This window comes from Cytobacillus kochii, from assembly GCF_020171845.1.
GTDB lineage: Bacteria > Bacillota > Bacilli > Bacillales > Cytobacillaceae > Cytobacillus > Cytobacillus kochii.
In genome coordinates this window covers 1-57,671 of sequence record NZ_JAIVAM010000007.1, presented here as the reverse complement: position 1 = coordinate 57,671, position 57,671 = coordinate 1, and the positions used below count along the sequence as shown (strand labels likewise).

Below are 57,671 nucleotides of genomic sequence, written 5' to 3'. Positions count from 1 at the left end.
GGATTACCAGGAGCCATCGCACATGGCATGTTAGTCATGGGATTCTTAGGAGAATATATCCAACAATTAGCGGGTGTGACTGCGAGAGTAGCGAAGTTTAACATGCGTTTTGGAGCGATGACTAAACCGGGGGATGAGATTACTTGCGCAGCTACTGTAAAACGCGTATACGAGGACGAAGGAAAGAAATATGTGGAAATTGAGTTGCAAGCGGCAAAATCAATAAAAGAAATCGTTGGATCAGGTTCTGCATTGTTGGAATTCTTTGAATAAGGGGGAGTTGACGATGGAAAACATTAAAAACAAATATGCAATCGTCGGAGTTGGAGAAAGCGAACGTTCAAAAAAGTCGGGTACAACCCCATTACATTTGGCGTTAGATGCAGCGCGAGCAGCTATTGCTGATGCTGGACTTGAGACAAAAGAGATTGATGGGTTTATGAGTTACAGTGAAAACGATTCATGTCCGGCACATCAATTATCTACCTATTTAGGCGTGAGACCGAAATATGTAAAAGATATTATGGGTGGCGGAAGCAGTACAGAAATGTTAATTGCTGACGCGATTGGTCTGATTGAAACAGGTCAAGTAAATACCGTCCTTATTTATCGATCTATGAATGGCAGATCAGGCGTAAGAATGGGCGGTGGTGGCTGGGATGTGAACATGCTGCAAAATGCGATGGATGGCGGTAGCTTTCTCATCCCATATGGAGCAGGTAGTCCTGGGCAATGGTTTGGCTTATTTGCCACACGTCATATGCATGAAACAGGGTTAACGAAGGAGCATCTAGGTCATGTTTGTGTGAGTTTTTATGAGCATGCACAAAGAAATCCGAAAGCCTTCTTTTATGGAAAGCCATTAACAATGGAAGCTTATCATGATACGCCTGATTTAAGCTTCCCATTTAATAAGCATGATTTCTGCTTAGAGTCAGACGAAGCAAATGCAATCATTGTTACATCCGCCAAACGAGCTGAACAATTACCGAACCAGCCCGCTTATATTATGGGAATCGCCGCTAGACAATGTGTTTCACACGCACATTATTGGACCAATGTAGATGAAGTCGCTTCAGACTATGTTGCTAAGGATGTATACAAGAAGGCAGGGGTTACCGCAAAGGACCTCGATGTCGCTTCTATTTATGACTGCTATAGTTGGGTTGTGTTGCGGCAGTTAGAGGCATATGAGATAGCGAAAAGAGGCGAAGTGGGAGACTTTGTTGCCGATGGACATCTCAAGATGGGTGGGAAGCTGCCGAGTAATACAGCTGGTGGCATGCTTTCAGAAGGATACACACATGGAATGAATAATGTGATTGAAATTGTGCGACAGATTCGTCACGACTATGAGGGATCAGACCGACAAGTGAAGGATTGTGAAGTTGGTTTATGTACGGGATGGGCAGGTCCAGATATTGCTGGTGCGATGATTTTAAGGAATTAGGAGGAATACGAATGAGCTATGAGAAACCGATACCGTTAAAAAATGAAGATAATGCCCCCTTTTGGGATGCGGCTGACCGCCATGAACTTTTTTTGCAAAAATGTCATACATGCCAACAGTTTGCCCATCCACCTGGACCGGCATGTGCAAAGTGTGGCAGCAGTGATCTGACATGGGAGAACTTAGGGACAGATATTAAAGGGCGTGTGTATTCTTACGTCATTTCCCACCGCCCTTTCCTGCCAGGATTTCAAAATGATACGCCACTTGTCATTGCCGTTATTGAATTGGCTACCTATCCAGAAGTGAAAATGATCGGTAACATTTTGAATCATGCGATAGAGGATATCCATATCGGGATGGAAGTTGAAATGACATGGCAGAAGATCAATGATGGGCGTTCCCTACCACAATGGGAATAGGTTGAGAGGAGAGAAGAGATGGACTTTTCATTTTCAAAAAAAGAAGAAAAGTTTAGACAGGAATTACGCACATGGTTAGAGGAAAACCTGCCACAAGGGTGGTTGCATGGAGACAGAGAATTACCAGAAGATATAAATGAGTATTCTCGCTTTTTAAGAGATTGGCAGCGCAAGCTTTATGAAGGTGGCTGGGGAGCGATTGCTTGGCCAAAAGCGTACGGGGGAAGAGAAGCTAGTTTAATTGAAGAAATCATCTATCAACAAGAAATGGTTCGCGTCAGTGCACCGCCTCTAGTAAATTATGTCGGCATCCATATGGTTGCCCCTTTGCTTATGCAAATGGGAAGTGGCGAACAAAAGTCAGCTTATATTACTAAAATCATTTCTGGAGAAGAGATTTGGTGCCAAGGGTATTCTGAACCAAATGCGGGCTCAGACTTAACAGCTATTCAGACAACCGCAGTAAAAAAAGGCGATCGTTGGGTCATTAATGGGCAGAAGGTTTGGACGAGTTTTGGTCATTTAGCAGATCGCTGTTTCCTATTAGCGCGTACTTCAAAAGGGGAGAAAAAACATCATGGTATTACCGTTTTCCTTTTGGATATGCATCAAGAAGGTGTAGAGACTAGGCCCATTATCCAAATGGATGGGGAACATGAATTTAATGAAGTCTATTTAAATGATGCGATTGCTTATGATAGTGATATTGTTGGTGAGATCGATCGTGGATGGCAAGTAATGATTGCATTACTGATGCATGAACGTACGGGTATTGGTGGTCAAGTGTTTACATTAGAGCAGCAATTTCAAGATTTAGTAACGATGGCTAAGGAATGGACGGAGGACGGGCAGTCTGTCATAAAAAAGGAAAGTGTAAGAAATGCATTAATTGATTTATATGCAAAATCTCGGGGATCTTTGTTGAATTATTATCGTAATTTAACGAAAACATTGAAAAAAGGTCAACCGGGCTCTGAGGGCTCTCTAGATAAACTGATTGTAAGTGAGGCGACACAAGAACTCTTTGCCTTATCCTTATCTATTCAAGGTCCACACGGGATTCTTTGGAAGCAGGATGCGGCTATTGGTGATTCGTATTGGCAGAATAAGTATCTTTATTCTTTTGGTATGACCATTGGCGGGGGAACAAGTGAGGTACAAAGAAATACTATTGCAGAAAGAATACTTGGACTGCCTAAGGATCTAGGACGCTAACAATGTTGGAGGTGAAAAAGAATGGATTTCGCATTAAATAAAGAACAGGAATTATTCGGTAGTTATGTAAGGAAGTATTTAACCGAGCAAGGTACAACCAATATTGCCCGTGCTTTTATTAATGGTGATAGACAAAGATTTGATCAAGCATTTCAAGGATTAGTTGAATTAGGCTATCCAAGTATCAATGTCTCAGAAGACTATGCGGGAATGGGCTTAGGATTATTAGACATGGTATTACCACTTGAGGAGATGGGGAGAAGTGTCCTACCGGGTTTGTTTTTGGAAACGAATAGTTTCGCTGTACCACTTATCGAAAAATATGGTACAGAGAAACAAAAGCAAAAGTATCTACCTGCAATTGCCGATGGTTCCCTGCAGATTTCGGTTGCTTGGATAGAGCCAAAAGGAAGTTACAAGGCGTCGTCGATCCAAGTAAGTGGGGTAGAAAAAGGTGATGATTTTGTTCTTAACGGCGTGAAATCGTTAGTAGCAGATGTCGAACTAGCTGATACTTTTCTCGTTCCGATTCGAACCACTTCATCTAGCCATGAAGAGGGAATTTCACTTTTTCTAGTGGATAAGGCAATGATAAAAAACGTGACACAGCAGCAAAGTATTGATGAAACACGGAAGCTATCGCAAATTCACTTTGAAGATGTAATCGTTAATAAAGAGCAATTACTAGGAGAGCTAAACGAAGGTGATAACATTCTCGAAGAAGGACTGCTATCTTTTAATGCATCAATTTGCGCCATTATGGTGGGTTGTATGGCTGCGATTGTGGATATGGCAGCAGAATACGCAAAGATACGGGAACAATTCGGGCAACCGATTGGCCGTTTCCAAGCCATTAAACATGCGATTGCCAATATGAAAGTGGATTTAGAACTGTCAAGGTCACTATCCTATTATGCCAATTGGGCTTACGATACAGCAGCTGAAGATCGTCAGGAATCCATATTTGCGGGGCGTATTTTTATTCATAACGCCCTGCAAAAAGCAGCAGCAGCCAATGTACAAATACATGGCGGGATTGGATTTACTGAAGAATTAGATTGTCATTTATATGTGAAAAGAGCGCGCTATTATGAACACTATCTAGGTAGTAGAGAGAGCTATTATGAAAAGGCAGCAGCAGCTTTAGGATGGTAAAAGAAAAAAGGGGAGTGATTGTAATGCAGACCATAAATGAAATCGAACATTATTTAAATGTAATCAATGGAAAGCAATTGCCAGCTACTCAAGGAAAACAATTAACAAGTATAAACCCTGCAAATGGCAAGGTATGGGCGACAATCCCCTGTAGTACAGAAGAAGATATTGACTTAGCAATCAAGCATGCCAAACAGGCCGTCCCAGCTTGGTCGCAATTATCAGCAATGGAACGTGCAAAATATTTAAGAGAAATTGCGTTACAGGTTGAAAAGTATGGCGAAGAGTTAGCGATGTTAGAAACGAAGGATAATGGGTGGGTTTATCGGGAAACATTGCACGGTCTCATTCCATCATTAGTGAGTATTTGGTTAGACGCAGCAGGAGCGGCGTCACATGCCAATAAAGGTGAAACGGTCCAACTTGATGAGGAAACAATCGGGTACACGCTTAGGGAACCGTTAGGCATTGTTGTTGGTATTCTTCCATGGAATGCCCCATTATTTACCTTTACGATTAAAGCGGCGTATGCCCTTGCAGCAGGCAATGCCCTGATTATCAAACCTTCCGAGCATGCGAGTGTATCGAGCTTAAAATATACAGAGCTGCTTAATCAAATTCTTCCTTCGGGAATATTAAACGTCATCTCAGGAGATGGTTCTACAGGTTCGTACTTGGTCGGTCATAGAGATGTTGATCGGGTGACGTTAACGGGATCAGGTCAAACTGCTCGTGCGATTACAAAGAAGCTGGCACAATCGCCAAAGCCTGTCACTTTTGAACTTGGAGGGAAATCCCCCAATATTGTGTTCGCTGATGCGGATGTAAAGAAAGCGGCAAAAGGCGTCACATTAAATGGTATTTTCACGGGGAATGCTGGACAAATTTGTGTCGGCGGCTCTCGCATTCTTGTACAAAAAGACATCTTACCCGATTTTCTTCCTTTAATGAAAAAGTCCATTGAAGAGTCAATTCATTTTGGTGATCCTATGAATCTAGCGACATCGATGGGACCAATTGCGAACAATGTCCAATATAAAAAGGTTTGCGACTTTATTGAATTAGGAAAGCAGGAGGGGGGAGAAGTCATCTTTGGAGGAAATTACGGTGGGGAGAGCTTCTTTGACGATCAAGCAGATCTTCAAAAAGGATACTGGGTGGAACCCACGCTGCTACTAGTGAGGGATTCTTCTCTACGAATCTGTCAGGAAGAGGTTTTTGGTCCGGTGGCGGTCGTCTTGCCATTCGATAATGAAGAAGATGCCCTGCGTCTTGCCAATGATACAAGCTTTGGCCTCGGAGCGGGCATATGGACAAACAATTTAGGGAGAGCCCATCGTATGATGAAGAAAATTGATAGTGGAAATGTTTGGGTCAACACGTATCGAAGAGTAGGACCAGAATTACCGTTTGGTGGATTTAAGGAGAGTGGATTTGGTAAAGATTCCTTATTAGAGAACACCCGTGAAAAGGCGTGCGTGATCCATATCGGGTAATTAAGGAGGGAATGGAGTGGAGGAAAAGTCTGTTAATCGTTCGTTTCATATTCTTTGCATCGGCATTTTACTTGTCGTGTTTGCAGAGGCAACACACATCCCAGCTTATCCAAAAATGCTCGAACATTTCGATTTAACTGCAGGCTATTCTGTCTATATGCAGCTAGGGTTTGCTTTAGGATTAACAGGCTTTCAACCGATGATGGGCTGGTTGTCTGATTCGTTTGGCCAAAAAATAGTCATATTGATCGGTTCAGGATTACTAACAATCGGTTCGATTATGGTGGCCATTGCTCCATCTTTTTGGTTGTTGGTGTTCGGTTTATTTTTAAAAGGCTTCGCCGGAGCGGCTGTGATTCCTGCCGGCGTGAACTTTGTTGGTACCGTATATACCGATAGTATGCGTGGTAAAATGATGGGTGTGTATGGATTTTATACGGTTGTAGGTGGTCTCATTGGTCCTATATTAAGTGGGGTTCTCGTGGATCGCATCGGTTGGTCGTCTATCTTTTGGCTCTGCTCAGTCTTTGGTATTATTGCTTTCCTGCTGTTTACTTTTGGCGTACCTTCTGTACAAAGAAGCAAGAAGAGCACAATTGATTGGTTAGGCGTAATATTTGTCTTTCTTCTTTTAGCAGGTCTACTTACGATTCCAACATTTATCAATCAGTATGGTGTGACATCATGGATGTGGTCACCAGCATTAGTAGTTGCTGTTGTTTCATTCATCTTTTTAATTATCGTTGAAAAGAGGACTAAGCAACCGTTACTGGATATTGACTATGCAAAGACACGTCATTTTTGGGTTCCATCTATCATTGCTATTATCATGTACATGTCTTTTAGTAGTGTGATGTATTTATTAACGTTCTTCGTGCAAAGTGTTCAAGGCCATTCGTCTACGGTGGTAGGGTTATTGCAATTTCCATTATTCCTAACTATGGCTATATGCAACCTCATTAGTGGGCGTTTAATGAGTAAAACCCAACCAGTGCATTTAATTCTCTGCAGTATTTTCTTGCTGAATGGTGGGGTTAGCATGTTGATTTTTGCTAATGAGGATACCTCTTTTGTCTATTTATTTATCTCTATGAGTCTTATAGGTTCTGCAATTGGGACAGTAGGACCAATCGTAAAAGCACTCGTTGTCTCTCGGGCACCTGTTACAAGGGTTGGTGTGGTCTCCTTTACTTATTTAACGATAGAAAATGTCGCTTCTCGTGTAGGGGCATCGTTTGCTTTAGTTACTTTCGCAATCTTTGCTGCTGGAGGAAATGGCGCGAAAGGATTATCATCAACCGCAGTTTTACTGACAATCTTTACGACTTTGAGTCTTTTGTTCATCTTTCTCATGCCTAAAGGGGAAGAAAAAGAAGCCCCCGCATCTGTTTCTCAAAAACAAACGATAGAAAAATAGATAGATTTAGCATTGTTGCACTTCCTAATGGGAGTGTTTTTTTGTCTAAGATTATGGACGATGTTAAGAAATAGTCATCCTTTAAATAGTAATAAATGAAATTATTAATAAGGTTGGGTTACTACCATGTACAATGCTTAAATTTACTTCTTGTTAATTTTTCTTTTCATGAGGAAAAAAACAACCGGAATACTAAAAGGAATAAGCGAAAGTACCAAAAGTGAGGCAACAAGATGTTGTTCTACAATGGGCATTTGCCCCAATAAAAGTCCTGCTAATAACCAAAAAAACACCCAGAGGAATCCGCCAAGGGCATTATGTCTAAAGAAAGATCGATAGGAATAATTCATTATTGCACTTGCTAGCGGGACAGTTGTACGCATAAGTGGAATAAACCTAGCGATGATAATAGATATTTTACCGTAACGGGCCATAAATTGCTCAGCCCGTTGGAGTTGTGTTTCTTTTAATAAAATTGGCTTTAATCTTTTACTATTCCAGCCTTTGATTAATCTTCCAATAGAGAAGTTTTGGTTATCTCCACAGATGGTAGCAAGAAAGAAGGCAATGGCTAGTGTTTCGATATTCAAGCTACCCACTGCTGCAAGAGCGCCACTAGCAAATACAAGTGAGTCCCCTGGAATAAATGTAAGTACCACGAAGGCAGTTTTTAAATAAACAAGCAAAAATAACAGTACATATATATATAATCCATAAGAAGTAAGGAACTCCCCCAGTTGTTTATCAAACGTGCTCATCGTGTAAAAGAATGTTCCCATTATACCCGCCCCTGATAGTAGACTCATTAGAGGCATCATATTCATCCAAGGTGAAGAAAGAAATAAGGAATTCGCCCTTTTTTGTTATATAGAAAAAGAGTCATATGTGTTCCTTGACGGTGACACATAATGACTCTTTCAATTATTCTGCCGTGCTTTCAACAAACTCCTTCTCACGCCATATATATGTTATCCCTAAGCCCAGAAGCATGACTACACCTGCAAATAGGTAAGGATAATGGATATTTACATCGAATAGAATGCCTGCAACTGCTGGTCCGGCAATGTTACCGAGACTTGTGTAAGTTGAGTTCATTCCAGCGACAAAGCCTTGTTCTTTCCCCGCTGATCGGGAAAGGAAAGTGGTAAGTGCCGGACGTAGTAAATCAAATGCTAAGAAGATGAAGGCCGTCACTAATAGTACCATCCAAAATCCCGATATGACTGTTGAGGCAAATGCTAAGACAACACCCATGATTAAACAGGCCTGGATCACTTTTTTCTCTCCGAGTTTCTCGACCATTTTTCCGAATAAGAAAATTTGGACGATGACGCCGAATATCGAGCTGATAGTTATAATGATCGCAATATCTTGCGGTGTAAAGCCAAATTTATGGTCTGAGAATAAGCTAAATACTGTCTCATAGGCAGATAGACCGAACGCTAGGATAAAGACGATGATAAACGCAATAAAGTATAACGGATTGAACGAGCGTTTAAAATCTGCGATAAAACTGCTTTTCGTTGCATTTTCAGAAAGCTCTTTCATCTGCTCTTTTGTTAGTGGTTCTTTTAATATAAAGATAGATAAAATACAGGCAAAGAAGGCAATACCGGCTGCAAAGAAGAAAGGCAGGCGAATACCATACTCGGCGATAAAGCCACCGATTCCTGGCCCAATGATGAATCCAGTGCTAATAGCTGCTGACACGTAACCCATTGCCTTTGGTCGTTCTTTTAATGTAGTGATGTCGGCTACATAGGCTGTTACCCCAGGCATAATAAAAGCTGCACTGATTCCACCCAAAATTCTTGATAGATATAAAGCAGAAATATGAGTACCTAATCCAAAAACCAATTCACTGATAGCGAATAGAAATAACCCGATGGTAATGATTTTTTTTCGGCCAAATCGGTCAACGAATCTACCTGCAAATGGGGAAGTAATCAATTGAGCGAAAGCAAAGACAGCGACTAAATAGCCCATTGTACTTCCAGATAAATGCATAATATTCATAAATGAAGGCATGACTGGAATAATAAGTCCGATGCCTAAAAAGGCAATGAAAATATTACTTAATAAAATAAGTAAGACAGCTTTTTGTTCTTTTAACGGTTTTTGTTCCATTTGAAACACCTCTTTTTTTCTCAACGTATCGAGATGCCTCTCCAGAATACTTTCCATGAGGCTTCTAGTTTTTCTTGTAATCGTTTTGTATCACTCATATAGACAAGCTCAAGCATGATGCTATCGACAACACCAAAGAATGCGAGTGTAGGTATGCGTGGGTGTTCTGCATGCAATAGCCCTTCATTTATCCATTTCCGAAATTTCTCCTGTAATAAGGCTTGTGTTTTTTCTTCTATATCAATGACTTCAAGGTCAACCTCTTTTTGTAGATGAGCTGGTGGGAAGAATGACATTCTTAGCCAGAACTTCAGTTGCTCATTTTGTTGAAAGAGATCTACAATTAGTTGTAAAAATCCATATAAATCTTCTTCTGGTTGCGAGCTTCGTAGGTTACTAAAATATTGTAATTTGCTTAGTAGTTCAGTTTCTTTGGCATCATGTAACACTTGAAGAAATAAATCATCTTTACCGCGAAAATGCGCATATAATGACTGTTTCTTCATGCCGACTTCTTCTGCTATTTGGGAAAGGGAAGCACCTTCATATCCATGAATCGTAAAATATTTCAAAGCTGCTTCCTTTATATCATCACTTTTCATTTCACTCACCTCTGATTAACGAACGTTCGTAAGTTATCTTATCAGAGGGGTTAAGTAAAAGCAATAAAAATTAGTTGGCAAATTTCAGCAATATGAGTAGCTTTAATAAGTGAAAAAAATTATTTGGAATCTGTGGATGATGTGATAGAAATACCATTAGATATACACGGGGGTTGATATGTTAAAATAAACTCTTAAAGGATGGATAGTTGCGAGAGAGGTGGATATTCATGTGTGAGTCTCTTCGGGAAGATATAAAAGACAAGCTAGAAAGTGGTTATTACCACTGTGCGAAGGAGTTCACTTTATCAGTGATAAGTGGCAAGTACAAAGTTGTGATCCTTTGGCATTTAGGTATAGAAGGTCCTTACCGTTTTAATGGTCTACAAAAGCTTTTTGATGGTGTATCACATAAAACACTATCTAATCAATTAAAAGAGTTAGTAGAAGATGGGATGATCAGTAGAAAAGTGTATCCAGAGATGCCGCCGAAAGTGGAGTATTCTATGACGGAATTAGGTTATTCACTATTACCTATTATTGAAATGATGTATGAATGGGGTACGAACCGCATCCAACAGCTACAAGAAGAAGGCATATTAAAAACCAGCTTTGAGGAGAAGTAATCCTAAGCTGGTTTTTAATGTTTGTTAAGCTTTAACCTTATTAGTTATTTAATAATTTTAATGCTTCACGATTAAAAGCAGGTAAGTCATCTGGTGTACGACTTGTTACAAGTTGCTGATCAACAACTACTTCTTCATTGACAAATTGAGCCCCAGCATTGATTAAGTCTTTACGTACAGAAATGAAGCTCGTCACCCTTTTTCCTTCTAATAAATCTGTATCAATTAAAAATTGAGGTCCATGACAAATAGCGAATACCGGTTTGCCTTCTGCGATAAAATGTTTCGCAAATCTGGCGTGGTCAGGATTAATTCTTAATAAATCCGGAGAAAACCCTCCAGGAATAAGCAAAGCGTCAAAGTCTTCTGGACTAACTTCATCAAGCCCTTTATCTACAGTGAAATTTTGGCCATTTTTTCCTCTGATTTCTTTTCCTGCTTCAGCATTTACAATGGACACCGTGTGGCCAGCTTTTCTCATTTTCTCAGCCGGATCAGTGAATTCAATTTCTTCCACCATATCTGTTACAAGTGCGGCAATTTTTTTACCCATTCAGTATCACTCCTTCTTTGTCATCTATTCTTATCGTAAATGGTTAAACAACAAATGTGAAGAACGCACTTTCGTTACACATAGTTACATTAAAGTAACTATGAAAAATCAGAATATACATTCGATTTGCATATATTAAAATAATGATTGACATAGATTTGACTCATATGGTAGATTTATTTTATCACTCTAATATATTAGTATACTAAAGTATTTTATATATTATAAATGGGGGCTTAATCATGGGGAAAAAATTAACGCTTTTTGTTTTATCACTTTTAGTAGTCGGGTTTTTAGCTGCTTGCGGCTCAACAACATCTAGTGAGGAAAAAGGTTCAGAAGAAGGAAAGGAAATCGTTATCGGAATAGATGATAAGTTTGCACCAATGGGGTTCAGAGATGAAAATAATGAGATTGTCGGTTTTGACATTGATTTAGCAAAAGCGGCAGTAGAAAAAATGGGTGCAACACCTGTCTTTCAACCGATTGATTGGAAAACAAAGGAGTCTGAATTAAGTAGTGGTCGTATCGATCTCATATGGAATGGTTATACGATTACAGATGAAAGAAAAGAGAAGGTCTTATTTACTAAGCCATATTTAAGTAATGCACAAGTGGTTGTGACACAGGCAGATTCTAATATTCAAACGATTAATGATTTAGAAGGAAAAGTAGTAGGCTTACAATCATTATCATCGGCTGCTGATGCCTTAAGTGGAAATGAAATTAGTGAAAAAGTAAAAGAGGTTACAGAGTTCTCTGATAATGTACTAGCATTAGCGGATTTGAGAAATGGCCGAGTTGATGCAGTAGTCATTGATGAAATTGTCATTGATTATTATATGACAAAAGAAAATGAAAACTTTAAAGTTCTTGAGGAATCACTGGCACCAGAAGAGTATGGTATTGGTGTGAAAAAAGGAAACGATGAATTGTTAGCAGATTTACAAACAGGATTAGATGAATTGATTGCTGATGGTACGGCGGCAGATATTTCCGAGAAATGGTTTGGTGAAGATTTATTATTGAAGTAAATGAATAACAGCAGGTTTTCCTAATTGGAGGAAACCCTGTTTTGTTTTTGGAGGATGAACGATGTCACTTGATTATATTATGACGTTACTTAAACCTATGCTAGAAGGCGCGCAAATTACAGTGTTACTCTTTATCATTGCCATTATTGCCTCAATTCCACTTGGATTTTTATTAACACTAGCAGCTCGTAGTAAGATAAAGCCTTTAACTTGGTTTGCCCATACGTATATTTATGTGATGCGGGGAACACCATTACTACTACAATTATTATTTATTTGTTTCGGGTTACCAATGCTTCCAGTCGTAGGTGAATATTTAGTCCTTGATCGGTTTGTTGCCGCATCTTTAGGGTTCATCTTGAATTATGCCGCTTATTTTGCTGAGATATTTCGCGGGGGCCTAATTTCAGTAGATAAGGGTCAATATGAAGCTGCGCATGTACTAGGGTTAAATCGTTGGCAAACAATGACACGTATCATCATTCCTCAAATGATCCGAGTAGCATTACCAGCGATTGCGAATGAATCAATTACGTTAGTAAAGGATACAGCGTTATTATATGCAGTCGCTGTTCCGGAACTTTTACACTTTGCTCAAACGGCAGTCAATCGTGATTTTACTATCATGCCATTCTTCTTAGCGGGCATCATTTATCTATTGATGACACTTGTACTCTCGTTTATTTTTAAATGGATTGAAAGAAGATTTAGATACGCATAGGAAGGAGCGCTTAGTATGACAGTTATTTCTGTGGTTGATTTAAAAAAGTCATTCGGTAAAACAGAAGTATTAAAAGGAATCAACCTTAATATTAAGAAAAATGAAGTTGTGTCAATTATCGGTCCTTCAGGTTCAGGAAAAAGTACGCTACTTCGCAGTATGATTAAATTAGAAGAAATCAACAGCGGTTCTATCATGATTGATGGGGAGGCATTAGTCGAAGATGGAAAGTATGCTAAACCTCAAAATGTGAAAAATATGATCGCAAAAATGGGTATGGTGTTTCAACATTTTAATTTATTCCCACATTTATCCGTCCGAGAGAACTTAGAAATCGCACCGAAAATGGCCAAAATGGGGACAAAAGCGGAAATCAGACAACGAAGCGAGACTTTATTAGCTAAGGTAGGATTAAGCGAATGGATGGATGCCTTTCCTGGTAATTTATCCGGTGGGCAAAAGCAACGGGTGGCCATTGCAAGAGCTTTAATGATGGAACCAGAAATTCTATTGTTCGATGAACCAACCTCGGCATTGGACCCTGAGCTAACCGTTGAAGTATTGCAAGTAATGAAGGATTTAGCGAAAGAAAAAATGACGATGATCGTCGTTACCCATGAAATGGGCTTCGCCAAAGAAGTCTCAACAAAAAGCATATTTATGGATCAAGGTGAAGTCGTTGAAGAAGGTAAGCCAGATCAATTATTCATTTCACCTCAACATGAGAGAACAAAAGCGTTTCTAAAGAGAAATCTAAAATAAAGTCTTACACCCTCTATCTAATTGGTAGAGGGTGTTACTGTGCTGACTTAAACGATTCAGAAGAGGAACAAGAATAAAAGAAGTTTCCTTCGAAGCAATGTTAAACGAGACAGAATAAGTAAAGAGTTAGCAGTCTGCCCCGAATTGAAACTAATTAGATCAGGTCTACTAAGGAACAAAGAAACTCGCCACTTTTAGGAAAAGAATAAAAAGGAGTCAAGTGCTTCGCAAAAAAAGAAACCTGTTCTACCAAAGCAACGGCTTACCACCAGCTATAGTTTAAATACAAAAATGTGAACGGAGTGCCATTGTTTGTACACTCCGTTCACATTTTCATTAGGCATCAAAATAGGCTTTGGCCTTCGCAATAAAAGACTCTTCCTCATCAGGTACATCTTCTTCATAGAAGATAGCATCTACTGGACAAACAGCTTCACATGCTCCGCAATCAATACAAATTGAAGGATCAATCAAATATTGATCTTCCCCTTTTTCAATGCAATCGACTGGGCATGAGTCAAGGCAATCAGCAGCTTGTTCATCAATACAAGGAGATGTAATTACATACGCCATTTTTCTCTTCCCTCCCAACGTTTAGATCTGAAGTGTTTTCTTCACAAATGTGTGTCTATTGTATAATTAAATATTTTTATCTGTATTCCTCTTTTCTCCAGCGTTTAAACCTATTTTTGGTAATTAGTATGGAGTATTAAGGAAGTGCTATTATTTTTTCAAATATTCTTCATTTTCCTTTGACAATAACCACTTCCATTACATAGACTGAAGTTATAATCAAATATTCGTTTGAATGAGGTGCTTTTATTTTGGTTGCCAAGGTGAAGCTAGATGCTGAAGTTTGTGAAGTTATTTGTAATGATGAAGAGAAGGTTAGTCGAGTCAAACAAGAAATGAGCGATATAACAGGCCTTGAGCTAATCTTTAAAGCTTTATCGGATGCTACACGTATAAAAATTGCTTATGCTCTTACAATAGAAGAAGAACTTTGTGTATGTGATGTTGCAACAATCATTGATTGTTCAATGGCAACAGCCTCCCATCATTTAAGATTATTAAAAAATATTGGGTTAGCGAAATTTCGAAAAGAAGGAAAGCTTGTTTATTATTCTTTAGATGATCTCCATGTGAAACAATTAATTCAGATTGCCTATATCCATCATCAAGAAGGGCGGCCAAATCAATGAGTGAAGGTGAAGCTAAACAGAACTATCGGATTGAAGGATTTTCATGCGCTCATTGTGCGGGGAAATTTGAGAAAAACGTACAAAACATACCTGGAGTGAAAGAAGCGCATGTGAATTTTGGTGCTTCTAAACTTTCAATTGTAGGAGATGCCTCTCTTAGCGACATTGAAAAAGCGGGTGCGTTTGAAAAACTTAAAGTCATTCCTGAACAAAAAATAAATGAAAAGACTTATCGTGTACAAGGATTTTCCTGTGCAAATTGTGCTGCTAAGTTTGAAAGAAATGTAAAGAATTTGTCTGGTGTACAAGATGCCCATGTGAATTTTGGTGCAAGTAAACTCTCTGTACAGGGGGAGGTATCGATTGCAGAGTTAGAACAAGCAGGCGCTTTTGAAAATCTAAAGGTGGCCGAAGAGAATGCCTATGTCGGATTAAATGAAAAGGAGCCAACCTCTTTTATAAAAAAATACAGTCGTGTGCTTATTGCTAGTTTGTTTGTTCTGTTTGGCTATCTATCTTGGATTGGGTTTGGAGAGAGCCATTATCTTACGGTTTCAATGTTTCTTTTCTCAATAATTATTGGTGGCTTAGATTTATTAAAAATAGGGGTAAAGAATCTAATAAAGCTAGACTTTGATATGAAAACATTAATGACTGTAGCCGTCATTGGCGGGGCAATCATTGGCGAGTGGGGAGAAGTAGCTGTTGTTGTCATTTTGTTTGCTATAAGTGAAGAACTTGAGCGTTATTCGATGGAAAAAGCCAGACAGTCTATTCGCTCGCTCATGAGAATTGCTCCGAAGAAGGCAATAATTAGAAGGAGCGGTATAGAGCAGGTTGTGTCTGTTGAAGAAATTCTAGTTGGCGATATTATGTTAGTAAAACCAGGACAAAAAATTGCCATGGATGGCCTGATTGTTAAAGGTATATCATCCATCAATCAGGCATCGATTACTGGTGAGTCCATTCCAGTTGAAAAAGGTATAGATGATGAGGTATTTGCAGGTACATTGAATCAAGACGGTTATTTAGAAGTGAAGATTACGAAATTGGTCGGTGATACGACTATTGCCAAAATCATTCATTTAGTAGAGGAAGCACAGGGTGAAAAAGCACCTGCACAAGCTTTCATCGATCGTTTTGCGAGATACTACACACCAGTTATTATGTTAATAGCTGTCCTCATTGCCATCATCCCGCCATTATTTTTAGATGGGAGCTGGGAATCTTGGGTTTACCAAGCATTAGCTGTTTTGGTTGTAGGTTGTCCTTGTGCTCTTGTCATTTCGACACCAATTGCACTCGTTTCAGCAATCGGTAATGCAGCTAGACACGGCGTTCTCATTAAAGGTGGTATCTATTTAGAAGAGTTGTCGCATATACAAACAGTAGCTTTTGATAAAACAGGGACGTTAACAAAAGGAGAACCGGTTGTTACTGATTTTAATGTGCATGATGATGAGAAAGAAAGTGATGAATGGCTACGAATGATTGCTAGTATTGAAAAACTTTCCCAACATCCATTAGCTTCTGCTGTTATTCATTTAGCAGATGAAAAAGGGTTAAAAGGTAAAGACTTTGAAGTAACAGACTTTGCTTCACTAACAGGTAAAGGGGTCCAGGCAAAGATAAATGGAGAAAAATATTATATTGGAAACCCACAACTTTTTACACAATTACAAGTAATGCCTGAGACTATAGGTGAAATGATTGGAAGACAACAAAGCGAAGGAAAAACAGTCATTGTTTTCGGAACGGAAAAAAAGATACTCGTGACAATGGCCATTGCTGATGAAATCCGTCAAATAAGCAAAGCAGTAGTAGAAAAGCTACACCAATTAGGGATGAAACAAACGGTGATGTTAACAGGAGACCATCATAAGGCAGCCAGTAGAATCGGGGAATTAGCTGGGGTATCGAAAGTGTATGCAGAATTATTACCGGAAGAAAAATTGGCACTGGTAAAAAGACTACAAAAAGAGTCAGGACATGTGGCAATGGTCGGTGATGGCGTAAATGATGCCCCTGCTCTTGCTTCTGCACAAGTGGGAATTGCGATGGGAGGAGCAGGTACAGATGCTGCCTTAGAAACGGCGGATATTGCTCTCATGGGTGACGATTTATCAAAGCTCCCATTTGCGATTAAGTTAAGTAGAAAAACCATGAGAATTATAAAAGGAAACATTACCTTCTCACTTACGATTAAACTCATTGCTCTACTACTTGTTGTCCCAAGTTGGTTAACTTTATGGATTGCAATTGTAGCAGATATTGGTGCTACTTTAATTGTAGCCTTAAATAGTATGCGCTTAATGAAAGTGAAAGAGTAGTGGGAGGCGTAAAGCCTCCTTTTTGCTTGAATAGGAGTATATTATTTCAGTTGCTCTATTGTTTTTCCGAAAAATTCTGCAAACTTCATTAAAGTTTTTTCCTTTGGATTTGCTTGATTCAATTCATACCGTGAAATCGTACGGGCACTAATGCCGATGTGCTCACTTAATTCCTTTTGCGTCATATGCTTCTTTAATCTTTCTACTTTTAAGTTGAATCCTAATTGTTTAGACATAGAGGCTCCTTGTATTTTATGGGTATAATTAACTGGTTATATAGTACCATAAAAAATGAGTTTTTTCAGTATTATTGTGCATTTACACTGTGCTAATAGGAGAAAAGGTGGGTAAGATGGAAATAAGAAATGCGAGTAGAGCGATCATGATAGAAGATGAGCGCTTGTTATTAGTTAAATGTATGGATGAATTGGGTATTTTTTATGTTTTTCCTGGAGGAGGACAAAATCACGGGGAAACCCTTGAAGAAACAGTGAAAAGAGAGTGTTTAGAAGAAACTGGAGCTATTATAAAAGTAGGAAACCTTCGTTATATTCGCGAATATATAGGGGGAAATCATGAATTTACATCGCAACATAAGAATGTACATCAAGTTGAATTCTTCTTCACCTGTCATCTGGTAGACCAGAATGATGCCATACTGGCAGATGATCACCAAGTGGGGATAGAATGGATACCAATAAAAAGCCTTGAGGCACTTCGGATCTATCCACTAGAGCTAACAAAATACCTACTCGATGATCACTCTCCCGTATATCTTGGGGATGTGAACTGAGATTAAAGAATGTAGTTTATAAATCAATTTGTCTAATTGCCATGCCTATTTAGAAAATGGTCAAAAGTATCGATACTTTTGACCATTAATGAAAGCGAATATTTTACACTTTCTCCATATAGGATCTATTTATAACGTGAAATTATTTATAGATTTTCTTCTTCAATTCTTTATTCCGCTCACTAAACAATTCGTTATGTGAAGAAACCATTCCGAATCCATTGGCTTCTGGATCGATGTATGTCTTCGCATGGTTAACAGCATTGGCAGCGTCTTGGAAGGCGCCGGCAATGAGGTGAACTTTACCATCATGCTTCAGAATATCTCCTGCAGCATATAACCCAGGGATAGATGATTCACTTCTGCTACTACCTGCAATATAAAAATCATCAATCATGTCAATTTGCATATCACAATTATTGAGGAGTGCTGAGTCTCTTTCGTATCCATGGTTGATAATTACATCATCTATCGCAAGGGTTGATACCTCACCCGACTCATGATTAGTTAACTCCACATACTCAATACGGTCCTGTCCATCACCAGCAACAAGCTTAGTAATAGAAGAGTGGAAAATGACCTCAGCTGAGCTATTCTTAAGTTGTTCTACTTGTGCCTCATGTCCGCTGAGTTCACCTTTACGGTAAGTCAAATAAACTTTTTTTGCATAAGGAACAAGTTCATTTGCCCAATCGACAGCTGAGTTTCCTCCACCTGATATCACAACCGTTTTATCACGGAAGCTTTGAATGGATTTAACTGTATAGTGAAGATTTGATACTTCATATTTTTCTGCACCTTCGATTTGAAGCTTCTGTGGTTTTAAAATACCCCCACCTACAGCGACAATGACCGTTTTGGAATAATGTATTTGTCCTGATGCGGTATGTAGATGAAAGATACGGTTGTCATCTTGGTCGATTTTTACAATTTTTTCATTTAATACAACAGTGGGATCAAATGTTAAGCCTTGAGTAACGAGTTGTTCGATTAGTTTCTCACCAGGTACAGGAGCTAGGCCACCTACGTCCCAAATCATCTTCTCTGGGTACACATGGATTTTCCCGCCAAGCTGTGGTTGAAATTCAATAATCTTGGTCTTCATGGAACGTAACCCACTATAAAAAGTAGAATACAAGCCTGCTGGACCTCCACCAATAACCGTCACATCAAATAACTCATGCTGTTCCATCTTGATCCCTCCTAAATTCCGCAATTGATTATCATTCTCATTAAAGGATAACGCTTTTTTCCCTTTTCTGCAAGAGAAACTTCCTACTTTTTCATTATAAGATAAATAGGCCAATGGATTTAACAAAAAATCGCAGAGTGTGTGGATATCTCTACGATTTTTTTATTCCTTTACTCTAATCGTTAAAAGGATGATAAATGAAATAATAATCATAGCCCCTACCCATAGCCAAGCCATGGTCATTTGTCCGGAATCGATGGCTAGATAGATAGCAATAGGGATCGTTTGTGTTTCACCAGGAATATTACCTGCAAACATCAATGTTGCGCCAAATTCGCCTAGTGCTCTGGCAAAGCTTAAAATAGCGCCAGAAATGAGCGCCTTAGAAGCTAATGGAACAGATATTAGCCAAAATACTTTCCAATCATTTGCACCATCCACACGTGCTGCATCCTCGATATCACGATCAATACTGAGAAAGCCAGATTTAGCTGATTGATACATTAAAGGGAAAGAGACAACGATGGCGGCAAGGACTGCAGCCCACCAAGTGAAAATAATAGGTCTGTCGAATAGCCAAGTTATGGCTTGACCAGCCCAACTATTTTTACCAAAGATGACAATTAATAAGAAGCCAACGACAGTCGGTGGCAGTACCATTGGCAACATTAAAATCGTTTCGACGACTGCTTTACCTTTAAAAGACCTCCTTGCTAGAAAATAGCCAGCAATTGTTCCAATTATAACGACGATTATTCCAGCGAGAATGGCAATTTTTAATGAAATCCATATGGGACTTAGAAAGGTTGAACTGGTTATATTATTGAGCAGTGAATCCATATTCCTCAAAGACCTTTAATGCTTCATCAGATTGTAAGAAGGTATAGAATTCTTTCGCTGCATCGTAATTTTTCGTGTCTTTTACGATACCAACAGGGTAAATAATTGGTGTATGTGTATCAGCACCTGCTGTATCAATAATTTCAACCTTATCAGAAGCGAGTGCATCTGTTTTATAAACAATACCTGCATTTACGTTACCGGTTTCCACATAAGAAAGAACTTGTCTTACATCTTTTGCGTAAACCGTTTTAGCTTCTAGTTCGTTCCATAAGCCCATATTTTCAAGTGATTCGACACCGTAAGCACCAGCAGGAACAGATTCAGGTGTGCCAAGTGAAATTTGTTCAACTTCCTTTTTTGTTAAATCTGTAAAACCTGTTAGATTTTCTTCATCGGCTGGAGTGATTAACACTAAGCTATTCCCTAATAAATCAACACCATCTTCTTTTGCAATATTTCCTTCTTCTACTAAAATATCGAATTTATCTTCTGCAGCTGAGAAGAAGAGGTCAACGGGTGCCCCCTGGGATATTTGCTGTTGGAGAGAACCTGATCCACCGAAATTGAATGTGAGTTTTGTCTCAGGGTGTTGTTCTGCGTACATTTCATCTATTTCTGACATGGCATCTTGCAAACTAGCAGCAGCAGAAATGGTTAATTCTACCGGTTCTTTTTCTTTATTATTCGTTTCTTTTAGGGCAGTTTCTCCTTCATTTGAAGAACACGCTACGGTAAATAAAGTAACTAAGAGCAATAAACAAATCAGCTTTAAATGTTTTAACAAGTTGAATCATCTCCATCTTTCTTCTAATTAATTATATCTTTTTATATCTTATTATAACTAGTTATGAAATAAAATACTTTTTATACTAAAGGATCACTTTTTTTGACTCTTTATCAAATAGGAGGAGATGTTCACCAGTGAGTGATAAAGGTAATGGGTCACCTTTACTGAAGGATAATAACCCAGGTGCTTTTATCGTTAAATGAATGCGGTTGTGTTTTGCATAAATTATAGTATCTGCACCAAGAGTTTCTAAGTCTTCAACGGTGGCGGTCAAGAGTGGATTATATTCATCTATGATTAAATGCTCTGGACGAATGCCGACTAGTGCCTCCCTAGTTGTTCTTAAGTTTTCACGTGAGAAAATAGTCGGAATTCCATCAATTGTAATGCCATTGGATTCGACCTTTCCTTCTAAAACATTGATACCTGGTGATCCAATAAAGCTGGCGACAAAGAGATTAGCAGGCGTTTCATAAATTTCATGTGGTGTACCCACTTGTTGAATACTTCCATCTTTTAGTACGATAATACGATCAGCCATTGTCATTGCTTCTGTTTGATCATGTGTGACGTAAATGGTCGTAGTTGCTAGCCTTTTATGCAAAAGTGTAATTTCTCTGCGCATTTGTGTACGCAGCTTGGCATCCAGGTTAGAAAGTGGTTCATCCATTAGAAAAACGGGATTATCGCAAACGATTGCCCTAGCAAGGGCTACCCGCTGCCTTTGTCCGCCCGATAGATCTGTCGGTTTTCTTGTTAATAAACCTGTTAAGCCAGTAATCTCTGCAGCTTTCAACACTTTTTTCTTAATATCAGTTTTCTTTTCTTTCCTCATCTTTAAACCGAAAGCGATATTTTGATATACTGTCATATGAGGATATAATGCATAATTTTGAAAGACCATTGATAGATTACGTTCTCTAGTAGGGACGTTATTCATTTCTTTCCCATCAATTATTAATCTTCCAGAAGTGATGTTTTCTAAGCCGGCTATCATTTTTAGGATCGTTGATTTTCCACAACCAGATGGACCAACAAAGACAATAAACTCTTGTTCTTTTGTTTCAAAGTGGAAATCTTTTATGACCGGTTCACCTGAATGATAAGATTTAGAAATATGTTCAAAGATTAATTGTGTCATTTTGCTCACCTTTTAATTAGTTATAATTAGTTATTGTTAATTATAATAAAAACATAAACAAAAAACGAATCCTTTTTGAAATATCCTGGAGGTGATACTTTTGACGAACGATGCATCTTATACAATAGAAGAAGTTTCACAATTATTAAAGGTTTCAAAGTTAACAGTATATGATCTTATTAAAAAGGATCAACTTCCTGCTTATCGTGTAGGGAGGCAAATGAGAATTGATGCCGTCGACTTGGAGCGTTACAAATCCAAGAGCAAAACGGGTATCACCAAGAATAAAGCTGTGAAAGAAGTAAAAGAGAAAGTTCATTCAATTGATGATGGTCATGTGATTATAAGTGGACAAGATATTGTTTTAGATATACTAGCTAAGCATATAGAAAATGAAAAAGGACAACCGCCATTAAGGCTATATAGTGGTAGCTTGAATAGTTTATTTTCGATGTATCGTGGAGAATGTAATGTCGTTAGTTGTCATTTGTTTGATGGTGATACAGGAGAATATAATACATCTTATGTGAAGAAAATTCTTGTCAGTCAACCGTTTATTCAGCTGAATCTTGTTTACCGTACGGCGGGTATTTACGTACAAAAAGGAAACCCTCTGCATATTCAAGGATGGGCAGATCTTGGACGTGCGGATGTTACCATCATGAATAGGGAAGTTGGCTCTGGCGCAAGAGTGTTATTGGATGAACAACTTAGAGTTCATGGATTCAATGCGAGCAAGCTTAATGGGTATGATCATGTGTTAACAAGCCATTACTCAGTGGCTTCAGCTGTCGCGAGTGGTCAGGCGGATATTGGTATAGGTATTGAAAATGTAACAAAAATGGTCAATGTTGACTTTATTCCATTAATATCTGAGCAGTATGACCTTATCATTCTTAAAGAAAATCAAGAACTTGTACAATTGTTGAAAGAAACGGTTAATTCCCCAAGTTATAAAAAGGAAATCGAACAGCTATACGGCTATGATTTAAGCAAATGTGGAGAAGTTATTTATGAATCATAAGTGAAGAAGAACCTATTGTCAGAAAATTAGACAATAGGTTTTTTTGTAGATCATAAAAAGCTTTTACCTACAGTCCCTTATTTCTATGGTAAAATATTTATTGAAAATTATGATTCTTTTGAGTGGGGATAGGTATACATATTTGTGGATAATCATTCAAGCTAATCCAACCCATGTTAATGGGATGATTAAGGTGTGTTCGGATGGATACCGGGTGACCTATAAGGAATGATACACGAAGGAATATATTGAGAAAGTAATCAGTGATTTTTATCATGATGCTAAAGTTTCAGCAGAAGTTGAAACAAGGAATCGACAATGGGGACGTTCCGTTGTAGCGGTAACAATGAGCATGAAAACTCTGAGATATGCGCGGTATATAAGAAGAAAAAAGAGTTGGTGAAATTTAGCTCGAGGTAATCAACTAAACAAAGTAACTAAGCTACAGGGCATAATTAAAAATCGGTGGTGAGAAACGGATGAAACTAGTTTTTTTGCATGGATTAGGCCAGACCAATGATAGCTGGATAAAGGTTAAGAAGTTTATGGGGGACGGATACGATGCTAGGCTCATCTCTATAGATGAATTAGTGAAAACATCTGAAACTATTACTTTCAATCAGTTATCTAAATCTTTAACTAATGTGCTTCATACAATAGATGGCCCGTTTATCATCATTGGACTATCATTAGGAGGATGTTTTGCATTACAACAATCCCTTATCACAAACCCTCATTTAAAAGGTATGGTATTATCGGGAACGCCATACTCCTTAGTAAATGGATGGAAGATTAAAAGCATATTTCAGTTGCAAAAATATATATTTAAGCTCATACCAGCAAAAGTATGGAGGAAGCAAGGGATAGAAAAATCAACCATCATTCCCCTTTACCAATCAATGGAAAGTTATGATTTATCTCATTCATTACATCAAATCAATATTCCTACCTTAGTATTGGCTGGTTCTAAAGACCGTATAAATATGCCTACTGCAAAAGAATTGGCAGAATTGATTCCTCATGCGCAATTACAAATCATAAATAATGGTAGCCATGAACTGAATACACAAATGCCGCAACAGTTTGCAGAGGAAGTGGATACTTTCTTAGCGAATGCGGATTTAAAATAAGCGATTTGACTAAGGAGGATAAATGGTGATTCTTTCAATTTTGATGATTGTTTTTATTGCCATTGCCAATATAGCAGGGGCATTTGTAGTTTTTAAAAAAAGAAGTGTATACAAGGGAGCACTCATTATTCTAGCATTTGCCCCTGTATTTGGTGGTATGGGGAGTTTAATAGCTATCTCTATAATCCGCGATCCGTTTACCGTTTTTTATGGTCTGCAAATAGGCTATATGTTGCTTGTTAATAGTGGGATAGTATTATTTATCGCCGTGATAGTAAGTTGCTTACAAAAAGTACTCAAAATGATGTAAATATAATCAAAAGAAGTACTGTTAAGGAACAGCACTTCTTTTAGTTTGATGCTAGTTTTCTCTTTTTGTCACTTATTGCGCCGTATACCCACCATCCATCACAATCGCCTGGCCAGTTACGCCTCCAGCTAAATCACTGGCTAGGAACATGGCATAGTCAGCAATTTCTTTTACTTGTAGTAAGCGCTTTTGTGGAACGAGTGGATAGATGACTTCTTCAAGGACATTTTCTAATGGCACATTTCTTGTTGATGCTAGGTCTTGTAATTGGTTTTGCACAAGTGGTGTGTCAACATAACCAGGGCAAAGGGCATTGACTGTAATGCCATCTGCTGCGGACTCTAGTGCGGCCACTTTTGTTAAGCCGATTACACCATGTTTCGCACTATTGTAGGCTGCTTTGTTGGCAAATCCAATTAATCCGTTAATGGATGCAATATTTAAGATACGACCAAATTGTTGTTCTTTCATAATTGGTAATACGTGTTTGAGTGAAATAAATGGTGCTGTAAGCATGATTTTAATCATCAGCTCAAATTTCTCAGTAGGGAAATCTTCAATGGGTGCCACATGTTGCAAACCGGCATTATTAATAAAGATATCGATTCTTCCATGTGTTTTCTGTGTTTCTTCAATCAAGCTGATAATGTCTTCCTCTTTTGTTACATCAGCTTTCAGGCCAAACACTTCTAGCCCTTTTTCTTGAAGGGATTGCGCAGATTTTTTGACTTCCTCTTCATTAATATCGGAAAGAACGACCTTGGCTCCGTTTTCGGCAAAAATTTTGCCAATCTCATAACCAATGCCTCGTGCTGAACCTGTTATAATTGCCACTTTATTAGATACCATTTTGACATTCCTCCATATCAATCTAGTGGCTTATTTCAGTATGAAGATGTGTAAAGTCAGTAATAGGGAGTTGGGGAGTTAAAACTGGAAAAATCGTAACATAGATTCACGGTTTTCGCAATTATTTTATTTTTGGCACAGTAATTGCATTTTTAATTTTTGAAAAGTTAAAGGAGGTTACAACGATGATAAGAAATATTACTGTGATTGGTTCAGGTGTAATGGGGACAGGTATTGCGATATCGTTTGCAACTAAAGGTTACGACGTAATACTGAATGATTTAAACGATGAATTATTACATAAAGCAGAAAAAAGAGTAGCTGCAGATGTAGCATTACTTGTTGAAGAGAAAGTGTTATCAGAAAAGGAAGCGGATACAAGCTTGAATGCCATTGGATATGTCACTGAATTATCTCAAGCAGTTCAGGAAGCAGATTTAATTATTGAAGCAATACCAGAAGTGATTGAATGGAAGTGGGATTTATATAAACAGTTGGAAGAATTGAAGCAACCAACAGCGATCGTTGCCTCAAATACATCGACTTTTCCAATTACGAGATTAATGGAGAAGTGCACGTTTGCTAATCAAATGGTGATCACGCATTTCTTTAACCCAGCACATTTAGTTCCGTTAGTAGAAATTATTAAACATGAACAGACTTCTGATTCAATTGTTGAAGAAGTGAGAAACATCATGAAAGAAATCGGCAAAGCACCTGTTATTTTACAAAAAGAAAAGTCTGGCTTTATTGCTAATCGATTACAAACAGCCTTAATGAGAGAAGCTTTTTCATTATTGGCTGAAGGTGTGGCAACAGCTGAAGATATAGATACGGCTATTACCGCAGGGCCAGGGTTCCGCTGGGCATTTACAGGGCCGATTGAAATTGCTGACTTCGGGGGATTGGATACTTGGGAAAGAGTATTTAATAACGTTGCTCCAGAATTAAATGACACAAAGGAAGCGCCAGCAATCATCTCTGACTTAGTATCCGAGAAGAAGCTTGGTGTAAAGACAGGTGAAGGGATTTTCCAATATGAAGGAGAGATGGTCTCTAATAAACTATTAGAAAGAGACCGTTCCTTTATTCGCTTAGCAAAAATGAAAAAATAATGCGTAGGTGTAGAACGATAAAAAGTTCTACACCTTTTATGTGATTAAAAATATTCATTTGCCTGGCTATGATATAATAATGAAAATTATCAGATTGTAAAAAGTCGAGTGTAAGGAGAGATCTAAGATGCAAAACAGTCATGCCATCAGGAATGAACAGTTATTTAACAAAATCATAGATGAGCTGCCGTTAGGGGTGATGATACTTAATCATCAAAAGGAGATACTGTTTTGTAATCAAAGATTGTTGTGGATGATGGATGGCGATGAAAACGAAATGACTCATCTTCTCCAACAAGATTTCCTTCTCAGTACAATCGTGAAGATGAAAATAAATAAAAAAGAGCTATTAATTAAGGGTGAACGGTTAGAAGGTATAAATGGTGCTGCTTATATGTATCTTTGTGCACTGTCAAATGAAGCGACTGCAGATTTGCTACCTACCGGCCAAGGACAGCAAGAGAATGAGATGTTAATAGAAGACATTCTCGAATATGCTTATGACGGCTTAGTGCTTGTCGATGCAAAAGGCTATGTCGTTCTGTTGACACAAGCATATGCGGAGTTTTTGAAGGTCGATCAGAAAAGCTCAATAGGTAAGCATGTTACAGAAGTGATCGAAAATACGAGAATGCATATCGTTGTAAAAACTGGTAAGCAAGAAGCAGCTTCCTTACAGAAAGTAAATGGCGGCTATATGATTGCTACTCGTTCGCCTATTTTTAAAAATGGAAAAGTAGTAGGTGCGGTTGGAAAGCTCCTATTTAAAAATGTTGGTCAGTTTTCCGCCTTATTTAAACGATTACACTCATTGGAAAAAGAGTTGAAGAAATATAAAGGTGATTTTAGAGAAAGTAATAAAGCATCATACTCTTTTCATCATTTAATTGGTGAATCGCCTGCTTTTAAACAAGTAAAAGCCCAAGCAGTCAAAGTGGCCGAAAATGACTCTAATGTGTTGCTCTTAGGTGAGAGCGGGACAGGCAAGGAGTTATTTGCACATGCGATTCATCAGGCAAGCAGTAGGGGAATGGGGCTGTTTGTGAAAGTAAATTGTGCTGCTATCCCAGCTGAATTAATTGAATCCGAACTATTTGGCTATGAAGAAGGAGCGTTTACAGGTGCAAGAAAAGGCGGCAAAGCAGGAAAGTTTGAAACAGCAGATGGAGGCACGATTTTTTTAGATGAAATAGGTGAACTGCCCATTCATATGCAAGTGAAGTTATTGCGCGTGTTACAAGAAAAAGAAGTGGAACGAGTCGGTTCAACTAATAGTAAAGCCATTGATGTTCGTATTATTGCAGCAACTAACCGTAATCTAGAGGATATGGTTGATAAAGGAGAATTCCGATTGGATCTTTACTATCGCCTAAAGGTGATGGAAATAACCATCCCTTCTTTGAAAGATAGAAAAGAAGATGTTTCACGACTGTCTCATTATTTTACAGAAAAATACGCAACAATGATGGCAAAACCAGTCAAGGGGATTGACGAAAAGGCGCTCCATATCTTGAAAAACTACCATTGGCCAGGCAATATTCGAGAACTTGAAAATGTAATCGAGCGCGCGATGAATATGGTTGATCTTAATTGTTTTATTGAACCGAAGCACTTGTCAGCAAATATTAAATTACAAGAAACAGTAGTACCTACACGTACCTTAGCAGAAGTCATGGAAGAAACAGAAAAACAGACCATTTTTCAATGTCTAACAGCAGTTGGTGGAAAGAAAACAGAAGCAGCCAAACGTCTCGGCATTAGCCGTACGACATTGTATGAAAAAATGAACAAATATCATTTGCTAGAAGAGTAAGTAAGGTTTAGAACGGGATCCTACCAAATACTTGTATCGTGTTTGGTAGGATTTTTTTTGTGTATGATACCCCAAACGGTCAAACACAAGATGATGATTGTTAATTATCCACACAAAAAGATTGGAAAAACCCGAAGGAATGTGGCAATTAGAGTTTCCCCACACAAAAGAGTGGAAAATCCAGAAGAAATGCGGGGAATAAATGACGATTTGTCCACAAAAAAGAGTAGAAATCCCAAGAGAAGTGTGGATATCAACGTTTATCCACATTATCTGTACCCCCCCTATCTCACAAAAACGAAAAAGATAAATGAATCGATATTACGTAAATGTGTTAAGTAATCCGTACAATAACTGAGTGGATATTCTTAAAGTGTGCGTAAATCCATACAGAAAAACCGCAGTGTCTTAAAAGTGACAGTTTTTCTGAACGGTTTTTGCGAAAAAATGAGAATGAATATAAAAAAGAATAAGAATAGAGGGAATTTTTAAGTTGGCACATTCATTGCATAGTTTTGACAGACGGTTTATTGTCAGTATGACTCCAAGAGAAATTTTGGGGGAGATGTATATGGAAATGAAAACGTTTTCTACAGGTGAAAGTAAGAGGGAGTTACAAAGGGGGAGAAAAGCAACAATCGGACGACTCTGGGGAGAAGTCAGTTTGATTTGTTAGCGAAAATAAAGGGGGATTTCATTGTTTATTGAGATTTTTGCTATTATACTAGCATTAGGACTTTTAATTTTCTTAGCTTATCGTGGTTATCCAGTTATTATTATTGCCCCAATTGTTACGTTATTAGCTGTTGTCATATCTGGCGGGTTATTATTACCAAGCTATACAGAGACGTATATGTCGAATGCAGCTAATTATATCAAATCATTTTTCCCAATCTTCTTACTAGGTGCGATTTTCGGAAAAGTGATGGAAATGACAGGAGCAGCAGCAGCCATTGCAAGGACAATTGTATCCTCACTAGGGTCAAAACATGCTATTTTAGCTGTTGTACTTGCATGTTCTGCGTTAACATATGGAGGCGTTTCCCTATTTGTCGTCGCATTTGCTGTTTATCCGTTTGCTGCAGCTATCTTCAAAGAAGCTGATATTCCTAAACGGTTAATTCCAGGCGCTATTGCATTAGGAGCATTCACGTATACAATGGACGCACTACCTGGTACGCCACAAATTCAAAATATTATACCAACGAATTATTTTGGAACAGATGCTTATGCCGCACCTCTTGTAGGTATCATAGGAGCAATTATTATCTTCACTGGCGGGATGATTTGGTTAGAACGTCGTAGAAGGAAAGCGCTTGCGAATGGCGAAGGTTATGGTACAGGGCATAAAAACGAGCCTGAAAAAGTCGACCCGAATACGTTACCAAGTTTTTGGTTAGCAATCTTACCACTTGTTGTCGTGATTGCATTAAACTTTATTTTTAGTCGCACAAGTTGGTCTGCGAAATTCTGGTATGATGCATCGCAGCTTTCTGAACAATACAATATTGCTGATCCAAGTACAGTCACTTCAACATGGGCACTCGTTGCAGCATTAACGATCGGAATAATTGTCGCAATGCTCACGAATGTGAGAAAAATTAAAACAGGTTTGGCAGCAGGGTTAACGACAGCCGCTATGGGTTCATTGCTAGCAATTTTTAATACTGCTTCTGAAGTTGGCTTCGGTAATGTTGTGAAAACGCTACCGGGTTTTACAGCGATTCAAGACTGGGTGTTTAATGCAAGCAATAATCCGTTAGTCTCTGAAGCAATTGCTGTGAACGTACTCTCAGGGGTAACTGGGTCTGCCTCAGGTGGGTTATCAATCGCATTAGAGGTAATGGGTGCACAATATTTACAGATGGCACAAACATTAGGTATCTCGCCAGAATTACTTCATCGAATTGCTTCTATGGCTTCTGGTGGAATGGATACCCTTCCTCATAACGGTGCTGTTATTACATTATTAGCGATTACAGGTTTAACACATAGACAATCATATGGAGATATCTTTGTGTTGACAATATTAAAAACGATTACTGTATTTGCATTAGCTTTTGCTATTTCACTATTTATTTAAACTAATAGTTTATAAGGAAGATGGAAGGAGAGTCATACCATGAGTAAAATAATTACATCTTTAGATGAAGTGTTAGAACAAGTTCAGGACGGTGCTTCTATAGCAGTAGGTGGTTTTGGTTTATGTGGAATTCCAGAGAAACTAATTATAGCCCTGCAAGAAAAAGGAACGAAGGAACTAACGGTATACAGTAATAACTGTGGTGTGGATGACTGGGGATTAGGCTTACTTCTACAAAATAAACAAATCAAAAAAATGGTCGCCTCTTATGTAGGAGAAAATAAAACATTTGAAAAACAATTTTTAAGCGGTGAGCTTGAAGTTGAACTCGTTCCTCAAGGTACATTAGCTGAAAGGTTAAGAGCTGGTGGCGCTGGAATTCCAGGATTTTACACAGCAACTGGTGTAGGCACAGAGGTTGCTAAAGGGAAAGAACATAAAGAATTTGATGGGAAAACATATATTTTAGAAAGAGGCATTGTAGCGGATTTCGCTTTTGTAAAAGCATGGAAAGCAGATCCATTTGGCAACTTAGTCTTTAGAAAAACAGCTCGTAACTTTAATCCAACTGTGGCGACAGCAGGAAAAATAACGATTGTTGAAGTAGAAGAGTTAGTTGGTGCGGGGGAATTAGATGCAGATGAGATTCATACACCGGGCGTATATGTTCAACATGTATATGAAGGAAAAGCTTATGAGAAAAGAATAGAGAGACTAACAACGAGAAAAGAAGCTTAAAAGGAGGACATAATCATGAGTGGAAGAGAAAAAATACTCAATAGAGCAGTAAAAGAAATTAAAGATGGTATGTGTGTAAACCTTGGTATTGGCATGCCTACTTTAATTGCAGATCGCATCCCTGAAGAATTTGATGTGATGCTTCAATCCGAAAATGGTTTATTGGGCATTGGTAGCTACCCGAAAGAGTCTGAAGTAGACGCTGATCTTATCAATGCTGGAAAAGAAACAGTGACAGCTAAACGCAATGCTTCGTATTTTGATAGCGCAGAATCCTTCTCTATGATTCGTGGCGGTCATATCGATCTTGCTATCCTTGGTGGTATGGAAGTATCTGAAACAGGTGATTTAGCCAATTGGATGATACCAGGAAAAATGGTTAAAGGTATGGGTGGCGCCATGGACCTTGTTCAAGGAGCAAAACGCATCGTTGTCATCATGGACCATCGTAATAAATATGGTGAGTCTAAAGTGAAAAAGAGTTGTGAATTGCCACTAACTGGTGAAGGAGTTGTGCATGTACTTATTACGGACATGGCAGTCTTCGAATTCACTGAAAAAGGAATGGAACTGGTAGAACTACAAGAAGGTGTAACATTAGAAGAATTGAAAGAGGCAACTACCGCTTCTTTTATTGTACGTGAATCGGTGAAGTAAATTTGTAGCAAAAAGACTGACTCTATTCTTGAGTCAGTCTTTTTGCTATATGAAGGAGGGGTTAGGAAGCCGTTAATTGCTTATTGGTGAAAGTCCAATCTGAGTAAGCACCAAGGCGCTCAATAGCTGACAGGCAACTGGTGGAGAAACCCTAAGGTTGAAGCCCTGTGACAATGTAACTCTTAAAGAGAGTGCTAGCGAACTAACAGGTTGTAACATAAAGTGAATCTTGCCGCCTCGTGAATTACACCCCTCAATAGAGGATAAAAGGGAAGTTGAGCTCGGCGAATATGAGCGAAAACCATGGAAGATGTGAAGAACTTGGAAGAACAGCATCGAAGAATCCCTCGGGGTATGGAGATCGACATGTTAGTACAGTAATTAACGGAACTGGGGATCCCCTCCTCGTCACTAAAAAGTAAAGCAGAAACCTATAAGTGGAAACGAAATGGTGGATGGACGAGAGGGAGTCGGAGGGGGTCATAGTACCGATGATGGTAACGACAACACAACGTTATCTAGGGAAGGACGGCAAGAGCCAGTACCCTACTTCGTTCATATGTTTAAAGGAGGTAAGAGTCAGTGAATGCCAAGAAAATGGCTAACTACACCAATAATGCCAAAGCTCAAGAACTCTGGAAAACATTTTATCTTTGTGCCAAGGAAAGTAAAACAAGAAGATTTCACGCGCTATATGATAAGATTTATCGACCTGATATCTTATGGGAAGCATGGTAAAGAGTGAAACGCAATAAGGGAAGTGCGGGAGTAGATAAACAATCGTTAGAAGATATCCAAGCGTATGGCGAGGGGAAATTTCTAAATGAACTGTACGTGGAATTGAGGAGAAATCAATATCACCCACAACCAGTTCTGCGAACTTTTATTCCAAAAGATGATGGTAAGAAACGACCATTAGGTATTCCGACCATTAAAGACCGAGTGGCTCAAATGGCAACCAAATTAGTGATTGAACCTATTTTTGAAGCAGACTTTAAAGACGGTTTGTATGGGGTTTTCGTCCCAAAAGAAATGCCCAAAGATACGTAAAGAGAGTAAACATAACTATTGGGTATTAGACGTCGATATCCAAGGTTACTTTGATCACATCAACCCTCATAAGCTAATGAAGTTAGTAGAACAGCGAATAAGTGACCGTAAGGTACTAAAGTTGATTCGAAAATGGCTTCAAGCAGGAATTATGGAAGAAGGAAAACAAAGAAACTCCATTTTAGGCGCTCCTCAAGGAGGAGGCATCTCTCCTTTATTGTCAAACATCTATTTAAACGTGATGGATACATTATGGGAAAAGAAATTTAGTCATATAGGTACACTTATCCGCTATGCCGATGATTTTGTCGTTTTATGTAAGACGAAACAACAGGCATTAGAAGGTGGGCAAGTGATACAAGCCATTATGAAAAAACTGGATCTCTCTATACATCAAGAGAAATCAAGACTAGTTAATATTTGGGATGGCTCTGATGGTTTTGATTTTCTAGGATTCCATTATCGTAAATTCCCCGTTCGTAAGAAAGGGGGACGTACTTTCTTTATCATGAATCATATCCCTAGTAGGAAGGCCATGAAGAAAATGCGAAAGAAAATTAAAGACTATACACAACCACGAAGTAAATTATTAATGGATATAAAGGATATGGTAAAGGGTTTAAATCGGAAACTTCAGGGATTTAAGAACTACTATCAACTTTCTCCATTATCTAAGAGGTGGTTGAATCGCATAGATTGGTATGTGTTACAACGACTGAATCTCTTCAATAATAAGAAGAGAAATAGGCGGCATAAACACGCATATATTCAAGATACAGTAAGAGAAACACAATTCATATTAGTGAAATTGGCAAGTTGAGTGAGTACGTAAAGCCAAAGAAAGAAGAACGTCGGAAAGCCGTATGAGGGAAAACCTCACGTACGGTTTGATGAGGGGGAGCTGAAAGTAAAGAAGGTAACCGAAAGGTCACCTTCTTGAAATCAGTTCTCTACTCTACAAGGAGGGGTTAGGAAGATAAGTGAAGTAGAAGTTTGTGAACAAGTCAGGCATCGTTAGGTGAGTTGTTCTTTAAGTAATGAATACACACAAAAGTGGGAAGGAAAAGGTAGGGAACTGCGTGCAAATCAAGAATACGCGCAAAAGTGAGCAGGAGCAAAGAAAGAATTGCGCGCAAACCAAGAATACGCGCAAAAGTGAGCAGGAGCAAAGAAAGAATTGCGCGCAAACCAAGAATACGCGCAAAAGTGAGCAGGAGCAAAGAAAGAATTGCGTGCAAACCATGAATCCGCGCAAAAGCGAGGAGTAGCAAACAAAGAACTGCGCGCAAATGATGAATATGCGCAAAAGCGAGGAGTAGTAAACAAAGAATTGCGCGCAAATGACGAATCCGCGCAAAAGCGAGGAGTGGTAAACAAATAGCTGCGCGCAAACCATATATAACCCCAAACTCACAAAAACGCAGATGGTGTGTTAAAAAGTTGTTTGTGTACATCTTCCTATAATCATGGCAAGTCTGCCATTTTTGATCAAAGTCCAAATACCTCTCTCTTTTCTCTTGTAAAATAAAAAAAATATATTATTCTATTCCCAAAAGGAATGATTCCTTTGAATCAAAACAATGAATCAATCGCATAGAAGAGCATTATCCTTCGGGTTTCTCAGCACCGGCAACGTTAGTGTTGAAAAGTGATCAATCTCTTAATCAACAAGAATCATTGCAAGCGATTGATGAATTGACAGAGAAAATTTTAGCAGTTAATGGAGTATCCAAGGTACAATCTGTGACAAGACCAGCTAGAGAGAAAATACTAGAATTATATTTAGATATCAAACCGATCAATTAAATGAAGGAATTGGCGATGCAGACAAAGGGATAGGAACAATCCATGATGGTTATCCTCTGCCGAAGGGGAATTATCAAGCAACCAAAATAGTAATCAATAGATGATGTCCAAACATTAATCGATGGCACAGCCAACGCTAAAAATGGGGCTGCCACATTAGAAGAGGCATTGAATGAATTAACAGTAGGAATTCAATCTGGGAGTAGTGGGGCCAGCGAGTTAAACCTGGGAATTGCAGATGTGAAGTCGAGTGTAGAACAACTTTCAGGAGCAACTGGCACATTATTGAATGGTTATACCGAACTGCAATCAGGTCTTGCGAATACAGGAAATGTCTTTACACAGATGAATACTGCTGCAACAAGTATGTCTTTAGCTTTCACGCAAATCGAACAATCATTAACAAAATATATTGGGGAAAATCCAGAAGCTGCATCTGATGAACAAATACAAATAGCATTAGGGACAGCAGGGGAAGCGAAGCAACAAGTACAAGGGCTAATCGCACAATTGGAGAGTGCTTATCCGCAATATGAAATGGCGATGTCTCAGTTTGCTGCAGCAAACTGAGGGGCTTAAGCAAGTAGATAATGGATTATCAGAACTTCAGAACGGCTTAGAGGCATTGGAATCAGGTGCAAATGAGCTACAATCAGGACTAGAAAATGGTGCAACTGCATCAAATGAAATGGTAACAAGAACAGGCGAATTAGCATCAGGATTGGGACAAATCAATGATGTGCAAATCACGCTCCAAACAGGTTTAAACGGTTTAAGTGAAAAAATGGTGGAATTACACAAGGGCTTAGCAGATAGCACAGACGGATTAAATCAAGTAGGAGAAGGTTTACAGGATGCCCAGAAGTATCTTGGTGGTTTAAGTGCATCGAAAGCTTCTGAAAAATTCTTTATTCCAGAAGAAGTGCTTAATGGCGAAGAATTTCAGCAGGCGTTCAATATGTATTTGTCTGATGATAAAAAAATGACCACATTAACAATTGTACTGGAATACAAATGAAGCGATGAAGGTGATGGAGGAAGTTAATCGTCAAGTACCGGCAAGTATGAATGCAACAGTTTTACAAGATGCTGAATATGCAATCGGGGGCCAAACTCAGCAAAATCTCGATCTGCAAAATATGCGACAGAAGATTTTGCGCGTACGGCAACCATTATGCTAATTGGTATTGGCATTGTGCTTATGATTATCACACGATCTGTTATGCAGCCAATGTATAACTTCTATTAGCCTACTATACATCATTAGGGATTAGTGAATGGATAAGTCAATCCATTTTTGGCGTAAGTGAGCTCGCATGGAATGTACCATTCTTTGGCTTTATTATGATTATCGCCCTCGGGATTGACTATAGTATCTTCCTTATGATGCGATTTAATGAAGTCGATGGAAACCCAGTAGCAGCTATTTTAACTGCTGCAAAAAATATAGGAGGCGTAGTTATATCCGCTGCCATTATTTTAGGGGGAACTTTCGCAGCCCTCATTCCTTCAGGTGTGATCACACTAATCGAAGTAGCACTAGTTGTCATAATCGGCCTTATCATGCTAAGCCTGATCATGCTACCAGTCTTAGTTCCATCATTTTTAGCGATTGGAGAAAAGTTGAAAAGGAGGAGAGAGGGAGAATAAGCCAAAGAATGAAAGTGAAAGAAGAGATAGACGTTTGGGTACATCTATCTTTTTTTTATTTATATAATTTTAATTATCCTTTTTAACTACAAATAACTTTCTAACATAGTGGTCAAAGTAATTCTTGTTTTAAATAACAAGCCAATTGAATCTTTAGAGAATTTTCATGATTATCTAACTCCAATTCGGTTAATTCCTCTATTTTCTTTAACCTTTGATAAAGGGTATTAATATGAATATGCAGTTTTTCGGACGTTTTATTTGCAGAACGATTCTGTGCAAAATAGATAATTAATGTGTTTTCTAGATATGTATAATTCTCTAGTGGTTGAAAAACTTCTTTTATAAAATCTTTTAGTTCTTCGTTAGGACTTTGAAGGAATAAGCGATTAATTCCTATATCAGAGTAATGGAGTAAGCCTGGTTTTTGTTTAGATTGAAGAAAAGTAATTGCTTTTTCTGCCTCTTGATGAGTTATTTGTATACCCTCTATACCAGTTTTAATCCGTCCGATACCTATAAAAAATTTCATATGCTCAGTATATATCCAGAAGTTTGAAAGTTCATTAAGTTTGTATTTAATATCAGTTAGTGTGTCCAATTCATGAAACGTAAATAGAATTGTTACTCTATTATTAATGCCGAACACTAGTTTATTTACAGTAGAGAATCTTTGTTTTATTGACCAAACGAAGTGGTGAACTTTGGTTTCTAGGAATTGTAGATCATTGTAGTGTGAAAATTCGACAATTACCGTTAATAGATAATTTTTTATTTGAAAATTATATTCTAGTCCGGTTTTTTCTAATAAAAAAGAGTTTTTATTGGCTAATAAAAGCTGATAATAATCATGCATTTTTTTGTAATAAACTTCAGTAATAGTATGCCTTTTAGCTAGTTCTAGTGATAAAAAGACACTACCTCTTTCAATTATCATATTTTCTAATTGTGTAAGGTGTTTCTTTCCTTCTATGATGAGGCAACCGGTACATACCTCACCCACAAAAATTGGTTGTATTCGATATTGAGAATGTCCGTGTTTTATATCATAAATCGATATAAATAACGGGTTGGTTCTCTTATTTATAATTTTATTCGTTTCTTCAATAGTAAGGGGTATAGGCTTAGTTGAATAATATTCTTCCTCTATCAAATCAATAAAACTGACAGAGGGCTCTATCATTCTGTTTAATTCACTAGCAATCGCTTTTACCCCTTTGTTTTGAGCAGATAGTTGAGTTAAAGTTGTGTGGACTTCGTTTCTTTTACTTAGAACAGTATTTTTTCGTTTGATCTCCGTAAAAAGCCTTGCATTTTCAATTGCAATAGCTATTTGGGATGCGAGAGCATTAATAAGTTGGATATCCCAAGAGGTTAGCTTTCTAGAGCTGCTCTCTTGGTGAATACCTAGCACTCCTTTAATTTCATCGCCAAATTTGACTGGCACCGTAATTGAAGCTTTAACTCTTGAACCATGAAATGAATCTTGTAATAACTTTAAGTTTGATTTTGAAGTTCCCTTCATTGCTTCGTTTGCTTTGCGAAAGGAGTAGTAAATTCTTTGTTTTCCATCAAGATATGTTTTCCCAGTCACACTTTCTCCAACCTTGTAAAATACGTTTTGAATTTCAGGCTTCCAGTTACGAAATGCTTTACACTCTATACGATCTATGACGGGGTTATATTGCCAAAAAGCTGATGTTTGTGCACCTGGTATAACAGATGCTACATTATCTAAAATATTTGAAAGTAAGTTTTGTAGATCAAGTGAAGCAGCGATATTATTCATTCCTTCTATGAATTTTTCTAATTCAATATCTTTATTTTTTACTATGTGAAAGGTATATAGTGGGTAGAGTGAGTGGTATATCTTGAGAATGTCTTGTTTATCATACAGTACTTCACCTTCAAGAGATTGAATAGATATTTTAAATTCATTCGGATAATCTAATGTTAAAAACTCTTTCTTATATATTGGTAAGCCGTCTCCATTAATTATTTCTGTATTAATCATTTCATTGATATTAATAAGAAACCACTTTTGTTTCTTGGGAGAGAAAAGCCATATATGAAAATTTGTTATGTATTTATTTATGTAATGTAGAAAAAGGGAAGTATCCATTTGATTCTCCTCTCATATGTGATTTCCCACATAATATTTTTTGTTTTTATAAAAATATATACATTGTATTAAGGATAACAAATGAATACAATTTTGTTAAGAATATTCTAATTATTAAGAATGTAAACGCATTCATTGAGGGGTGATAATAGTGAGGATCATTTCTAGTGTTTCAGGTACTGTTAACAGATTGTACGTTAAAGAAGGACAAAACGTTGCGTTGAACTCAATTGTAGCCATAATAGAATCAATGAAGATGGAAATACCTATCGAATCAAATTCAGTTGGAAAGGTTATACAATTGAAAGTCAAAATTGGTGAATTTGTGAATGAAGGAGATGAGATTATTGAGTTGGAGAAATAGGATGATTCCTATTCATGAATTAGTACGAGAACATGTAGACAGCATGCCTAATAAAGTAGCAATTATATACAACGATCAAAAAATCACCTATAAGGAATTAAATTGTTGGTCAGATCGAGTTGCTGGTTACCTTTCAAATTGCGGGCTTAAGAAAGGAGATTCTGTAGCCATTTATATGCAAAATTGTCCTCAATTTATTATTAGTTATCTTGCTATACAGAAGATAGGTGGAATTGTAGGACCATGTAGCCCAATGTTTAAAGAGTGGGAATTAGAATATGAACTTAATGATTTACAAGCCAAAGTAATACTTACTACTGATGATTTACTACCTATAGTAAGAAAAGTAGTAGCCAAATTAGAGCTGCAAATAATTCTAACTACAAATGTAGATAATCTCTATACAGGAAATGAATTAGAGGAAAATGAAGTTAATTTAACCAATATTATTCATGGTGAAGAGATTAGTTATACAAGTGTACCTATTGATATGGAAAACGATATAGGGCTCATTGTATATACATCAGGTTCTACGGGTTTACCAAAAGGTGCTATGTTAACATTTCAGAATGCATACTATAAATCTTATATGATGGCAAAAGTTAGAAAATATAAAAAAGAAGATGTCACTTTAGCTGTTATGCCTTTATGTCATATTGCAGGTATGTTAGGGATGAACACAGCGTTATTAAGCGGTAGTACGATTGTCCTTTTTAATCGTTTTTCACCGCAACTTATATTAGAGGCAATTGAAAAATACAAGATAACGGTCATGCAAACTGTAGTTCCTATGAATGTTCAAATGATGAATCATCCCTTATTTACTGAAGTTGACTTCAGTTCTCTAAGAATGAATGGGTGCACAAGTTTTGGCATTCCCTTATCTGAAGAGATTATCAACAAATGGGAAAACATAACAAAATCTCCACTCTTTGAATCAGCTTACGGATTAAGCGAAACTCATACAGCGGATGCTGTAATGGGGCCAGATGAGATTAAGTTTGGTACAACTGGAAAGCCGATTCCCGATACTAAGATTAAAATTATTTCAACTGATACACGGGAAGAAGTAGCAAATAATGAGGAAGGAGAGATAGTGATCAAAAGCCCAGGTGTTTTTAAGGGATATAAAAATAAACTCAAGGAAACGGATGAAGCCTTTTGGGATGGGTGGCTATTAACTGGAGATATTGGAAAATTAGATGAGGAGGGATATTTATATTTTTTAGGTAGAAAAAAAGAATTGATTAAGTGCTCAGGATATAGCGTATTTCCTGAAGAAGTCGAATCAATGCTAAATAAACATCCGGAAGTCTTTGAATCTGCAGTCATTGGTGTAGATGATAGAACTAGAGGACAAGCGGTTAAAGCATTTATTGTTCTAAAAGATGCAACTAAAATGATTGATAAAGATGAAATGATTAGTTGGTGCAAGGAGAAAATGGCAGCTTATAAATATCCTCGGCATATTGAATTTTTAAAGGAACTACCTAAGTCAGGGACAGGGAAAATTATAAGAAGGAGATTAATAAAGGAAGAAAATCTAAGTTAGGTGGAATGAGGATGGGAAAATTTCTGAAAATCTATCTTTTTATTATTTGTTTACTTCTGCTCGTGTCCAGTTGTTCTAGTAATGAAAAATCAGATTCATTAATTAATCAAGATGCAGATATTTCTAGTGAGCCGAAATCTGGGGGAACATTAAACATAGCTTATGATTCAGATGTAAGTAATTATGATCCTATTTTAGGTAATTCAGGTAATGACCATGCTTTGTTGTATCCAGTTTACGATACATTAGTAGGATATAATGCTAATTTAGAAGCAGTTCCAAGTTTGGCTAAAAAATGGGAAATGCCAGATGACCATACCATTATTCTTTATTTGGAGGAAAATGTTACATTTCATGATGGGTCTGAGTTTAATGCAGAAGCCGTAAAATATAATTTAGAGCGTGTATTATCTGATGAATCTAATATATCTGATTTATCAAATGTTAAAGCGGTTGAAGTGATAGATAATTTTACTGTGAAACTAATTTTAAGTCGACCGGATTCCTCGATTATATTAGCCTTATCTGATCGTTCTGGGATGATGGTATCACCAAAAGCTTTAGAGAAATATGGGGAAGATTTTTCTCAGAATCCTGTTGGAACAGGTCCGTACAAAATGAAAAAGTGGGTAAGAAATGGCGAGATTATTTTTGTGAAAAATCAAGATTACTGGCAGGATAGCCTGCCATATTTAGACGAGATTAATATCAAGATTATGCCTGATGAAAATACAAGGTTAAATGCATTAAAGTCTAATCAAGTACAATTTTATTGGAATGTATCTTCAGTTAACGCACAGGCCTTAAAACATGATGCAAATCTTCTATTGAATTCAAAAATGAAAATAGCATTCTATAATATCTATTTAAATACAAAAATGGCGCCTTTTAATAAAAAGGAAGTAAGGCAGGCACTACAAGTGGCAATAAATCGAGAATCTTTAGTGGAAGCGCTTACTTTTTCGGAGGGTGAACCAGCTTATCAAGCTTTTCCAAGTGAATATTGGGCATCGAGCGAGGAACTTAAGATTCCTTATGATATAGAACAATCAAAGGAGTTGCTCAGAAAAGTAGGTCTCAATGAAGTAAGTTTTAATATGTTTGTACCATCAACTCCTGTATATCAAAGAATCGCAGAAGCCATTAAAGGGCAAGTAAAACAAGCGGGGTTTAATATAAATATTGAACCAATGGAGTTAACGAAAGGTGTTTCTCTTTATTTCAGTGAAAAGCAAATTGAATCTAACTTAACATCATGGACAGGAAGACCGGATCCTTTACAAACAGTAGACTTATTATTGAGTGGAGATGGTTATTATAATGCAGGAGGAGAAACAACCGAAATTCGTGAAGAATTAATTACTAAGGCAGCATCAGCATATAACCAAGAAGATCGAGCAGCATTATATAAAGAGATAAATGAGGTAGCAATTCATGATGACGCAATGACAATACCAATAATGTTTGTTCCTTCTATTGGAGTGATGTCACCTCAAGTAAAAGGCTTCGAAGGTACATTATTAGGAAAGCCTAAATTTTCATTTTTATGGCTAGAAAATGGCGGTGAATAAATTGTTTGTTCAATTTTTTTTAAGAAGGCTCATGTATGTAATACCGATGTTGATAATTACCACTCTAATAGTGTTTTCCCTGATTCTATTAATACCGGGAGACCCTGCTGTTGCATTACTAGGTGAAAATGCAACAGAGGAAAAAATAGCAGCACTACGTTCACAATTAGGTCTAGATCAATCTATATTAGCACAATATTGGAATTGGCTTGGAAATGCAGTTCAAGGGGATTTAGGTAGATCATTATTTACTGGGGAGAATGTAAGTCAGACTGTTATTTCAAGATTAGGCGTAACCTTCCAAGTCGTTCTGTTAGCTATGTTTTTTTCTTTCATATTTGGCTCGGTTTTTGCACTGACTTCAGTATTGAAACCAAATAGTTTCTTAGATTATATTGCTAGATTTTTTGGAGTATTGGGGACAGCAATCCCTAATTTCTGGTTAGCCATGATTCTTGTTGTCATATTTAGTGTACAGTTAGGCTGGTTACCAGCAACTGGGTTTATTAGCGTAACTCAAAGCCCTGTGGACTTCTTTAAGAGCTCCTTGTTACCTTCCTTTTGTTTAGGGGCGTTTGGAGCAGCGCAAATAACAAGACAATTACGTTCGTCTTTAATAGAAGTGATGGAATCAGAGTATATTCGTACTGCATTTTCAAAAGGTTTACTTAAGTGGTCTGTTATGTGGAAGCATGGAATTAGGAATGCGCTATTACCTGTAATAACTACAATTGGTTTGTTATTTGGAAATATGCTTGGAGCAACTGTAGTAATGGAAACGGTTTTTGCTTTACCTGGTATGGGTCAATTAGCAGTTCATTCAATCTTACAAAGAGATTTCCCCATGCTTCAAGGTGTAGTGTTAATTATGGTGTTAATGATTATAGTGATCAATTTTATTACCGACATAATCTATGGTCTACTTGATCCTAGAATCGAGTTTAAATAGGGGGATAAATTGATGATCAGACTGTTCCTTACTAAGTTATATAATGAGAAACTTGCATTTTACAGTTTCGTATATTTAATATTTTTAATTCTTTTATCTATAATCGCTTATTTTTTTGCTCCCTATGATCCGGATGTACAGGATCTATCAAATATAATGGCTCCACCCAATAGTGAACATTGGTTTGGAACAGATGAATTAGGGAGGGATATTTTTACACGTACTTTAATAGGAGGGCAAGCTGCAATTCAAGCTGGTATAGTCGGGATATTAATTCCTCTTTTTATAGGTGTCCCACTTGGGGTCATATCAGGATATGTTGGGGGAATCATTGACGATATTTTTATGAGAATTGTTGATGCTGTTCTTTCTTTTCCTGCTATTTTATTAGCCCTTGCAATCACCGGTGCTTTAGGTGTGAATCTTTGGAATGCTATGATCGCTATTGGTGTCATCTTTACACCGCAATTTGCTCGCCTATCTAGAGGTCAAACCTTACAAATCAGAAGAGAGCCTTATGTAGAGGCGGCGAAAATATCTGGATCGGGTCCAATATGGATTATGATGAACCATATAATTCCTAATATAAGTTCTCCTATAATTGTTCAAGCATCATTTAGTTTTAGCCTAGCTATTTTAATAGAAGCATCTTTGAGCTTTTTAGGAATGGGGGCACAATCACCTCAAATAAGCTGGGGGGGGATGCTTCATCAAGCGTATAGTATGATATTTGTCAATCCATTGATGATGGTTTTTCCTGGATTAGCTATATTGTTATCAGTCTTAGCAGGAAATTTTTTAGGAGATGGTCTACGCATCATGTTTGATCCACGTACCAGTAGATTGTAGAAAGGAGAAAGGGGTGATTTTATGAAGCAAGAATTAATTAAAGTTGAAAATTTGCAAGCTAGTTTTTCTAGTCAACAAGGAACTATTCACGCCATTAATAATGTTAATTTCTCTATTAATGAGGGAGAGATTGTTGCACTGGTTGGAGAATCAGGTAGTGGTAAAAGTGTAACTGCTCTTTCAATCATGGGATTAAATGCTGGAAATATAAAATATTCTCAAAATAGTACTATATATTATCGAGGAGAAAATTTGTTAGCTAGTAAACCAAAAACGATGAAAAAAATCAGAGGAAATGAGCTCTCAATGATTTTTCAGGATCCTTTATCTTCATTAAACCCGCTACAGAAAATTGGAAGACAAATAGCAGAGCCTCTAATGTTACATCTAGGTTACTCTTATCAAAAATGTATCGAGCGAATAATCGAGCTATTAACTATGGTAGGCATTCCATCTCCTGAACAAAGAATCAATCACTACCCCCATCAGTTATCAGGGGGAATGAGACAAAGGGTGATGATAGCGATGGCACTTGCTTGTGACCCCAAATTGTTAATTGCAGATGAACCTACTACGGCCTTAGACGTAACCATTCAGGCGCAAATATTGTCTGTTTTAAAGAAGTTGCAAAAAGAGATGAATATTTCAATTATATTGATTACACATGATTTAGGAGTGGTTGCTGAATTAGCAGATAGAGTGTTAGTGATGTACAGTGGGAAAATTGTAGAAGAAGCAGATGTATATTCTCTATTCGAAAGTCCTAAACACCCATATACAAAAGGATTATTACAAAGTGTTCCTAATTTAAGAGGGGATAAGGAGAATCATCTTTATACAATCCCTGGTACAGTTCCAAACCCATTAAATCTCCCAAAAGGTTGTTCATTTTATAATCGTTGTATGCATGCTAGCCCTAAATGTCATGATAAATCACCAACATGGAAATATGATAACAAATCCTTAACTCGTGGTTATTCATGCTGGCATCCATTAACTGATAGGGAAGAGGTGAAACATTATGTCTAATAACTTATTAGAATTGAAGGGAATTAAGAAGTATTTTCCTATAGATAATGGGATGTTCGCAAAAAATAAGAAATGGTTAAAAGCGGTAGACGGTATCAGTTTAAAGGTTGAAAAAGGCGAGACAGTCGGTTTAGTGGGAGAGTCAGGGTGTGGTAAGTCAACTTTAGGTAGATTAATAGCTGGATTATCGAAACCAACAAATGGTAACGTTTATTATCAAGGTCAAGAGCTGCTTAATATAAATAAAAAACAACTAGGTAAAGAAATTCAAATGGTCTTCCAAGATCCCTATTCTTCTTTAAATCCGAGAATGCGTGTTGATCGAATCATAGGAGAGCCACTACACATTCATAAAATTGGTACTAATGAGTATAAGAAGAAAAGAATTGCTGAGTTACTAGAAAAAGTGGGGTTATCTAATGAACATAGTAAACGATACCCTGCTGAATTTTCTGGTGGTCAACGTCAGAGAATTGGTATTGCAAGAGCCTTAGCGTTGAATCCAAAACTAATCATATGTGACGAACCGGTCTCGGCATTGGATGTATCTATTCAAGCACAAATATTAAATCTATTAAAGGAAATACAAAATGATACAGGTATATCCTATATATTTATCGCACATGGTTTACAAGCCGTGAAATATATTAGTGATCGGGTTGTTGTTATGTATTTAGGTAAGGTAATGGAAATCTCTAAAACTCAAGACTTATTTGATCATCCATTTCATCCTTACACAAAAGCCTTAATTTCTGCTGTACCTGAACCAAATCCAAAAGTAAGAGATAGAGAGAGAATTATTTTAAATGGGGATTTACCTAGACCTGAAAATCCTCCTATAGGCTGTCGGTTTTGTACTAGATGCCCCAATGTAGAAGATAAATGTAGAGAATTAAATCCACCTTTACATGAAATTGAACCAGATAGATGGGTAGCATGTTTCTATCCAGTCTAAAGAACAGGAGGAAGGAAAATGAGCTGGGAAAAGGAAGTTGAAGAAATTAATTATAGAAGAGAGCTTGCATGTCGAATGGGTGGAGAAGATAATGTTGCAAGGCATAAATCTGCAGGAAAACTAACTGTAAGGGAAAGAATTGATTCATTATTAGACAATGGAAGTTTTCATGAATCAGGAGCAATAGCTGGTAAAGCAAAATATGATGGTGATGGGAATTTGATAGAATTTACGCCAGCTAATTGTGTTTTTGGTACAGGAAAATTAAAAGATAAAAAGGTAGTTATTTGTGGAGATGATTTTACCGTAAGAGGTGGAGCGGCGGATGGTGCGATTCACGGCAAACAAGTGTATGCTGAAAAAATTGCACATGACTTGCAGATCCCAATTATTAGATTAGTTGATGGCACTGGAGGAGGAGGAAGTGTTAAAACCTTAGATGCTAGTGGGCATACGTATATTCCGGTTAATCCAGCTTGGGATTTAGTTGTAGCAAATATGGAGAGGGTTCCTGTAGTTTCTGCTTGTTTAGGGTCAGTTGCGGGTTTGGGAGCAGCCAGGGTAGCAGCCTCTCATTTTTCAGTTATGGTAGAGAAAACCTCACAATTATTTGTAGCCGGTCCTCCAGTTGTGAAATTTGGTATGGGTCAAGATTTAACTAAAGAAGAATTAGGTGGTAGTCAAATTCATAGAGGAAGTGGGGCTGTAGATAATATTGTTGAGACAGAAGAAGAAGCCTTTACTCAAATTAAACAGTTTTTATCTTATTTACCTCAAAATGTTTGGGAGATACCTAAGGTGCTTCTATCAGATGATACTCCTTCACGTAGAGAAGAAGAATTAATTAGTTTTATTCCAAGAAATCGAAGAGCTCCTTATAAAATAAGAAATCTATTACCATTATTATTTGATAAAAATTCTATCTTTGAAATGGGGAGGTATTTTGGAGGTGGTACGGTTACATGCTTTGCAAGATTAGATGGTCACTCAGTAGGGATAATTGCCTCTGATACCTTTGTTAATGGAGGAGGATTAACTGCTGAAAGTTCAGAAAAATTAGAAAGATTTGTAGATCTTTGCCAAACCTTTCATTTACCAATTGTAAATCTTGTTGACCAGCCTGGGATGGTTATTGGAGTTCCATCTGAAAGAAAAGGAACGATACGTAAAGGTGTTCGTGCTATTTCTGCAGTTTACCAAGCGCAAGTACCTATGATAGAAATTATTCTAAGAAGAGTATTCGGAGTAGGTGGAGCAGGTATGTCAAATGGGCATGGGTTAAACCTTCGATATGCTTGGCCATCCGGAGATTGGGGGTCTCTCCCTGTTGAAGGTGGTGTTCATGTTGCATATCGTAGAGAACTAGCAGCTAGTAAAGATCCGGAAGGTTATCTGAAGGAGCTATTGGAACAAATGGAATCTATACGTTCACCAATAAGAACAGCGGAAGCTTTTGGGGTAGAAGAGATTATTGACCCTAGAGATACAAGGCCCATTCTATGTGATTGGGTGAAAGATGCATATAATTTATTACCTCAACAAGTAGGGATATCAAAACACGGGATGAGACCTTGACGATAATAGAGAGGTGAAAGTGGTGGAAAGTGAAAAATTATTTACTGAGATGTTTTTGAAAGAAGAGGTAGTAACTAAGTGTGTCGATCACTGGGCAAAAATAAGTCCTAATCAAATATTTATATATTATGGTGAAAGTGACAAAAGTTTAACGTATAGACAGTTTAATCAACTAACAAATAGTCTGGCACGTTCTTTGCTTCAAGAAGGAATCAAAAAGGGAGACAGGATTTCTGTATTTTTACGTAATCCATTTATAACAACTATTATTATGTTTAGTATATGGAAGTGTGGTGCGGTATTTAGCCCTATTAACTTTAATTATAGAGGGAAATTATTAAGTTATCAGATTAATGATACGGAATCAAATATAATATTTACTGAACGATCATTAGTACCCCTCATAAATGAAATCTCTTGTGATATCAAAGAAAAGAGTGTAATTATTCATGATCCTTTAGAGGGGGATCATGATTATTTACAGGAAGTCGAAAGTGTCCCTCTAAATGTTAAGTTTAATAGTTTATCTTTAGATAAATTATTTTTAGCAGAAACAAGTAAGATTACTATTGATTTAGACTATGATGATGTAGCAAATATCATCTATACCTCTGGAACAACCGGTCCACCAAAGGGGGTTGTACAAACTCATAGGTGGATTAATGGATATACGTTAAGAATGAGAATGTTTATGACAGCAGAAGATGTAGTGTATAATGATTTGCCACTTTATCATGTTGGTGGTGCTTTTGCGAACATTGCTAAAGCTGCTTATGTTGGATGTACGGTGGCTTTATGGGATAAGTTTAGTCCAACCAAATTTTGGGACCGTATTGGGAAATGTAAAGCTAGTATGGCTATTTTATTAGATGTAATGATTCCATGGTTAATGAAGGCCGAAGAAACACAGTATGATCATATGAATACATTAACTAAAGTCCATATGCAACCGCTTCCGCAATATCATCATGAGGTAGCCAAACGGTTTGGGATTAATTTTGTTTCAGCAGGGTTTGGTCAAACGGAAGTTGGCAATCCATTGGCTGGCATGATTTCTGAGTTAGGAGAGGATGAGGGTACGCCTAAAGAGATGTATAAAGGAATGAAGAGAGATGAAATCATAGCAAAGTGTGAACAATTCTCAATACCATTAATAGATGGCAAAGAACCCTTGAATAAAGGTTTTATGGGAAAACCCACTTTCTATTTTGATGTAGCAGTATTTGATGAAAAGGACCGAATGTTACCAGTGGGGAAGGTTGGGCAGATAGCCTTTCGCCCAAAACTGTCATATCTCATCCTACAAGAATACTTTAAAAAACCTGAGTCTACGCTTAAATCTTTTATGAACCTGTGGTTTCACTCTGGGGATGCTGGTTATTTAGGAACAGACGGTTATTATTATTTCGTTGATCGTCTAGGGGGCGTAATTCGGAATAAAGGGGAGAAAATATCCTCATTTCAATTAGAAGATATTATCACTTCGCATCCTGAAGTAGATTTATGTGCAGCTTTTCCTGTTCCCGCAGAAGTAGGTGATGAAGATGACGTTGCTGTTTATGTCGTTAAGAAAGCATTATCTTCAATAACAGAGAAGGAAATATTTACATGGACGAAAGAGAATATGCCTAAATTTATGAGGCCAAAACATATCAAATTTGTATTAGACCTCCCACGTACCCCAACCAATAAGGTTGAAAAATATAAATTAAGAGAAGAGTTAATAAGTGAACTGTTGCATAAAAAGGAAAAGATATAATTATATTCAATAGAAGGAAAACTAATGGGAATGAAAATAGAGAAGGCAGAATTATAGATTAGCCTTCTCTTGATTTTTTAATCCTTCTTCAACTTAGCAGCCCAAAAATTCCCCAACGACTGCAAGCCTTGTACTAAAATAATCAGTAAAATGACTGTGACATACATCACATCAACTTCATATCTTAAATGTCCATATCGGTAGGCTAAGTCACCAAGTCCTCCGCCGCCAACGAGTCCCGCCATTGCTGTAGCACCAATTAATCCAATTGTTGCAATCGTGAGTCCAAGAACGATTGAAGAGCGAGATTCTCTAACCAGTACATTCCATATAATATGTCTTGTTTTAATTCCCATTGCTTCATAGGCTTCGACAACCCCACGGTCAACCTCAAGTAATGCTGATTCCATTAAGCGTGCAATATATGGAGCAGTATAAATAACAAGTGGGACAATTACGCCTTTTACACCAATCGATGTACCGACAATAAACTTGGTAAACGGTAGAATGAAAAATAATAAGATAATAAAAGGTACGGAACGAATGACGTTAATTACTATGTTGAGCACATTATATACAAATTTATTATCTAGGGCTTTACCTGGTCTAGTCAAAACAAGAAGAATCCCTAATGGTAGCCCGATCAGAATGGAAATAGCGAGAGAGATACCAACCATTTGGAAAGTTTGTATCGTTGATTCCCATAAATCAGCACCCCATGCATCAAGAAATTCGTTGATGGCGTTCATTGAGTGTCACTCCTTCCACATGGACTTGTTTCTCTTGTAAAAATTGTATGGCTTTGTTAATTTCTGCTGTATCGCCTTTAAAATGGACAAGCAACTGTCCGAATGCTTCATCTTTTAATCTTGTAATATTACCAGATAAGATATTAGGGAAAATATCATATTTTTTCGTTACTAATGCAAGTGCAGGATCACCTGATGATTCACCAAAGAAAGATAATGTTGCCACTTGGCCACTTTCACTTAATTCCTCTAATAGATCATCAGGGATATCATGTGAAAATAAGCTATTAACGAATCTTTTTGTTGTACTGTGTTGAGGAGAGGTAAAGATATCCTTCGTTCGCCCCTCTTCAATAATTTCCCCATTTTCCATAACGGCCACACAATCGCAAATCCTTTGGATAACATTCATCTCATGTGTAATAAGGAGAATCGTAATTCCTAATTCTTTATTGATTTTTAAGAGCAAATCAAGAATTGCCTCTGTTGTATCTGGATCTAAGGCGCTTGTTGCTTCATCGCTGAGTAATACTTCTGGTTCATGCGATAATGCACGTGCAATAGCAACCCTTTGCTTTTGGCCACCAGATAACTCAGCTGGATAAGCATTTTGTTTTTCACTTAAACCGACAATCTCTAAATATTTATTAACGCGGCTCTTTACTTCTTTCTTATCTAATCCTGTTAGTTTAAGAGGGATAGCAATATTATCATAAACTGTTGCTGTTTTTAATAAGTTAAACCCTTGAAAAATCATGCCGATATGACTTCTTGCTTCACGGAGTTTTCCTGGTGTCAGCGTGGTTAAATCCACCCCATTAACTTTTACAGAACCACTATCAGGTTTTTCAAGTAAGTTCACACAGCGAATTAATGTACTTTTACCAGCGCCGCTGTATCCGATAACCCCGTAGATTTCGCCTTGATTCACTGATAGTGAGACATCCTTTAATGCATGGATGCTTCCTTGTTTTCCTGTAAAGGTTTTGGTTATATTCTTAAGCTCTAACATGATTTGATGCTCCCTCCGTAACGCTCATTTTTAATCATTTTACCAAGAGACGATAACTGATCCGTCAAATTCCTCTTCAACAAACTTTTCAATTTCTTCACTGCGGTAGATATCAGCTAATTTTTCAAGAATTTCATCATCTTTATTCTCCGTACGGACAGCAGCGTGGTTTACGTAAGGTGAATCTTTAGGCTCGATAAAGATAGCGTCTTTAGAAGGGACAAAACCAGCTTCAATCGCAAAGTTCGTGTTAATAGCTGCAGCGTCAAGCTCTTCTAGCTGACGAGCGATTTGAGCAGAGTCAAGTTCAATAAATTCATAGTTACCATTGTTTTTTTCAATATCACGAACTGTTGAATTAATACCTGTTTCAGGATCTAATTCGATTAATCCAGCTTTTTCAAATAGTAATAGAGCTCGGCCACTATTTGTTGGGTCACTCGGAAGACCGATTTTTGCGCCGTCTTTTAATTCAGCTACATCTTTTACATTGAGTGCATAGATGCCCATCGGGAATGACACGGTATCAAAAGATTTAACTAAATCTAAATTTCTATCTTCTTTAAATGCATTAAAATAAGGCTCTGTTTGAAAAATGTTTAAGTCAATCTCTTTTTCAGCTAATGCAACATTTGGCATCACATAATCAGTAAATACTTGTGGTTTAATATTGATATCTTCTTCTTTAGCTAATTCAATTACTTTTTCTAAGATTTGCTCATGTGGACCTGCAGTGACACCAATGACTAATTCTTCATCGTCATATAACCCTTCTGTAGAGTTGCTGGCTTCATCACTACCACATGCAGCTAAGCCTGTTAAAGATAATAAGAATGTTCCAGTTAATAACCATTTTTTCATGATGTTTGAACTCCTTTTTGTTCATTTTGTTTTTCTAATAATCGAAGTGCTTGTAAAACAGATTGTTCACATATCTCGTTTTTCATAAAGTGAATCGATTCAGTTGGAAGTATCGCCTTTTTCACAATTGTTTTCATTAATTGCTCGTCATTCACATCTATATTTAGAGTAGAGAGACTACTTGGCAATTGCCAGCTCTCATAAAACGGGAGAAGGTAATCAACTTCCGTCCATTTTTCTTCAATGGCCAATTGACCAAGAATCCCGTAAGCGACTAATTCCCCATGAAGGAAATCTTTGGCTGCATTCGCTACGGTTAGTCCATTGTGAAGCGAATGGGCACCAGCGATTCGTCCTGCCTTTTCGCCGAATCCACCGACCATACCCCCAGTCATGATAATCGTTTCAATCACTCGAATAAGTGCTGGTGAGGTTTCGTTTTTGGCTACTGATTGTAGCGCGGCTTCACCATCATTAAGCAATGTATCTCGGCAAATTTTAGCTGAAAATTGCGAAACTTGTTTAGGTACAGGTAGTGTTTCTTCATGGTAAAGACTTTCAATTAGAGCTTCAGCTTCATAAAATTTGGCTAATGTATCCCCAATTCCTGCTTTTAAATAAGTAATAGGCGCATTAGCAATAATTTCAGGTTCAATCAATACGAGGGTTGTCGCAATAGGAAACTCGGTATAATGAGTAAAGCTGCCTTCTTCTTTATAAAAAACACTTAATGGTGTCCATGCGGCACAGGTAGCTGCGATTGTCGGTATAAGAATGGAATGAACAGATGCTTCAATCGCAACTGCTTTTGTTATATCTAATGCTGTCCCACCACCAATACCAATTACGCCATTAGCACCATCATTTGTTAATATTTCTTGGATGTCATGGACCTTTTTTAAGGTAGTGTGACCATCTATGTAATGAAGGTGAATGTTGTTATCTATTACTTCCTTCGGCAAGTAGGGCTGCACGGCTTGCCAAGCTTTTTTACCGGTTATTATATGGTATTTGGAAACAGAAATATCTTTAAGTAGGTCGGGGAGTTCTGTTAGAATGCCTGAACCTAATAAATAATATCCTGGAGCCCCTTTTACGATTGTTGCAGTCATTTCCTCTCCTCGTTTCTCTTTTGATGTGATTATAAAAACAAAAATGCCTCTCATCATGAGAGGCATAAATATACTAGAATAGTAGTAACCTCTCTCATATATCAAAATACCAAATAGTATTTTGCAGGATTTAGCACCTGTTCATATGGGTATATGAATGGTTGCCGGGCGTCGCAGGGCCAGTCCCTCAGCCGCTCTTTATAAGAGAAAATGCTTTATTAAATTATATTCATAATATTATCTATTACATGAAAAGTCAATAACATAATTGAAATTAATCTTTAAACTAGTGATGGTGTTCTACTTGTGGGGTGTTTTCTTCAATCGGATGAATTGAGTTCTTCGCTTCTTGATGAATTCCCGATGCGCAGATAATGGCGATGCTTAATAAGAATGTTAGATAGAAGGGCACAGGTCGATTTTTCAATGCTTCCTTTAATGAATGTTTTTTGTGCATGAGAAGCATCATGGCAAAAATACTAATTAAATAAATCAGATCCATGCTAATGATCATAAATGTAACTTCGCTTGGTACTAACATAATGCCTAGCATTGCCCCCATCATACTTCCCATGAGACTTGACGCTTGAGCTTCAACGAGTCCGTTTGTTTTAAACGGTAGTCCTATTAAAATGGCAATGACAGCGCTAATGAGAATAGATAATACAGTTGCTTTAGCCATTTCTGGTAACCACACAGATATAATCAAACCGATTGTTAAGCTACTCGTCATACCAACCACCATGGGAATACATTTAGAGTATTGGGTAGCTATTTCTTTGTTTTTTCTAACGGCACTAATAAAGAAAAAGAAACTGTAGCCGACAACTAAAAAAAGACTGAACAAAGCAAGCATATTCAAATTACCCTCCTTTGGATGCTCATAAAATATCTCGATGCCTCCTTTCATATATATTTTGTATCGTAGTGATTATGTCAGTGCAATGGTAAGAAACTTTTTATACTGTTCATTCGTAAATAGGTAAAGCAATATTTTTCAAACTAAAAAAAGTGGTAGTCTTAGTTTATAAGTTTTCATTCAGAACAGTTTGACAAAAAAAAGGAGTTTTTATATGGGGGAAGAAATAAAGATTAGACCGATACATATAAATGATGCAAGAGATATTCATGAAATGCAAAGGCAAGATTCTATTATTCAACAGACAATGGCCTTATCATCGGGGAGATTAAAAGATATTGAAGATTATATTGAAGGACTTACAAAAGAAGACCATGTATTTGTTGCAGAATGTAACGGTCATGTTCGAGGGGTAGCTTCCTTAGAAGAGAGAAGTGGAAAGTTGAGATATAGCGGTAATGTGTCCATCTCTATTAATGAAGAAGTACAAGGAAGAGGGATTGGCAAGACGCTTCTTGAGCGTATAGTAAAGCTTGCCGATGAAGAGTTAGGGCTCATCAGATTAGAGTTAGATGTATGTGCAGATAATATAAGGGCGTTGGCGTTATATGAAATGTTTAACGAGGCTTTGTCTAGCTCCGGACGCCATCGGCTCGAGGTCATAAGCCAATCCGTCAAAAAGGTTAAAAAAACAACCTTTCTGCCGGCTCGTCTTATGCTTGTCACCGATAAGCGGGCGCCCTGCGCTTTTCTAATTTTATAGATGTCATTATTATGGGAAGAATTAAAGAGAACCTTTAAATAGAAACGATCTAATGTTAAAATTTCACTTCCTGCACGTTAATTAAATCATAACTAAAGGAGAACAGCTGCTTTGAATCACTTAATAATGGAACAACTAAAAACCTATTTTAAAGGAATCAACCCAGATGATTTAGTTATGGAGCAGATGGAATTTGAAGAAAATGTGTATGATATCCTGTTGGAAGATTGGGGAGAGTCAATTGGCTCGGTTCGTATGGATGAATTAGGTGTGGCAGAGTTTTTCATTTATACGGATGAACTAGATGAAATTCCAGGGGAAATGAGTAAGTTTGATATGATCATGCAAGCAGAGCAGTTTATAGAAAGGTTCTATGATTCGACTTTCAGACATGGGTTATATTTGTCAGCATATATTGACTTAGGTGAATATCATATGATTTTATATAATCGCAAAGATGAGCGATTGAATAAGGAACTCCCTCATTCTGGAATTAGTTTTACAATGCTTAGTAATGGGGTTTTAAGTGCAGTCGAAAGAGAAAGCATGGATTTTGAACTTGTCTATCCAAAAACACTGATTACGAATGAAGAAGCAAAGCGGATTTATTTAAATCATTTAAGGATTCTACCTGTTATTGCAAAGTATGATAAAGACATATTTGTTAATGGTGATGATGAGTATCACTATGTTTATCAGTTGGAGGATTTTATTCTTGGTGTTCACACAAATGGGGGGGTGCTTACCTCGGATTCGTTTGGTGTAGGCAAAACGCTGGTGACATCCTTACCCCATTTAGCCGAATTTATAGATATTTATACTTTGGCGGGAATGACGGAAGACCATATGCTTGTAGCTGAAGCAAAAAAGAAAAGTGGTAGACTAGAGGTGTGGAGTAAGTTACCTAAAGAATCCTTACGGGTGAGTGAGGAAGATTTATTAGATGATGAATTAGACATCCCTGGTGCGATAAAATTTGTATTCAATGCGGATGGAAGACTGCTTAAATTAATGGGCTTAGATGATTCTGAAACGTTTGCTTCTAGACCTGTTAATTCGAAAGTGGCGCTTTTAACTGCTACATCAGTGTTACAAGCAGTTTGTGATAACCCTCATGATTATTTTAAACTGCAACAATTAGACGATCATGTTATAAGTCAAAAACCCGCAAACGGCATATACGATTTTACGTTTATTCGACAAGAAAGAGGCGTTCAAGTAGCTGATGCTTTTGTTCATATTCAAATAGACGATACAGGTTTGGTGAAGTATGTAGATGTAGATAGTGATGTCCTCCAAGATTTCTCACATGTATCATTTGTCGCAAGCCTTCCATTTAAAGTTGCAACAGAAATGATTAAGGAAAAGCTTTTTATGGAATTAAGCTGGGGAAAGAATATAGAGAAGCATCAATACACATTAACTTATTTACCGACCTATCCACTTACTACAGGTCATATTAAGATGATTGATATGACTACAGGGGAACCATGGGTTATTGACACAAGTTGTATGGATCAATATTGAGAAAATTCAGCACTTTTTTTGCTTTCAGAGAATGGCTTAAAAAGTGTTTTTTATGTTCTATCAATGTTAAGCTTGTATATAGGGCAGATTATACCTACCTGAAAAGGATATAAGTATTTCTAGTTAAAAAGATGTTTAAATCTGTTTTAGTTGGGTAAATATTTGTAAGAAATTTGTCGAACGGTGCGTATTCTTTTAAACAAAGAATAAATAAAAAAATTTGTCTCAAACTAAGAAAGAATAAGGTGCAAATCTTTATTGTTTAGAATTACGTGGACAAGAATTTATTTGAAAGGACTATTCTATGAAGCGAGTATCAAATGTGTTTTGGATTACCGTATTTATTGTTTTTATTTTTGTTATTTTAGGTGTAGCAGTTCCAGATTTGTTTGAAAGTGTAACTGCAAATTTACAAGCTTTTTTAACAAATAGTTTTGGCTTTTATTACCTTATATTAGTAACTATTATAGTTGCTTTTTGTTTATTCCTCATTTTTAGCCCCATTGGTTCTATTAAGTTAGGAAAACAAGATTCTAAACCAGAATTTTCTACCCTATCATGGTTCGCGATGTTGTTTAGTGCGGGTATGGGAATAGGGTTAGTCTTTTGGGGTGCTGCTGAACCGCTCTCACATTATGTAAGACCTCCACTAGCTGATGGTCAAACCGATGAAGCTTTTAGGGAATCACTTCGTTATACATTTTTTCACTGGGGTATACATGCTTGGGCGATATACGGATTAGTTGCATTAGTACTGGCTTATTTTCAATTTAGAAAAGAAGAGCCAGGTTTAATTTCAGCAACATTGAAACCTCTTTTTGGAAAAGCAATGGATGGTATTTGGGGTACGATCATTGACGTGTTAGCTGTATTTGCGACTGTGGTTGGTGTGGCAACGACTCTAGGGTTTGGAGCAGCGCAAATTAATGGAGGGCTAACGTATTTGTTCGGAATTCCTGATAGCTTTGTGGTCCAAATAATTATTGTTGCCATAGTTACTGTATTATTTATGATCTCGGCATGGTCTGGATTGAGTAAAGGGATTCAATATTTAAGTAATGCTAATATGGTGTTAGCTGTTATTTTAGTCTTACTTGTCTTTGTGTTAGGACCTACAGTACTCATCTTAAATATGTTTACAGATACGATTGGTGGTTACATACAAAATATTATACGCATGAGTTTTAGTATTTCACCATTAGATGGAGAGCATCGTTCATGGATTAACGATTGGACTATTTTTTACTGGGCATGGTGGATTTCCTGGTCACCATTTGTGGGGATTTTCATTGCGCGTGTTTCTAAGGGACGAACAATTAGAGAGTTTATATCTGGAGTCCTACTTGCTCCAGCGCTAGTCAGCTTTTTCTGGTTTGCTGTATTCGGTACGTCATCTATTAATGTGCAGCGAAGTGGGGCTGTAGACTTAAGTCAATTCCCGACAGAGCAAGTACTATTTGCTGTATTTAATGAGTTTCCATGGTCTATGGTGATTTCTATCATCGCTATTCTGTTGGTATCGACATTCTTTATTACATCAGCAGACTCTGCGACTTTTGTTTTAGGAATGCAAACGACTTATGGCTCCTTAAACCCTCACAATTCTGTAAAGCTTACATGGGGTGTTGCACAGTCTTTAGTAGCCTTAATACTCCTATATAGTGGAGGATTGCAAGGTCTGCAAAATGCATTAATTATTGCAGCCTTTCCATTTTCAATTATAATGATATTAATGATGATTTCCATATATCGTTCATTAATGCAAGAAAGAAAAGAGCTCGGATTATATATAAAACCAAAGAAAAAGAAACCAGAGAAATAAATAGGAAAAAGCCCGAACCATGTTCAATGTTGATATGCTCCCCTCTAGGTAGACAGATAAAAAAATAAAATCTGGCTACTAAAAGGGGAGTATATTTATGTCTAAAAGAGCTCATCCACTCGAAGTTAGGATAGAAGTAATAAATACA

59 protein-coding genes, 1 pseudogene and 1 riboswitch (1 of these 61 running past the window's edge) are annotated in these 57,671 nt (G+C 37.4%); of the genes and pseudogenes, 42 read left to right on the top strand and 18 right to left on the bottom strand.

The window, feature by feature from the left end:
* The 7 genes in view from LCM23_RS11450 to LCM23_RS11420 are tightly spaced (at most 23 nt apart) and all read left to right on the top strand, a layout consistent with a single transcriptional unit that may run on beyond the window.
* A protein-coding gene (locus LCM23_RS11450) for a MaoC/PaaZ C-terminal domain-containing protein (protein ID WP_224937070.1) crosses the window boundary here: on the top strand, window positions 1-273 show its 3' portion. The gene continues 147 nt to the left of window position 1, outside the view; the window shows 273 of its 420 coding nt (coding positions 148-420); the start codon falls outside the window, past its left edge; its stop codon occupies window positions 271-273.
* A gap of 13 nt (window positions 274-286) precedes the next feature.
* Entirely contained in the window at window positions 287-1,450 is a 1,164-nt protein-coding gene (locus LCM23_RS11445) for a thiolase C-terminal domain-containing protein (RefSeq protein ID WP_224937069.1), read from the top strand.
* 11 nt (window positions 1,451-1,461) lie between these two features.
* Window positions 1,462-1,872, top strand: coding sequence for a Zn-ribbon domain-containing OB-fold protein (locus tag LCM23_RS11440; protein ID WP_224937068.1), 411 nt, complete (start codon window positions 1,462-1,464; stop codon window positions 1,870-1,872).
* Between the two features lie 18 nt (window positions 1,873-1,890).
* Entirely contained in the window at window positions 1,891-3,087 is a 1,197-nt protein-coding gene (locus LCM23_RS11435) for an acyl-CoA dehydrogenase family protein (protein ID WP_224937067.1), read from the top strand.
* 21 nt (window positions 3,088-3,108) lie between these two features.
* A complete protein-coding gene (locus LCM23_RS11430) occupies window positions 3,109-4,242 on the top strand; it encodes an acyl-CoA dehydrogenase family protein (protein ID WP_224937066.1) in 1,134 nt (377 codons plus the stop codon).
* A 23-nt stretch (window positions 4,243-4,265) separates the two neighbouring features.
* Window positions 4,266-5,738 carry an aldehyde dehydrogenase family protein gene (locus LCM23_RS11425; RefSeq protein WP_224937065.1) on the top strand — a complete coding sequence of 491 codons (1,473 nt, stop codon included), beginning with the start codon at window positions 4,266-4,268 and terminating at the stop codon, window positions 5,736-5,738.
* Between the two features lie 16 nt (window positions 5,739-5,754).
* Window positions 5,755-7,155: an MFS transporter gene (locus LCM23_RS11420; protein ID WP_224937064.1), complete on the top strand. Its 1,401-nt coding sequence runs from the start codon at window positions 5,755-5,757 to the stop codon at window positions 7,153-7,155.
* A gap of 143 nt (window positions 7,156-7,298) precedes the next feature.
* On the opposite strand, the gene LCM23_RS11415 is transcribed toward LCM23_RS11420, so the two are convergent.
* From LCM23_RS11415 to LCM23_RS11405, 3 genes are all read right to left on the bottom strand, one after another.
* Entirely contained in the window at window positions 7,299-7,934 is a 636-nt protein-coding gene (locus tag LCM23_RS11415) for a DedA family protein (RefSeq protein WP_224937063.1), read from the bottom strand.
* 142 nt (window positions 7,935-8,076) lie between these two features.
* A complete protein-coding gene (locus LCM23_RS11410; RefSeq protein ID WP_224937062.1) occupies window positions 8,077-9,282 on the bottom strand; it encodes an MFS transporter in 1,206 nt (401 codons plus the stop codon).
* 20 nt (window positions 9,283-9,302) lie between these two features.
* Window positions 9,303-9,884 (bottom strand): TetR/AcrR family transcriptional regulator, encoded by a 582-nt coding sequence (locus LCM23_RS11405; protein ID WP_224937061.1) that lies wholly within the window; start codon window positions 9,882-9,884, stop codon window positions 9,303-9,305.
* Between the two features lie 230 nt (window positions 9,885-10,114).
* Between LCM23_RS11405 and LCM23_RS11400 the strand changes: the two genes are divergently transcribed.
* Window positions 10,115-10,510: a winged helix-turn-helix transcriptional regulator gene (locus tag LCM23_RS11400; protein WP_224937060.1), complete on the top strand. Its 396-nt coding sequence runs from the start codon at window positions 10,115-10,117 to the stop codon at window positions 10,508-10,510.
* Between the two features lie 40 nt (window positions 10,511-10,550).
* On the opposite strand, the gene LCM23_RS11395 is transcribed toward LCM23_RS11400, so the two are convergent.
* Entirely contained in the window at window positions 10,551-11,063 is a 513-nt protein-coding gene (locus tag LCM23_RS11395; RefSeq protein WP_224937059.1) for a type 1 glutamine amidotransferase domain-containing protein, read from the bottom strand.
* A 242-nt stretch (window positions 11,064-11,305) separates the two neighbouring features.
* On the opposite strand from LCM23_RS11395, the gene LCM23_RS11390 reads away from it, so the two are divergent.
* The 3 genes from LCM23_RS11390 to LCM23_RS11380 all read left to right on the top strand — a co-directional run bounded on the left by LCM23_RS11390 (window position 11,306) and on the right by LCM23_RS11380 (window position 13,580).
* Entirely contained in the window at window positions 11,306-12,097 is a 792-nt protein-coding gene (locus tag LCM23_RS11390; RefSeq protein ID WP_224937058.1) for an amino acid ABC transporter substrate-binding protein, read from the top strand.
* A gap of 61 nt (window positions 12,098-12,158) precedes the next feature.
* Window positions 12,159-12,818: an amino acid ABC transporter permease gene (locus LCM23_RS11385; RefSeq protein WP_224937057.1), complete on the top strand. Its 660-nt coding sequence runs from the start codon at window positions 12,159-12,161 to the stop codon at window positions 12,816-12,818.
* Between the two features lie 15 nt (window positions 12,819-12,833).
* Complete coding sequence (locus LCM23_RS11380) at window positions 12,834-13,580, top strand: amino acid ABC transporter ATP-binding protein (RefSeq protein ID WP_224937056.1); 747 nt, start codon at window positions 12,834-12,836, stop codon at window positions 13,578-13,580.
* A 336-nt stretch (window positions 13,581-13,916) separates the two neighbouring features.
* Here LCM23_RS11380 and LCM23_RS11375 read toward each other — a convergent pair whose 3' ends face one another.
* The gene (locus tag LCM23_RS11375) at window positions 13,917-14,153 is read right to left on the bottom strand and encodes an indolepyruvate ferredoxin oxidoreductase subunit alpha (RefSeq protein ID WP_224937055.1); all 237 of its coding nucleotides are present in this window, start codon (window positions 14,151-14,153) and stop codon (window positions 13,917-13,919) included.
* Window positions 14,154-14,404: 251 nt separating this feature from the next.
* On the opposite strand from LCM23_RS11375, the gene LCM23_RS11370 reads away from it, so the two are divergent.
* Both LCM23_RS11370 and LCM23_RS11365 read left to right on the top strand, forming a co-directional pair.
* Complete coding sequence (locus tag LCM23_RS11370) at window positions 14,405-14,782, top strand: ArsR/SmtB family transcription factor (protein ID WP_224937054.1); 378 nt, start codon at window positions 14,405-14,407, stop codon at window positions 14,780-14,782.
* A complete protein-coding gene (locus tag LCM23_RS11365) occupies window positions 14,779-17,112 on the top strand; it encodes a heavy metal translocating P-type ATPase (protein WP_224937053.1) in 2,334 nt (777 codons plus the stop codon). The genes LCM23_RS11370 and LCM23_RS11365 overlap by 4 nt, the downstream gene beginning before the upstream one ends.
* Window positions 17,113-17,153: 41 nt before the next feature.
* On the opposite strand, the gene LCM23_RS11360 is transcribed toward LCM23_RS11365, so the two are convergent.
* Window positions 17,154-17,348 carry a helix-turn-helix transcriptional regulator gene (locus tag LCM23_RS11360; protein WP_224937052.1) on the bottom strand — a complete coding sequence of 65 codons (195 nt, stop codon included), beginning with the start codon at window positions 17,346-17,348 and terminating at the stop codon, window positions 17,154-17,156.
* Between the two features lie 116 nt (window positions 17,349-17,464).
* On the opposite strand from LCM23_RS11360, the gene LCM23_RS11355 reads away from it, so the two are divergent.
* Window positions 17,465-17,905: an NUDIX domain-containing protein gene (locus LCM23_RS11355; protein WP_224937051.1), complete on the top strand. Its 441-nt coding sequence runs from the start codon at window positions 17,465-17,467 to the stop codon at window positions 17,903-17,905.
* A 142-nt stretch (window positions 17,906-18,047) separates the two neighbouring features.
* Here LCM23_RS11355 and LCM23_RS11350 read toward each other — a convergent pair whose 3' ends face one another.
* From LCM23_RS11350 to LCM23_RS11335, 4 genes are all read right to left on the bottom strand, one after another.
* Window positions 18,048-19,097, bottom strand: a complete 1,050-nt coding sequence (locus LCM23_RS11350; protein WP_224937050.1) for an NAD(P)/FAD-dependent oxidoreductase — start codon at window positions 19,095-19,097, stop codon at window positions 18,048-18,050.
* A gap of 162 nt (window positions 19,098-19,259) precedes the next feature.
* Window positions 19,260-19,937, bottom strand: a complete 678-nt coding sequence (gene modB / locus LCM23_RS11345; RefSeq protein ID WP_224937049.1) for a molybdate ABC transporter permease subunit — start codon at window positions 19,935-19,937, stop codon at window positions 19,260-19,262.
* A complete protein-coding gene (gene modA / locus LCM23_RS11340; RefSeq protein ID WP_224937048.1) occupies window positions 19,918-20,724 on the bottom strand; it encodes a molybdate ABC transporter substrate-binding protein in 807 nt (268 codons plus the stop codon). Before modA ends, modB begins: the two co-directional genes overlap by 20 nt.
* Window positions 20,725-20,809: 85 nt before the next feature.
* Window positions 20,810-21,868: an ABC transporter ATP-binding protein gene (locus tag LCM23_RS11335; RefSeq protein ID WP_224937047.1), complete on the bottom strand. Its 1,059-nt coding sequence runs from the start codon at window positions 21,866-21,868 to the stop codon at window positions 20,810-20,812.
* Window positions 21,869-21,968: 100 nt separating this feature from the next.
* On the opposite strand from LCM23_RS11335, the gene LCM23_RS11330 reads away from it, so the two are divergent.
* The 3 genes from LCM23_RS11330 to LCM23_RS11320 all read left to right on the top strand — a co-directional run bounded on the left by LCM23_RS11330 (window position 21,969) and on the right by LCM23_RS11320 (window position 24,332).
* Complete coding sequence (locus LCM23_RS11330; protein ID WP_224937046.1) at window positions 21,969-22,892, top strand: helix-turn-helix transcriptional regulator; 924 nt, start codon at window positions 21,969-21,971, stop codon at window positions 22,890-22,892.
* Window positions 22,893-23,371: 479 nt separating this feature from the next.
* On the top strand, window positions 23,372-24,022 hold the full coding sequence (locus LCM23_RS11325; RefSeq protein WP_224937045.1) for an alpha/beta fold hydrolase: 651 nt from the start codon (window positions 23,372-23,374) through the stop codon (window positions 24,020-24,022).
* A 25-nt stretch (window positions 24,023-24,047) separates the two neighbouring features.
* On the top strand, window positions 24,048-24,332 hold the full coding sequence (locus tag LCM23_RS11320; protein ID WP_224937044.1) for a 3-isopropylmalate dehydrogenase: 285 nt from the start codon (window positions 24,048-24,050) through the stop codon (window positions 24,330-24,332).
* A gap of 72 nt (window positions 24,333-24,404) precedes the next feature.
* On the opposite strand, the gene LCM23_RS11315 is transcribed toward LCM23_RS11320, so the two are convergent.
* Window positions 24,405-25,181 (bottom strand): 3-hydroxybutyrate dehydrogenase, encoded by a 777-nt coding sequence (locus LCM23_RS11315; protein ID WP_224937043.1) that lies wholly within the window; start codon window positions 25,179-25,181, stop codon window positions 24,405-24,407.
* A gap of 185 nt (window positions 25,182-25,366) precedes the next feature.
* Between LCM23_RS11315 and LCM23_RS11310 the strand changes: the two genes are divergently transcribed.
* From LCM23_RS11310 to LCM23_RS11275, 8 genes are all read left to right on the top strand, one after another.
* Window positions 25,367-26,296, top strand: coding sequence for a 3-hydroxyacyl-CoA dehydrogenase family protein (locus tag LCM23_RS11310; RefSeq protein WP_224937042.1), 930 nt, complete (start codon window positions 25,367-25,369; stop codon window positions 26,294-26,296).
* 127 nt (window positions 26,297-26,423) lie between these two features.
* Window positions 26,424-28,109, top strand: a complete 1,686-nt coding sequence (locus LCM23_RS11305; protein WP_224937041.1) for a sigma-54 interaction domain-containing protein — start codon at window positions 26,424-26,426, stop codon at window positions 28,107-28,109.
* Window positions 28,110-28,806: 697 nt separating this feature from the next.
* Entirely contained in the window at window positions 28,807-30,192 is a 1,386-nt protein-coding gene (locus LCM23_RS11300) for a GntP family permease (RefSeq protein ID WP_095371953.1), read from the top strand.
* A 39-nt stretch (window positions 30,193-30,231) separates the two neighbouring features.
* Window positions 30,232-30,930, top strand: a complete 699-nt coding sequence (locus LCM23_RS11295; RefSeq protein WP_224937040.1) for a CoA transferase subunit A — start codon at window positions 30,232-30,234, stop codon at window positions 30,928-30,930.
* Window positions 30,931-30,945: 15 nt separating this feature from the next.
* Window positions 30,946-31,587: a 3-oxoacid CoA-transferase subunit B gene (locus LCM23_RS11290; RefSeq protein ID WP_263624208.1), complete on the top strand. Its 642-nt coding sequence runs from the start codon at window positions 30,946-30,948 to the stop codon at window positions 31,585-31,587.
* Between the two features lie 582 nt (window positions 31,588-32,169).
* Complete coding sequence (locus tag LCM23_RS11285) at window positions 32,170-32,325, top strand: hypothetical protein (RefSeq protein ID WP_224937039.1); 156 nt, start codon at window positions 32,170-32,172, stop codon at window positions 32,323-32,325.
* 3 nt (window positions 32,326-32,328) lie between these two features.
* A complete protein-coding gene (locus LCM23_RS11280) occupies window positions 32,329-32,637 on the top strand; it encodes an RNA-dependent RNA polymerase family protein (protein WP_224937038.1) in 309 nt (102 codons plus the stop codon).
* Entirely contained in the window at window positions 32,597-33,457 is an 861-nt protein-coding gene (locus LCM23_RS11275) for a reverse transcriptase domain-containing protein (RefSeq protein WP_263624207.1), read from the top strand. The genes LCM23_RS11280 and LCM23_RS11275 overlap by 41 nt, the downstream gene beginning before the upstream one ends.
* A 184-nt stretch (window positions 33,458-33,641) precedes the next feature.
* On the opposite strand, the gene LCM23_RS11270 is transcribed toward LCM23_RS11275, so the two are convergent.
* Window positions 33,642-34,136: a hypothetical protein gene (locus LCM23_RS11270; protein WP_224937036.1), complete on the bottom strand. Its 495-nt coding sequence runs from the start codon at window positions 34,134-34,136 to the stop codon at window positions 33,642-33,644.
* A gap of 139 nt (window positions 34,137-34,275) precedes the next feature.
* Between LCM23_RS11270 and LCM23_RS11265 the strand changes: the two genes are divergently transcribed.
* From LCM23_RS11265 to LCM23_RS11245, 5 genes and pseudogenes are all read left to right on the top strand, one after another.
* Complete coding sequence (locus tag LCM23_RS11265) at window positions 34,276-34,443, top strand: hypothetical protein (RefSeq protein WP_224937035.1); 168 nt, start codon at window positions 34,276-34,278, stop codon at window positions 34,441-34,443.
* Between the two features lie 168 nt (window positions 34,444-34,611).
* Complete coding sequence (locus LCM23_RS11260; RefSeq protein ID WP_224937034.1) at window positions 34,612-35,013, top strand: hypothetical protein; 402 nt, start codon at window positions 34,612-34,614, stop codon at window positions 35,011-35,013.
* Entirely contained in the window at window positions 34,997-35,461 is a 465-nt protein-coding gene (locus LCM23_RS11255; RefSeq protein ID WP_224937033.1) for a hypothetical protein, read from the top strand. The genes LCM23_RS11260 and LCM23_RS11255 overlap by 17 nt, the downstream gene beginning before the upstream one ends.
* Complete coding sequence (locus LCM23_RS11250; protein ID WP_224937032.1) at window positions 35,442-35,624, top strand: hypothetical protein; 183 nt, start codon at window positions 35,442-35,444, stop codon at window positions 35,622-35,624. The genes LCM23_RS11255 and LCM23_RS11250 overlap by 20 nt, the downstream gene beginning before the upstream one ends.
* A 76-nt stretch (window positions 35,625-35,700) precedes the next feature.
* Window positions 35,701-36,093: pseudogene (locus LCM23_RS11245) on the top strand (MMPL family transporter); the annotation flags it as partial.
* A 112-nt stretch (window positions 36,094-36,205) separates the two neighbouring features.
* Here LCM23_RS11245 and LCM23_RS11240 read toward each other — a convergent pair.
* Window positions 36,206-38,215 carry a helix-turn-helix domain-containing protein gene (locus LCM23_RS11240; RefSeq protein WP_224937031.1) on the bottom strand — a complete coding sequence of 670 codons (2,010 nt, stop codon included), beginning with the start codon at window positions 38,213-38,215 and terminating at the stop codon, window positions 36,206-36,208.
* A gap of 151 nt (window positions 38,216-38,366) precedes the next feature.
* On the opposite strand from LCM23_RS11240, the gene LCM23_RS11235 reads away from it, so the two are divergent.
* Genes LCM23_RS11235 through LCM23_RS11195 form a run of 9 tightly spaced genes read left to right on the top strand, consistent with a single transcriptional unit; the run spans window position 38,367 to window position 48,818 of the window.
* Entirely contained in the window at window positions 38,367-38,579 is a 213-nt protein-coding gene (locus LCM23_RS11235; protein WP_224937030.1) for an acetyl-CoA carboxylase biotin carboxyl carrier protein subunit, read from the top strand.
* The gene (locus LCM23_RS11230) at window positions 38,563-40,131 is read left to right on the top strand and encodes a class I adenylate-forming enzyme family protein (RefSeq protein WP_224937029.1); all 1,569 of its coding nucleotides are present in this window, start codon (window positions 38,563-38,565) and stop codon (window positions 40,129-40,131) included. The genes LCM23_RS11235 and LCM23_RS11230 overlap by 17 nt, the downstream gene beginning before the upstream one ends.
* A gap of 11 nt (window positions 40,132-40,142) precedes the next feature.
* Window positions 40,143-41,702: an ABC transporter substrate-binding protein gene (locus LCM23_RS11225; protein WP_224937028.1), complete on the top strand. Its 1,560-nt coding sequence runs from the start codon at window positions 40,143-40,145 to the stop codon at window positions 41,700-41,702.
* A 1-nt stretch (window position 41,703) separates the two neighbouring features.
* Window positions 41,704-42,651, top strand: coding sequence for an ABC transporter permease (locus LCM23_RS11220; RefSeq protein ID WP_224937027.1), 948 nt, complete (start codon window positions 41,704-41,706; stop codon window positions 42,649-42,651).
* Between the two features lie 12 nt (window positions 42,652-42,663).
* Complete coding sequence (locus tag LCM23_RS11215; protein WP_224937026.1) at window positions 42,664-43,500, top strand: ABC transporter permease; 837 nt, start codon at window positions 42,664-42,666, stop codon at window positions 43,498-43,500.
* Between the two features lie 21 nt (window positions 43,501-43,521).
* On the top strand, window positions 43,522-44,529 hold the full coding sequence (locus LCM23_RS11210; protein WP_224937025.1) for an ABC transporter ATP-binding protein: 1,008 nt from the start codon (window positions 43,522-43,524) through the stop codon (window positions 44,527-44,529).
* Window positions 44,522-45,484: an ABC transporter ATP-binding protein gene (locus tag LCM23_RS11205; RefSeq protein WP_224937024.1), complete on the top strand. Its 963-nt coding sequence runs from the start codon at window positions 44,522-44,524 to the stop codon at window positions 45,482-45,484. Before LCM23_RS11210 ends, LCM23_RS11205 begins: the two co-directional genes overlap by 8 nt.
* An 18-nt stretch (window positions 45,485-45,502) precedes the next feature.
* The gene (locus tag LCM23_RS11200; RefSeq protein ID WP_224937023.1) at window positions 45,503-47,059 is read left to right on the top strand and encodes an acyl-CoA carboxylase subunit beta; all 1,557 of its coding nucleotides are present in this window, start codon (window positions 45,503-45,505) and stop codon (window positions 47,057-47,059) included.
* A 22-nt stretch (window positions 47,060-47,081) separates the two neighbouring features.
* Entirely contained in the window at window positions 47,082-48,818 is a 1,737-nt protein-coding gene (locus tag LCM23_RS11195; protein ID WP_224937022.1) for an AMP-binding protein, read from the top strand.
* Between the two features lie 77 nt (window positions 48,819-48,895).
* On the opposite strand, the gene LCM23_RS11190 is transcribed toward LCM23_RS11195, so the two are convergent.
* The 5 genes from LCM23_RS11190 to LCM23_RS11170 form a co-directional block, all read right to left on the bottom strand.
* Window positions 48,896-49,567, bottom strand: a complete 672-nt coding sequence (locus tag LCM23_RS11190; protein WP_224937021.1) for a methionine ABC transporter permease — start codon at window positions 49,565-49,567, stop codon at window positions 48,896-48,898.
* Complete coding sequence (locus tag LCM23_RS11185) at window positions 49,542-50,579, bottom strand: methionine ABC transporter ATP-binding protein (protein ID WP_224937020.1); 1,038 nt, start codon at window positions 50,577-50,579, stop codon at window positions 49,542-49,544. Before LCM23_RS11185 ends, LCM23_RS11190 begins: the two co-directional genes overlap by 26 nt.
* A gap of 39 nt (window positions 50,580-50,618) precedes the next feature.
* The gene (locus tag LCM23_RS11180; RefSeq protein WP_224937019.1) at window positions 50,619-51,440 is read right to left on the bottom strand and encodes a MetQ/NlpA family ABC transporter substrate-binding protein; all 822 of its coding nucleotides are present in this window, start codon (window positions 51,438-51,440) and stop codon (window positions 50,619-50,621) included.
* Window positions 51,437-52,552 carry an iron-containing alcohol dehydrogenase family protein gene (locus LCM23_RS11175; RefSeq protein ID WP_224937018.1) on the bottom strand — a complete coding sequence of 372 codons (1,116 nt, stop codon included), beginning with the start codon at window positions 52,550-52,552 and terminating at the stop codon, window positions 51,437-51,439. The genes LCM23_RS11180 and LCM23_RS11175 overlap by 4 nt, the downstream gene beginning before the upstream one ends.
* 91 nt (window positions 52,553-52,643) lie before the next feature.
* A riboswitch (SAM riboswitch) is annotated at window positions 52,644-52,759 on the bottom strand.
* A 79-nt stretch (window positions 52,760-52,838) separates the two neighbouring features.
* On the bottom strand, window positions 52,839-53,414 hold the full coding sequence (locus tag LCM23_RS11170) for a hypothetical protein (protein ID WP_224937017.1): 576 nt from the start codon (window positions 53,412-53,414) through the stop codon (window positions 52,839-52,841).
* A 211-nt stretch (window positions 53,415-53,625) separates the two neighbouring features.
* On the opposite strand from LCM23_RS11170, the gene LCM23_RS11165 reads away from it, so the two are divergent.
* The 3 genes from LCM23_RS11165 to LCM23_RS11155 all read left to right on the top strand — a co-directional run bounded on the left by LCM23_RS11165 (window position 53,626) and on the right by LCM23_RS11155 (window position 57,523).
* Complete coding sequence (locus tag LCM23_RS11165) at window positions 53,626-54,174, top strand: GNAT family N-acetyltransferase (protein WP_224937016.1); 549 nt, start codon at window positions 53,626-53,628, stop codon at window positions 54,172-54,174.
* Window positions 54,175-54,285: 111 nt separating this feature from the next.
* Complete coding sequence (locus tag LCM23_RS11160; RefSeq protein WP_224937015.1) at window positions 54,286-55,701, top strand: hypothetical protein; 1,416 nt, start codon at window positions 54,286-54,288, stop codon at window positions 55,699-55,701.
* A gap of 304 nt (window positions 55,702-56,005) precedes the next feature.
* Window positions 56,006-57,523: a glycine betaine uptake BCCT transporter gene (locus LCM23_RS11155; RefSeq protein WP_224937014.1), complete on the top strand. Its 1,518-nt coding sequence runs from the start codon at window positions 56,006-56,008 to the stop codon at window positions 57,521-57,523.
* The last annotated feature ends 148 nt before the right edge of the window (window positions 57,524-57,671 follow it).

Bases quoted from the DNA above. Each gene is read 5' to 3' on its own strand.
- LCM23_RS11425 (WP_224937065.1), top strand. From the start codon at position 4,266: ATGCAGACCATAAATGAAATCGAACATTATTTAAATGTAATCAATGGA.
- LCM23_RS11275 (WP_263624207.1), top strand. From the start codon at position 32,597: ATGGGGTTTTCGTCCCAAAAGAAATGCCCAAAGATACGTAAAGAGAGT.
- LCM23_RS11415 (WP_224937063.1), bottom strand. From the start codon at position 7,934: ATGGGAACATTCTTTTACACGATGAGCACGTTTGATAAACAACTGGGG.
- LCM23_RS11380 (WP_224937056.1), top strand. From the start codon at position 12,834: ATGACAGTTATTTCTGTGGTTGATTTAAAAAAGTCATTCGGTAAAACA.
- LCM23_RS11185 (WP_224937020.1), bottom strand. From the start codon at position 50,579: ATGTTAGAGCTTAAGAATATAACCAAAACCTTTACAGGAAAACAAGGA.
- LCM23_RS11305 (WP_224937041.1), top strand. From the start codon at position 26,424: ATGCAAAACAGTCATGCCATCAGGAATGAACAGTTATTTAACAAAATC.
- LCM23_RS11390 (WP_224937058.1), top strand. From the start codon at position 11,306: ATGGGGAAAAAATTAACGCTTTTTGTTTTATCACTTTTAGTAGTCGGG.
- LCM23_RS11435 (WP_224937067.1), top strand. From the start codon at position 1,891: ATGGACTTTTCATTTTCAAAAAAAGAAGAAAAGTTTAGACAGGAATTA.
- LCM23_RS11375 (WP_224937055.1), bottom strand. From the start codon at position 14,153: ATGGCGTATGTAATTACATCTCCTTGTATTGATGAACAAGCTGCTGAT.
- LCM23_RS11365 (WP_224937053.1), top strand. From the start codon at position 14,779: ATGAGTGAAGGTGAAGCTAAACAGAACTATCGGATTGAAGGATTTTCA.
- LCM23_RS11290 (WP_263624208.1), top strand. From the start codon at position 30,946: ATGAGTGGAAGAGAAAAAATACTCAATAGAGCAGTAAAAGAAATTAAA.
- LCM23_RS11325 (WP_224937045.1), top strand. From the start codon at position 23,372: ATGAAACTAGTTTTTTTGCATGGATTAGGCCAGACCAATGATAGCTGG.
- LCM23_RS11360 (WP_224937052.1), bottom strand. From the start codon at position 17,348: ATGTCTAAACAATTAGGATTCAACTTAAAAGTAGAAAGATTAAAGAAG.
- LCM23_RS11215 (WP_224937026.1), top strand. From the start codon at position 42,664: ATGATCAGACTGTTCCTTACTAAGTTATATAATGAGAAACTTGCATTT.
- LCM23_RS11155 (WP_224937014.1), top strand. From the start codon at position 56,006: ATGAAGCGAGTATCAAATGTGTTTTGGATTACCGTATTTATTGTTTTT.
- LCM23_RS11400 (WP_224937060.1), top strand. From the start codon at position 10,115: ATGTGTGAGTCTCTTCGGGAAGATATAAAAGACAAGCTAGAAAGTGGT.
- LCM23_RS11395 (WP_224937059.1), bottom strand. From the start codon at position 11,063: ATGGGTAAAAAAATTGCCGCACTTGTAACAGATATGGTGGAAGAAATT.
- LCM23_RS11350 (WP_224937050.1), bottom strand. From the start codon at position 19,097: ATGGAACAGCATGAGTTATTTGATGTGACGGTTATTGGTGGAGGTCCA.
- LCM23_RS11190 (WP_224937021.1), bottom strand. From the start codon at position 49,567: ATGAACGCCATCAACGAATTTCTTGATGCATGGGGTGCTGATTTATGG.
- LCM23_RS11445 (WP_224937069.1), top strand. From the start codon at position 287: ATGGAAAACATTAAAAACAAATATGCAATCGTCGGAGTTGGAGAAAGC.
- LCM23_RS11200 (WP_224937023.1), top strand. From the start codon at position 45,503: ATGAGCTGGGAAAAGGAAGTTGAAGAAATTAATTATAGAAGAGAGCTT.
- LCM23_RS11210 (WP_224937025.1), top strand. From the start codon at position 43,522: ATGAAGCAAGAATTAATTAAAGTTGAAAATTTGCAAGCTAGTTTTTCT.
- LCM23_RS11410 (WP_224937062.1), bottom strand. From the start codon at position 9,282: ATGGAACAAAAACCGTTAAAAGAACAAAAAGCTGTCTTACTTATTTTA.
- LCM23_RS11385 (WP_224937057.1), top strand. From the start codon at position 12,159: ATGTCACTTGATTATATTATGACGTTACTTAAACCTATGCTAGAAGGC.
- LCM23_RS11225 (WP_224937028.1), top strand. From the start codon at position 40,143: ATGGGAAAATTTCTGAAAATCTATCTTTTTATTATTTGTTTACTTCTG.
- LCM23_RS11335 (WP_224937047.1), bottom strand. From the start codon at position 21,868: ATGACACAATTAATCTTTGAACATATTTCTAAATCTTATCATTCAGGT.
- LCM23_RS11175 (WP_224937018.1), bottom strand. From the start codon at position 52,552: ATGACTGCAACAATCGTAAAAGGGGCTCCAGGATATTATTTATTAGGT.
- LCM23_RS11295 (WP_224937040.1), top strand. From the start codon at position 30,232: ATGAGTAAAATAATTACATCTTTAGATGAAGTGTTAGAACAAGTTCAG.
- LCM23_RS11205 (WP_224937024.1), top strand. From the start codon at position 44,522: ATGTCTAATAACTTATTAGAATTGAAGGGAATTAAGAAGTATTTTCCT.
- LCM23_RS11430 (WP_224937066.1), top strand. From the start codon at position 3,109: ATGGATTTCGCATTAAATAAAGAACAGGAATTATTCGGTAGTTATGTA.
- LCM23_RS11180 (WP_224937019.1), bottom strand. From the start codon at position 51,440: ATGAAAAAATGGTTATTAACTGGAACATTCTTATTATCTTTAACAGGC.
- LCM23_RS11405 (WP_224937061.1), bottom strand. From the start codon at position 9,884: ATGAAAAGTGATGATATAAAGGAAGCAGCTTTGAAATATTTTACGATT.
- modB (WP_224937049.1), bottom strand. From the start codon at position 19,937: ATGGATTCACTGCTCAATAATATAACCAGTTCAACCTTTCTAAGTCCC.
- LCM23_RS11240 (WP_224937031.1), bottom strand. From the start codon at position 38,215: ATGGATACTTCCCTTTTTCTACATTACATAAATAAATACATAACAAAT.
- LCM23_RS11310 (WP_224937042.1), top strand. From the start codon at position 25,367: ATGATAAGAAATATTACTGTGATTGGTTCAGGTGTAATGGGGACAGGT.
- LCM23_RS11355 (WP_224937051.1), top strand. From the start codon at position 17,465: ATGGAAATAAGAAATGCGAGTAGAGCGATCATGATAGAAGATGAGCGC.
- LCM23_RS11315 (WP_224937043.1), bottom strand. From the start codon at position 25,181: ATGGTATCTAATAAAGTGGCAATTATAACAGGTTCAGCACGAGGCATT.
- LCM23_RS11165 (WP_224937016.1), top strand. From the start codon at position 53,626: ATGGGGGAAGAAATAAAGATTAGACCGATACATATAAATGATGCAAGA.
- LCM23_RS11440 (WP_224937068.1), top strand. From the start codon at position 1,462: ATGAGCTATGAGAAACCGATACCGTTAAAAAATGAAGATAATGCCCCC.